Annotated in this window: 50 protein-coding genes and 2 tRNA genes (1 of these 52 running past the window's edge); 21 read left to right on the top strand and 31 right to left on the bottom strand. The window is 57.7% G+C overall.

Annotated features, from left to right (window positions below; genetic code table 11):
* The 5 genes from AC5DB9_RS08220 to AC5DB9_RS08200 form a co-directional block, all read left to right on the top strand.
* Positions 1–709 carry the 3' portion of an alpha/beta hydrolase gene (locus AC5DB9_RS08220; RefSeq protein WP_272990703.1) on the top strand. The gene continues 173 nt to the left of window position 1, outside the view, so only the last 709 of its 882 coding nucleotides appear in the window; the start codon falls outside the window, past its left edge; it ends in the stop codon at positions 707–709.
* Complete coding sequence (locus AC5DB9_RS08215) at positions 706–1,074, top strand: DUF3703 domain-containing protein (protein WP_272990706.1); 369 nt, start codon at positions 706–708, stop codon at positions 1,072–1,074. The genes AC5DB9_RS08220 and AC5DB9_RS08215 overlap by 4 nt, the downstream gene beginning before the upstream one ends.
* 12 nt (positions 1,075–1,086) lie before the next feature.
* Complete coding sequence (locus tag AC5DB9_RS08210; RefSeq protein ID WP_272990707.1) at positions 1,087–1,650, top strand: GNAT family N-acetyltransferase; 564 nt, start codon at positions 1,087–1,089, stop codon at positions 1,648–1,650.
* A 131-nt stretch (positions 1,651–1,781) separates the two neighbouring features.
* Positions 1,782–2,099 (top strand): DMT family transporter, encoded by a 318-nt coding sequence (locus AC5DB9_RS08205; RefSeq protein ID WP_022959684.1) that lies wholly within the window; start codon positions 1,782–1,784, stop codon positions 2,097–2,099.
* A gap of 52 nt (positions 2,100–2,151) precedes the next feature.
* Positions 2,152–2,991: a DMT family transporter gene (locus tag AC5DB9_RS08200; RefSeq protein WP_245542386.1), complete on the top strand. Its 840-nt coding sequence runs from the start codon at positions 2,152–2,154 to the stop codon at positions 2,989–2,991.
* A gap of 129 nt (positions 2,992–3,120) precedes the next feature.
* On the opposite strand, the gene AC5DB9_RS08195 is transcribed toward AC5DB9_RS08200, so the two are convergent.
* On the bottom strand, positions 3,121–4,398 hold the full coding sequence (locus AC5DB9_RS08195) for a cytochrome P450 (RefSeq protein WP_022959682.1): 1,278 nt from the start codon (positions 4,396–4,398) through the stop codon (positions 3,121–3,123).
* Between the two features lie 47 nt (positions 4,399–4,445).
* Entirely contained in the window at positions 4,446–4,766 is a 321-nt protein-coding gene (locus AC5DB9_RS08190; RefSeq protein ID WP_022959681.1) for a 2Fe-2S iron-sulfur cluster-binding protein, read from the bottom strand.
* Positions 4,767–4,861: 95 nt separating this feature from the next.
* On the opposite strand from AC5DB9_RS08190, the gene AC5DB9_RS08185 reads away from it, so the two are divergent.
* From AC5DB9_RS08185 to AC5DB9_RS08165, 5 genes are all read left to right on the top strand, one after another.
* The gene (locus tag AC5DB9_RS08185) at positions 4,862–5,923 is read left to right on the top strand and encodes an AraC family transcriptional regulator (RefSeq protein WP_022959680.1); all 1,062 of its coding nucleotides are present in this window, start codon (positions 4,862–4,864) and stop codon (positions 5,921–5,923) included.
* A 149-nt stretch (positions 5,924–6,072) separates the two neighbouring features.
* A complete protein-coding gene (locus tag AC5DB9_RS08180) occupies positions 6,073–8,586 on the top strand; it encodes a TonB-dependent receptor (protein ID WP_022959679.1) in 2,514 nt (837 codons plus the stop codon).
* 107 nt (positions 8,587–8,693) lie between these two features.
* A complete protein-coding gene (locus AC5DB9_RS08175; protein WP_272990719.1) occupies positions 8,694–9,548 on the top strand; it encodes an alpha/beta fold hydrolase in 855 nt (284 codons plus the stop codon).
* Between the two features lie 290 nt (positions 9,549–9,838).
* Entirely contained in the window at positions 9,839–12,187 is a 2,349-nt protein-coding gene (locus tag AC5DB9_RS08170) for a DUF6351 family protein (RefSeq protein WP_483151427.1), read from the top strand.
* A 125-nt stretch (positions 12,188–12,312) separates the two neighbouring features.
* Entirely contained in the window at positions 12,313–12,696 is a 384-nt protein-coding gene (locus tag AC5DB9_RS08165; RefSeq protein ID WP_022959676.1) for a VOC family protein, read from the top strand.
* Positions 12,697–12,758: 62 nt separating this feature from the next.
* Here AC5DB9_RS08165 and katG read toward each other — a convergent pair whose 3' ends face one another.
* Positions 12,759–14,981: a catalase/peroxidase HPI gene (gene katG / locus AC5DB9_RS08160; protein ID WP_022959675.1), complete on the bottom strand. Its 2,223-nt coding sequence runs from the start codon at positions 14,979–14,981 to the stop codon at positions 12,759–12,761.
* Positions 14,982–15,308: 327 nt separating this feature from the next.
* On the opposite strand from katG, the gene AC5DB9_RS08155 reads away from it, so the two are divergent.
* From AC5DB9_RS08155 to AC5DB9_RS08145, 3 genes are all read left to right on the top strand, one after another.
* Complete coding sequence (locus AC5DB9_RS08155; protein WP_022959674.1) at positions 15,309–16,466, top strand: GGDEF domain-containing protein; 1,158 nt, start codon at positions 15,309–15,311, stop codon at positions 16,464–16,466.
* Between the two features lie 130 nt (positions 16,467–16,596).
* Positions 16,597–17,010, top strand: coding sequence for a nucleoside diphosphate kinase regulator (rnk, locus tag AC5DB9_RS08150; RefSeq protein ID WP_022959673.1), 414 nt, complete (start codon positions 16,597–16,599; stop codon positions 17,008–17,010).
* Positions 17,011–17,036: 26 nt separating this feature from the next.
* Positions 17,037–17,363: a DMT family transporter gene (locus tag AC5DB9_RS08145; protein WP_022959672.1), complete on the top strand. Its 327-nt coding sequence runs from the start codon at positions 17,037–17,039 to the stop codon at positions 17,361–17,363.
* Here the strand turns inward: AC5DB9_RS08145 and AC5DB9_RS08140 are convergent.
* Both AC5DB9_RS08140 and AC5DB9_RS08135 read right to left on the bottom strand, forming a co-directional pair.
* Positions 17,322–18,974 (bottom strand): cholesterol oxidase, encoded by a 1,653-nt coding sequence (locus tag AC5DB9_RS08140; RefSeq protein ID WP_022959671.1) that lies wholly within the window; start codon positions 18,972–18,974, stop codon positions 17,322–17,324. The genes AC5DB9_RS08145 and AC5DB9_RS08140 overlap by 42 nt on opposite strands.
* A 137-nt stretch (positions 18,975–19,111) precedes the next feature.
* Positions 19,112–20,158, bottom strand: a complete 1,047-nt coding sequence (locus AC5DB9_RS08135; RefSeq protein ID WP_022959670.1) for a helix-turn-helix transcriptional regulator — start codon at positions 20,156–20,158, stop codon at positions 19,112–19,114.
* Positions 20,159–20,519: 361 nt separating this feature from the next.
* On the opposite strand from AC5DB9_RS08135, the gene AC5DB9_RS08130 reads away from it, so the two are divergent.
* Both AC5DB9_RS08130 and AC5DB9_RS08125 read left to right on the top strand, forming a co-directional pair.
* Positions 20,520–21,431 (top strand): fatty acid desaturase family protein, encoded by a 912-nt coding sequence (locus AC5DB9_RS08130; RefSeq protein ID WP_022959669.1) that lies wholly within the window; start codon positions 20,520–20,522, stop codon positions 21,429–21,431.
* A gap of 232 nt (positions 21,432–21,663) precedes the next feature.
* The gene (locus AC5DB9_RS08125; RefSeq protein WP_022959668.1) at positions 21,664–22,110 is read left to right on the top strand and encodes a hypothetical protein; all 447 of its coding nucleotides are present in this window, start codon (positions 21,664–21,666) and stop codon (positions 22,108–22,110) included.
* Between the two features lie 60 nt (positions 22,111–22,170).
* Here AC5DB9_RS08125 and gdhA read toward each other — a convergent pair whose 3' ends face one another.
* Positions 22,171–23,520 (bottom strand): NADP-specific glutamate dehydrogenase, encoded by a 1,350-nt coding sequence (gene gdhA, locus AC5DB9_RS08120; RefSeq protein WP_022959667.1) that lies wholly within the window; start codon positions 23,518–23,520, stop codon positions 22,171–22,173.
* 229 nt (positions 23,521–23,749) lie between these two features.
* On the opposite strand from gdhA, the gene AC5DB9_RS08115 reads away from it, so the two are divergent.
* A complete protein-coding gene (locus AC5DB9_RS08115) occupies positions 23,750–24,361 on the top strand; it encodes a response regulator transcription factor (protein WP_022959666.1) in 612 nt (203 codons plus the stop codon).
* A gap of 15 nt (positions 24,362–24,376) precedes the next feature.
* Here AC5DB9_RS08115 and AC5DB9_RS08110 read toward each other — a convergent pair whose 3' ends face one another.
* Entirely contained in the window at positions 24,377–26,095 is a 1,719-nt protein-coding gene (locus AC5DB9_RS08110) for an ATP-binding response regulator (protein ID WP_022959665.1), read from the bottom strand.
* Between the two features lie 169 nt (positions 26,096–26,264).
* On the opposite strand from AC5DB9_RS08110, the gene AC5DB9_RS08105 reads away from it, so the two are divergent.
* Positions 26,265–27,851: a hypothetical protein gene (locus AC5DB9_RS08105; RefSeq protein ID WP_272994287.1), complete on the top strand. Its 1,587-nt coding sequence runs from the start codon at positions 26,265–26,267 to the stop codon at positions 27,849–27,851.
* Positions 27,852–28,097: 246 nt separating this feature from the next.
* Complete coding sequence (locus tag AC5DB9_RS08100) at positions 28,098–28,364, top strand: PepSY domain-containing protein (RefSeq protein WP_022959663.1); 267 nt, start codon at positions 28,098–28,100, stop codon at positions 28,362–28,364.
* A gap of 97 nt (positions 28,365–28,461) precedes the next feature.
* Here AC5DB9_RS08100 and holA read toward each other — a convergent pair whose 3' ends face one another.
* The 9 genes from holA to miaB all read right to left on the bottom strand — a co-directional run bounded on the left by holA (position 28,462) and on the right by miaB (position 39,501).
* Positions 28,462–29,478: a DNA polymerase III subunit delta gene (gene holA / locus AC5DB9_RS08095; RefSeq protein ID WP_022959662.1), complete on the bottom strand. Its 1,017-nt coding sequence runs from the start codon at positions 29,476–29,478 to the stop codon at positions 28,462–28,464.
* Positions 29,462–29,998 (bottom strand): LPS-assembly lipoprotein LptE, encoded by a 537-nt coding sequence (locus tag AC5DB9_RS08090; protein WP_022959661.1) that lies wholly within the window; start codon positions 29,996–29,998, stop codon positions 29,462–29,464. The genes holA and AC5DB9_RS08090 overlap by 17 nt, the downstream gene beginning before the upstream one ends.
* A complete protein-coding gene (gene leuS, locus AC5DB9_RS08085) occupies positions 29,988–32,438 on the bottom strand; it encodes a leucine--tRNA ligase (protein ID WP_272994297.1) in 2,451 nt (816 codons plus the stop codon). The genes AC5DB9_RS08090 and leuS overlap by 11 nt, the downstream gene beginning before the upstream one ends.
* An 85-nt stretch (positions 32,439–32,523) precedes the next feature.
* Positions 32,524–33,990 carry an apolipoprotein N-acyltransferase gene (gene lnt / locus AC5DB9_RS08080; RefSeq protein ID WP_272994285.1) on the bottom strand — a complete coding sequence of 489 codons (1,467 nt, stop codon included), beginning with the start codon at positions 33,988–33,990 and terminating at the stop codon, positions 32,524–32,526.
* 97 nt (positions 33,991–34,087) lie between these two features.
* Positions 34,088–35,689, bottom strand: coding sequence for an FMN-binding glutamate synthase family protein (locus AC5DB9_RS08075; protein WP_272994284.1), 1,602 nt, complete (start codon positions 35,687–35,689; stop codon positions 34,088–34,090).
* Positions 35,690–35,754: 65 nt separating this feature from the next.
* Complete coding sequence (locus tag AC5DB9_RS08070; protein ID WP_022959657.1) at positions 35,755–36,606, bottom strand: CorC family transporter; 852 nt, start codon at positions 36,604–36,606, stop codon at positions 35,755–35,757.
* Between the two features lie 40 nt (positions 36,607–36,646).
* Positions 36,647–37,114 (bottom strand): rRNA maturation RNase YbeY, encoded by a 468-nt coding sequence (gene ybeY / locus AC5DB9_RS08065; protein WP_272994282.1) that lies wholly within the window; start codon positions 37,112–37,114, stop codon positions 36,647–36,649.
* Positions 37,098–38,066: a PhoH family protein gene (locus tag AC5DB9_RS08060; protein ID WP_272994280.1), complete on the bottom strand. Its 969-nt coding sequence runs from the start codon at positions 38,064–38,066 to the stop codon at positions 37,098–37,100. The genes ybeY and AC5DB9_RS08060 overlap by 17 nt, the downstream gene beginning before the upstream one ends.
* A 97-nt stretch (positions 38,067–38,163) precedes the next feature.
* Complete coding sequence (gene miaB, locus AC5DB9_RS08055; protein WP_022959654.1) at positions 38,164–39,501, bottom strand: tRNA (N6-isopentenyl adenosine(37)-C2)-methylthiotransferase MiaB; 1,338 nt, start codon at positions 39,499–39,501, stop codon at positions 38,164–38,166.
* Between the two features lie 163 nt (positions 39,502–39,664).
* Here miaB and AC5DB9_RS08050 point away from each other — a divergent pair, with 163 nt between their 5' ends.
* Complete coding sequence (locus tag AC5DB9_RS08050) at positions 39,665–40,000, top strand: DUF1820 family protein (protein ID WP_272994278.1); 336 nt, start codon at positions 39,665–39,667, stop codon at positions 39,998–40,000.
* A 94-nt stretch (positions 40,001–40,094) separates the two neighbouring features.
* Here the strand turns inward: AC5DB9_RS08050 and AC5DB9_RS08045 are convergent, their stop codons facing one another.
* The 15 genes from AC5DB9_RS08045 to AC5DB9_RS07975 all read right to left on the bottom strand — a co-directional run bounded on the left by AC5DB9_RS08045 (position 40,095) and on the right by AC5DB9_RS07975 (position 55,553).
* Complete coding sequence (locus AC5DB9_RS08045) at positions 40,095–41,372, bottom strand: aspartate aminotransferase type Ic (RefSeq protein WP_272994277.1); 1,278 nt, start codon at positions 41,370–41,372, stop codon at positions 40,095–40,097.
* 106 nt (positions 41,373–41,478) lie between these two features.
* Positions 41,479–42,930, bottom strand: a complete 1,452-nt coding sequence (locus tag AC5DB9_RS08040) for a DUF1631 family protein (protein WP_272994276.1) — start codon at positions 42,928–42,930, stop codon at positions 41,479–41,481.
* A gap of 185 nt (positions 42,931–43,115) precedes the next feature.
* The gene (gene cmoB, locus AC5DB9_RS08035; protein ID WP_273009542.1) at positions 43,116–44,099 is read right to left on the bottom strand and encodes a tRNA 5-methoxyuridine(34)/uridine 5-oxyacetic acid(34) synthase CmoB; all 984 of its coding nucleotides are present in this window, start codon (positions 44,097–44,099) and stop codon (positions 43,116–43,118) included.
* The gene (cmoA, locus tag AC5DB9_RS08030; protein ID WP_272994273.1) at positions 44,096–44,818 is read right to left on the bottom strand and encodes a carboxy-S-adenosyl-L-methionine synthase CmoA; all 723 of its coding nucleotides are present in this window, start codon (positions 44,816–44,818) and stop codon (positions 44,096–44,098) included. The genes cmoB and cmoA overlap by 4 nt, the downstream gene beginning before the upstream one ends.
* A 63-nt stretch (positions 44,819–44,881) precedes the next feature.
* Positions 44,882–45,460, bottom strand: coding sequence for a hypothetical protein (locus tag AC5DB9_RS08025; RefSeq protein ID WP_272994271.1), 579 nt, complete (start codon positions 45,458–45,460; stop codon positions 44,882–44,884).
* A 112-nt stretch (positions 45,461–45,572) separates the two neighbouring features.
* Positions 45,573–48,107: a hypothetical protein gene (locus tag AC5DB9_RS08020; protein WP_272994269.1), complete on the bottom strand. Its 2,535-nt coding sequence runs from the start codon at positions 48,105–48,107 to the stop codon at positions 45,573–45,575.
* 402 nt (positions 48,108–48,509) lie between these two features.
* Positions 48,510–48,586: transfer RNA gene (locus AC5DB9_RS08015), tRNA-Met, on the bottom strand.
* A gap of 72 nt (positions 48,587–48,658) precedes the next feature.
* Positions 48,659–49,750, bottom strand: coding sequence for a redox-regulated ATPase YchF (gene ychF, locus AC5DB9_RS08010; RefSeq protein ID WP_272994268.1), 1,092 nt, complete (start codon positions 49,748–49,750; stop codon positions 48,659–48,661).
* Between the two features lie 4 nt (positions 49,751–49,754).
* The gene (gene pth, locus AC5DB9_RS08005) at positions 49,755–50,342 is read right to left on the bottom strand and encodes an aminoacyl-tRNA hydrolase (protein WP_022959645.1); all 588 of its coding nucleotides are present in this window, start codon (positions 50,340–50,342) and stop codon (positions 49,755–49,757) included.
* A gap of 23 nt (positions 50,343–50,365) precedes the next feature.
* Positions 50,366–51,010: a 50S ribosomal protein L25/general stress protein Ctc gene (locus AC5DB9_RS08000; protein ID WP_272994265.1), complete on the bottom strand. Its 645-nt coding sequence runs from the start codon at positions 51,008–51,010 to the stop codon at positions 50,366–50,368.
* 86 nt (positions 51,011–51,096) lie between these two features.
* Complete coding sequence (locus tag AC5DB9_RS07995) at positions 51,097–52,032, bottom strand: ribose-phosphate diphosphokinase (RefSeq protein WP_272994294.1); 936 nt, start codon at positions 52,030–52,032, stop codon at positions 51,097–51,099.
* 318 nt (positions 52,033–52,350) lie between these two features.
* Positions 52,351–52,425: transfer RNA gene (locus AC5DB9_RS07990), tRNA-Gln, on the bottom strand.
* Positions 52,426–52,433: 8 nt separating this feature from the next.
* Complete coding sequence (ispE, locus tag AC5DB9_RS07985) at positions 52,434–53,276, bottom strand: 4-(cytidine 5'-diphospho)-2-C-methyl-D-erythritol kinase (protein ID WP_272994264.1); 843 nt, start codon at positions 53,274–53,276, stop codon at positions 52,434–52,436.
* Positions 53,273–53,845, bottom strand: a complete 573-nt coding sequence (lolB, locus tag AC5DB9_RS07980) for a lipoprotein insertase outer membrane protein LolB (protein ID WP_272994263.1) — start codon at positions 53,843–53,845, stop codon at positions 53,273–53,275. Before lolB ends, ispE begins: the two co-directional genes overlap by 4 nt.
* Positions 53,838–55,553, bottom strand: a complete 1,716-nt coding sequence (locus AC5DB9_RS07975) for a tetratricopeptide repeat protein (RefSeq protein ID WP_272994262.1) — start codon at positions 55,551–55,553, stop codon at positions 53,838–53,840. The genes lolB and AC5DB9_RS07975 overlap by 8 nt, the downstream gene beginning before the upstream one ends.
* Positions 55,554–55,771: 218 nt before the next feature.
* On the opposite strand from AC5DB9_RS07975, the gene hemA reads away from it, so the two are divergent.
* A complete protein-coding gene (gene hemA, locus AC5DB9_RS07970) occupies positions 55,772–57,046 on the top strand; it encodes a glutamyl-tRNA reductase (RefSeq protein ID WP_022959639.1) in 1,275 nt (424 codons plus the stop codon).
* Between the two features lie 51 nt (positions 57,047–57,097).
* A partial coding sequence (locus AC5DB9_RS07965) for a PCRF domain-containing protein (protein WP_491732039.1) occupies positions 57,098–57,671 on the top strand: 574 nt, incomplete at its 3' end.

The raw sequence follows: 57,671 nt of genomic DNA, 5'->3' as shown, positions 1-57,671 counted from the left end.
TCTGGTGTTTGACTACCGTCATTTCGGCGAGAGCGACGGTGAGCCCCGGCAGTTGCTGGACGTAAAAAAACAGCATCAGGATTGGAAAGCGGCGATTGAGTTTGCACGTCAATTGCCCGGTGTTGATCCCAAGCGCGTGGTGCTGTGGGGCACTTCTCTGAGTGGCGGTCACGTGCTGCAAGTGGCATCGGAAGTGCCCGATATCGCCGCCGTGATGGCGCAGGTGCCCCATCTCAGTGGTGTTGCATCGCTGGGGATGATCAGTCTGCCAAAGATTCTGTCACTCACCCTGCACGGCAGTTACGATACGCTGCGCGGAATGCTCGGCTTGTCACCGCACTATATTCTGTCCAGCGGTGAGCCGGGGGAACTGGCCATTATGACCTCGCCCGGCGAGTCTCAGGGCTACCTCGAACTGGTGCCCGAGGATCGCCAATTGGACCGTCGTATTGCCGCGCGCTTTGCCACGTCGGTGGGCCTGTATTCGCCGATAAAGGCACTGTCCAAGCTCTCGATGCCGGTGCTGATGCAGGTCGCTACCGAAGACGTGACGACTCCAGCCAAGCCCGGTATCAAGGCGGCGCCGAAGTACGCCAATATTGAGCTGCGGGAGTATCAGACCGGGCATTTTCAACCCTATGTCGAGCCGATGTTCAGCCGCATCGTAGGAGATCAGTTGGCCTTTCTAAGCACCGCTGTGCCCTTGTGAGCCGTTTCGCGAAGCGCATTGCGCCCTTTGTTGAGGTAGAGCTGGTCGCGGCCGAACAGGCGCGCGGCCAAGGGCGTGTGCGTGATGAGTTTTCCCATCTGGAACGGGCCCATGTGCTCGGGCAGGCTTCCACGTACTGGCATGTGAAGGTGCATGTGCTTATGCTGCGCTGGGCGTGGCGCAATCGCGCCGCGAGAGAGGGATGGGGGCAGTGTCTCAGGATTATCGGCGCGGCAGCGCTGACGGCGCCCGGCTGGGTACCACAGGGAAATACCGGCGGGGCCAATGTCAGCCCCGTTAAACCGATGCCGTTGCCGGCGGACCTGGCGGCAAGTATTCGCACGGCGACATCATCAGAGGACTGACGGGGCGTGATCGTGACCGAGAGTATTGAGCTGGAAACACCGCGCCTGACACTCGGTCAGTGGCGCGACGAGGACTTGCCGGTCTTCGCTGAGCTCAACGCCGACCCGGAGATCATGCGTTATTTCCCTAGCTGTTTAAGCCGAGAGGACAGCGATGCCATGGCCGCACGTTGCAAAGCCTTGATCGCCGACAATGGCTGGGGGTTTTGGGCTGTGCGCCTGCGCGACAGCGGCGCCTTTATCGGTTTTGTCGGTCTGAATCGCCCCATTGTCGAGCTGCCATTTTCGCCCTGCGTGGAGATCGGCTGGCGACTGCACAGCGCGTATTGGGGAAAGGGCTATGCAACGGAAGCCGCCCGGCGAGCGCTGGCTTTTGCGTTTACTGACCTGGCGCTGGACGAGGTGGTTTCGTTTACCGCGACCAGCAATACGCCCTCTCAGGCGGTGATGCAGCGACTGGGCATGCGCAACAGCGGTCGCAATTTTCTTCACCCCGCCGTCCCCGCCTCACATCCGCTTGAGGAGCATGTGCTGTTTACCCTTGGCGCCGACGAGTGGTTCGCCAGCCAGCACTAAGCAAAAACCAATAAGCTTGCGGGCTGTGCTACAGTTCCTGTCAGCGGGAAACCGCCTTGTCATTCGTGAAGTGAGGACGACCTCACCGCTCCAACTCAGTCGGGGACGGCCCCATTACAGGAGAATGGGCCGTGAACTGGTTACTGTTATTGGTAGCGGGCTGCTTTGAAATCGCGTGGGCCATCGGCCTGAAATATACCGAAGGATTTACCCGTCCCTGGCCAACACTGTTAACGGTGTCCGCCATGATTATCAGTATTGCCTTGCTTGGACTGACCATGCGTACCCTGCCGGTGGGTACCGCCTATGCGGTGTGGGTCGGCATTGGTGCTGCGGGTACCGTGTTGTTCAGCGCGGTGCTGTTCGCGGAGCCCGTCGATCTGATGAAGGGCGCCAGTCTTGTACTGATCATGCTCGGTGTATTGGGTTTGAAACTGTCCGCCGGTTAGTGTGTGGTGCCGGGCTCATCGGGCCTGAATAACGAACGAGATTTGTGTCGCTATGCTTGCGGTAGTGTGGATGTTGGGCGCGCTGGCGTCTTTTAGCCTGATGGCAGTTGGCGCCCGCGAGCTTAGCGGCGAGCTGCCGGTATTTCAGAGCCTGTTTTTCCGCAGCGTCATTGGCCTGATTGCTATCAGTCTGGTGGTGTTGCTGTCCGGCCGACGCCAAGGCCTGAGCACTCAGCGACCGGGTCTGCACACCCTGCGTAATGTCTTTCATTTCGGCGGCCAGTACGGTTGGTTTGTCGGCATTGGCCTGTTGCCACTGGCCGAGGTGTTTGCGCTGGAATTTACGGTGCCAATGTGGACGATGCTGATTGCCGCGGTGACGCTGGGAGAGCGCATCAATGGTCGAAAGCTGTTGTCGATAGGCTTGGGCTTGGTGGGTGTGCTGATCATTGTTCAGCCAGGGCTGGCCGTGGTGAATACCGCGTCACTCATCGTCATTGCTTCCGCCATTTGCTATTCAGCATCGCACACCGCGACGAAAGCACTTAGCCGCAGCGAGCCGGCACTCACCATTCTGTTTTACATGTGCCTGATCCAACTGCCCATTGGCGGCATACTGGCGCTGCCGCAATGGCAATGGCCGGTAGGCTCGCAATGGGGATGGCTGCTGGTGATTGGTCTGATGGCCTTGTCGGCACATTTCTGTATGGCGAAAGCCATGGCGCATGCCGAAGTCTCCACCGTGGTCACGCTGGACTTTCTCCGCTTACCCCTCATTGCCTTGATTGGGGTTGTGTTCTACGCCGAACCCTTCGAGGTCGCTATTCTGCTGGGCGGTGCGCTGATGATGACCGGGAATATGCTCAATATCGCCGCTTCGCGCCGCCGCTAGGTTGTCTGCTTATGATCAGGGCTGGCCGATAAAGAATGGCTGGCCGCTTTTACACTTCGCTTAGGGATTCGCGCCGGGCCGTATTGCCGCCCATCGTCATGCCGTTGCATCACGACGGGCGGCTGACCGTCAGCTTGCCTTGGGATGAAGTTTCACCGGCATCGCCGCGTAGCCGTGCACAAAATTGGAGTGCACGCGCTCTGGCTCAGCCAGCACTTCCACTCGCTCGAAGCGCTTCAGGATTTCCTCCCAGGTGATGCGCAGTTGCATCTCGCCCAGACGGTTGCCCATGCAGCGGTGAATGCCGAAGCCGAAGGACAGGTGGTGACGGGCTTTGGCGCGATCCACCAAGACCCGATCGGGATTGGCGATCACCCGCTCGTCGCGGTTGCCGGAGATATACCACATGACCACTTTGTCGCCCTTGCGGATTTTTTTGCCGCCCAGCACGGTGTCGCAGGTGGCGATCCGGCGCATATGAGCGAGTGGCGTTTGCCAGCGGATGATTTCCGAGACCATATTCGGGATCAGCGAGGGGTCGCGGCGCAGCTTGTCGAACTCCTCGGGAAACCGGTTCATGGCGAGCACGCTGCCGGTGATGGAATTGCGGGTGGTGTCATTGCCGCCGACGATCAGCAGACCGAGGTTACCCATGAACTCCGCCGGGCGGTTGATCATGTCGCGGGTATCCTCGCTGGCCTGTAGCAGGCTGATCAGGTCGAAGCCCGCTGGCTGTCCCGCCTCGCGCTCGGCGGCCTTGCGCGCCCAGATCGCCGAAAAGGCATTGACCATCTCGGCGAGGGCGGCGAAGCGCTCTTCCTTGCTGGCCTTGCCGCCGGACAGTTCGGGGGCGGCGGTGGAGATGTCGGACCAGTAGGGCAGCTTGTGCCGTTCTTCGTAGGGGAAGTCAAAGATGGTGGCCAGCATCTGGCTGGTCAGTTCGATGGAGACCGTCGAAACCCAGTCGAAGGCTTCGCCTACGGGCAGCTCGTCGAGGATGGCGCCGATGCGCTGCCGGATCAGGGCTTCCATCGCTTGCAGGTTGCGCGGTGCGACGACGGACTGCACGGCGGCGCGCTGTTCGTCGTGCTTGGGCGGGTCCATGGAGATGAAGTTCTCAATGGGCAGATCGGGGTCGAGGTCGCCGATCATGATAAAGGGTTCAGAGGAAAACACCTGATGATTGGTATCTACCGCGACAATGTCGTCAAAGCGGGTAACCGACCAGAACGGCCCAAAGGGGCTGTCGGCAATGTAGTGAACCGGGTCTTCATCGCGTACGCGCTTGAAGTACTCTTGCCAGCGGTTCTGGGAAAACAGGCGAGGGTCGCTCAGGTCGATACTGTCCAGCGGGACGCTGTAGGGGTCGCGCAATTCGCTGTCATGCAGCGTGGTCAGTGTGCTCATGCTGTGGGCTCCTTGTTGTTATTGGCTTGTCGTTGGCGCTGCCGGATTTACATTTGGAATTCGGGGATATGAACCACCAGACCATCGAGTTGGGGTTCCAGGGTGATCTGGCAGGCGAGCCGGGAATGGTCGTCGCGCTCAGGTGTCTGGTCGAGAATCATCGACTCGATATCGTTGGGCGCGCCCACCCGTTCTCGCCATTCCGCGGGAACCTTGATGTGGCAGGTGCCGCAGGCGCAGCCGCCGCCGCAATCGGCGTCGATGCCGGGGACGGCATTATCGACCGCGGCCTGCATCAGGCTGCTGCCCGCCGAGGCGCTGACTTCATGTGGGGTGCCACCGTGCTCAATCAGAGTCAGGCGAATCATGACAATCTCTCCTTATTAGAATGCTGTGTGCGAGCTGATTATTGGGGGATGGGGCGCGTGTTGCCTGTCATTTTCGGACTTGATATGGTCATTTCATGACAGTCTCAGCAAATGCCCTGCGGGCCGCTGTGCCCGCCCGTTACTACATCGAGCTACCGCGTCTGCTGGGGCGGCATGGCATCAATGCGGCCGAGGTATGGGATGCTGCGGGGATTTCGCCGACACTGCTGAATGACCCGGAAGCCCAACTGAGTCTTGAAGAACTCGAGCGGCTGGTCTCGGCGCTTATGGGCATTGGCGGTCGCGATCTGCCGCTGGAACTGGGGCGTTCCATCCGCCTGCGCAACCACGCCCTGGTGGGTTACGCCATGCTTTCCAGCCCGACGGTGGACTATGCCATGCGTCTCACATCGCGCTTTTTTCGTCTGGTGTTTCCCGCCTTCCGAATGCAGTACCGCGTGACCCCGCAAGGGGCGGAGATGCGGTTTTTGCCAACCCTGGCGATGTCCTCCGATTGCCTGGCCTTTCATATCGAGATGCTGGCCGTCGCGGCACTGACGGATGTGCAGGAGCTGATTCAGGGCGCGCTGCCCCATTACGATTTGGAATTATCGATTCCCGCACCATTGCATCGGGATCGCTATCATCAGTTGATGCCTCAGGCGCGTCTGCACTTTGCGGCCTTGCCTCATCCGGGGTTGTGCCTGCGCTTGCCCACCAGCATTCTCGGGGAGGAGCCGGCGATGGCAAACGCGGCCTCGCTGGCTGTGGCCGAGCAGCGCTGCCGACAACTGGTGGATCACATTGTCAGCAGCGGCAATATCGGTGCCTGGACGCGAATGATGCTGCGCGAATCCAACGACGGCTTGCCCAGTATTGAAGAGTTGGCGGCCACGCTGAATATCAATAGTCGGACACTGCACCGCCACTTAAAGCGGGAGGGACTGGTGTATCGGCAACTTTGTGTGGAAGAGCGCAGCAATCGCGCCAGACAACTGCTGGCGGGAAGTCGCCTGTCGATCACCCGTATCGCCCAGGAACTCGGATACAGCGATGCCTCGAATTTCACCCGCGCATTCCGCGCTGCCGTCGGCTGCAGCCCCAGTGATTATCGGGCTGAATACGGTGTGGCCGACAGTCTATCGACGCAAAACTGAGCCGCATTGATGCCGGACGCTCATCCTTTTCTGCCAGGTCACATTGTCTCTTTCTGAATGTTTCTGGCGGAAAATCGCCATCAGCCTTAGCTAGGGTATACATTGTTAAAAACGATAAAAACAAGCAGTCCTTAGAGGTTGATAACACCATGGCGAAACCGATTCATAAGATCGCAGTCAGTGCGAAGCTGACGTTATTGTTGGGCTTTTCGGCGAGCGCGCTATCGGCGCCCATGCTGGAAGAAGTGATTGTAACGGCGCAGAAACGCTCTGAAAGCACCCAGGATACCCCGATCGCAATCACCGGTATGACCGGCACCCAACTCGAGAAGCTCGGCTTGACCAGCGCCAATGATATTTCGGCGCAGGTCCCCAATATGCAGGTCAGCAGCCCCTATGGCGATGTGCAGCCGATCTTCTCCATTCGCGGCGTAAGTATGTCGGATTACAGCTCCAGCCAGGCCAGTCCGATTGGGGTGTACAGCGACGAAGCGTATATGGGCGCGGTATATACCCACGGCATGAGTTTCTTTGATGTAGAGCGTCTGGAAGTGCTGCGCGGACCGCAGGGCACTCTGTATGGCAAGAACACTACGGGTGGCGCGATTAACATCGTTACCAAAACGCCGATGGTCAACGACCCGCTGGCGATCAACCTGAAGCAGGGGCTGCGCAATTACAACGGGCACTCGGGTGAATATGGTATTGAGGGCACGCTGATCGAGGATCGTCTGGCCGCGCGGCTGGCGTATTCCTATTCGCGGCGCGATGGCTACGTGGAAAATCGTCTGGGTGGACCGGATTTATCGCAGATGGATTTTCAGGCCGCGCGACTGGTGCTGAATATGCAGTTTACTGACGAGCTGAGCATGGTGTTCAAATACACCCGCGGTGAAAACGACGCCTTGGCGAATGCCAGTCGCAATGAACCGCGTGGTGACCTGTCGAATAATTCGGGGATTCCCGGACTGGGTTCGCTGTTTGATGGCACCGGCGTTGGCACGTACGACCATCCTAACAATGGCTTTATTGACAACACTGGCTATTCTCGCCCGGCTGAAGGCTTGGGCTACAACGAAGTGGAGGATAACTTCACCGGGCCGTTGACGGTGGGCCTGGACCAGATTGTTAACAAGCTGGAATATCAAACCGATGCGTTTACCTTAACCGCCATCACCTCGGCCAGTATTTCTGATTACGGCCAGCGTCAGAACGTCGATGGAAACCCGGAAGAGTTACTGGAAATTATCTGGGGTATGGAGACCGAAGCCTTCAGCCAGGACCTGCGTTTATCCACAACACTGATGGACGATTTTGATCTGATTGTCGGCGCGTACTACGCCACCGAAGATATGAAACTGCACAACAACTACGCGATATACGGCACACCGCCGGATACGCGAGTGGCGGCAACCTTTCCGGGGGTCGGTGGCTACTATCCCTATCTGCTGGATTTTGGCGCTATCGATCAGCGTATGGACACCGAGAAAACCAGCTATGCCATGTACTCGCAATTGCGCTGGAACGTCACGGCAAATCTGGGCGTCGACGTGGGCCTGCGCTACACCGAAGATGAAATAGAACTGACCTATCTGAACGTATCCCGCCTGGGTTACGACGGCGAGCCGCGAGGCACATGGGTGCCGGGAAATACCACCGGTGTGGATAATATCTTCATTCCCCTCAATGTCGGTGGTCAGAGTCCGTTTGAGCCGACAGAGATTATCGTCGCGTTGTTGGAAGGCCGCATTGGCTTGAGTGATTTGTTAGAGACGGCGCAAACGGGCTACACCCATGGCCCTTACACCACCGATTCGGCGCCGCGTATGACTGCTGTGGAGAGGGAGTGGACGGGCAAAATCGGGGTCGACTATCGCTTTAATGAGCAGTTGATGGCCTATGCGAGCTACAGCCGAGGTTTCCGCGCGGGTAATTTTAATGCCGGGGTATATTACGAGCCCCGTGAGTTTGAAAACGCCTACGCGGCACCTGAATATCTCGATGCCTATGAGATCGGCATAAAATCCGACTTCTTCGATCGTCGCGCGCGGATTAATGCCGCCTTCTTCTACTACGACTATACCGACCAGCAGTTTATTAACGTTGTCGGCGTGTCGAATTTTCTGGAAAACGCCGGCGGCTCCAAGGTGGTGGGCTTTGAGTCGGAAATGCAGTTTGCCGTTACCGACAAGCTGATGGTTCAGATGGGACTGGGTATTCTGGAAACCGAGTACACCGAGTTGAGCCTGGCGAATTCTCAAACCATGAATAACGACGATGACATGGTGGATCTGGCGGGTAATGAGCTTATCTCCGCACCCAAGATCAGCGGCAATATCTCGATCGATTACGAAGTCTTCAACATCGATGCCGGATATCTGAGCCTGAATGTGAATGCCAACTATCAGGACGATCAGTGGTACAGCGCCTATAACGACAAAACCGGCTATGACAATATTCGGCAGGAAGCGTATGCCTTGTACAACGGTCGGCTAACCTGGTTCGGCGCGAGCGAGGACTATACTATTGCGCTGTGGGGCAAGAACTTGACTGACGAACAATACGACAGTTATGCGATCAATTTGCAGGCGGGCTTTGGCTTTGATTATTTTCAGCAGGGCATGCCACGAACCTACGGTTTGGAAGTGACCTACCGTTATTGATGAACCGTGTTTTGATTGGATGAGTCTTAATTGGCCGGGTCTTAATTGATAGCTATCGACGGATCGCATGTCCGCGTCGCCGGTGCCGATGACATAAGGAAATCCCTATGCGGGGCGAAAACACGATTCAGCTGAATGACCTGTTAATTCAAGGTGTGCGCTGCCGCGTGGCGCAGGTCGGCGATACGACGAGCGATGAAGCGGTGGTGTTTGTACACGGCAACCCCGGTTCACGCTTTGACTGGTACGGCGTGCTGCCGCAGGTGGGGGCGTTTTCCCGCGCGGTAGCACCCTGCATGCCGGGCTACGGTGAGGCCGACCATCCCGCCGAGTTTGACTACACCGTCGAGGGCTACGCCCGCTATCTCGACGCGATGCTCAGCGAGTTGGCTATCGAGAACGTTCATTTGGTGCTGCACGATTTCGGCGGCCCCTGGGGCCTTCGCTGGGCGGCAGATAATGTCGAGCGGGTGAAGAGTGTGGTGCTGACCAATACCGGTGTGCTGGAGGCGTATCACTGGCACAAATATGCCCGTATCTGGCAGATCCCCATACTGGGAGAGCTGTTCCAGTTATTGACGATTCATCCGGTGCTGCGGCTATCGCTGAATCTCGATAATCCCAAACCCATGCCGCTGGAGTTCACCCGGCGCATGGCGTCACACAGCGACTGGGGACACAAGCGCGCGGTGCTGACGCTGTATCGAAACAGCCGCAGCACTGGCGCACTGTTCGAGTTGGTAGCCTCGGCGTTGAGCGGAAGGAATATTCCCTGCCGGGTGATCTGGGGGCAGGGAGATTTGTATATTCCCCACGAGTATGCGGAGCGACAGAAACGGTATTTTGATGCCGAGGTGATCAGCTACCCCGACAGCGGTCACTGGCCGATGATTGATGAGCCGCAGCGCTATGCCGACGATGTGCTTGAATTTCTGCGGAAGCAGTGCCTGACCACCGAGTAGTCCCAAGGGGCTGGCGACGACCGCTCGCCGTGCCAGCCCCGCCTCTTTTTTTGCACAAGCCCTTACTACCCCATCCCTCCCTTTTGCAGTGAATGGTTTGCAGTGAATGGTTTGCAGTGAATGGTTTGCTCCTGTAAGGCTTCGCTTTTGGCTGCCCTGCGTTTTGCGGTAAAGCAACTATGCTGAACAAGGCGCAAGTTTTTAACATTGCACAGATGTCTAATATAGTGGCATAGTGGCGCGTTTAGCCGATAGGCTAGACAACGTGAGGTGTTAAGAGGGGAGCCTTCATGAATAATAAGATACTCATTCTGACTGTTGGATTGTTGTTGGCCGCCTGTGGTGGCGGTAGCTCGGGTGGCAGTGGCTCGGGTGGCAACCCGGACCCTGATCCGGGTGGATCAGATGACCGTGCAGCACTGTCAGTGCTGTCTAACCGTCCTGATATGGTGTCAGCAGGCGATGTGCTGGTTGAAGTGCTGGTTGAGGACACCGAGGCCGCTGAAGAGCTGGTGCTGCTGCGCAATAATAATGATGTCAGTGATGTGCTGACTGTCGATCCCCAGAATCCGCTGAGATTTGTCGGACGTGTTGACGGCCTGGCCCTGGGTGACAACACGCTGAGCACCAATATTGGCAACAGCTTGACGGTGGTGAATCACCCCTCTGGTGGCCCGGTGTTTACCGGGCCGCATCTTCAGCCCTGGACGTGTCAAGACAGTGCCTTGGATGAAGACTGTAATCAGCCGGTGGAGTACCGCTGGCTGTACAAGTCGAGCGGTTTCGGGCAGAGCGGTTTACAGCCCTACGACCCCGAAAACCCGGCAGATGATGTGGCGATGACCACCACCGACGGCGGTGAGACTGTGCCCTTTATCGTGCGGCAGGAGATCGGCTACCAGGCGCGCGACCAGTACACGATTTTTACATTGCATAAGCCCGGCGAGGACTGGACGCCGGTGCAGCCGCAGTCGCAGTGGAACCGACGCCTGCTGGTGACGCACGGTGGCAACTGCCGCGGTGATCGCGACACCAGCTCGCCGCGCACCGATGACTATGCGGGCACCATTCCCGGTAACCCGTTGATTGAACAGTCCTACATTACCGCGTTGGGCTTGGGTTGGTCAGTGTTGTCGACGGCGCAGCTGAATCTCGGCCACAACTGTAATCTGAGCTATCAGGCGGAATCGCTGATGATGGCCAAGGAGCGGTTTATCGAGCAGTACGGCGAGCTGCGGTATACCGTGGGCACCGGCTGTTCCGGCGGCGCCATTACGCAGAATATGATCGCCAATGCCTATCCCGGCCTGTACCAGGGTCTGCTGACTACCTGTACCTATCCCGATGTGATGAGTACCGCCACGCAGTTTGCTGACTATCACATGCTGTTGCGCTATTTCGGTTTGAATGTCGAGAACCTGCAGGACCCCAGCAATCTGCCGGAGTTGATCGTGGCGAGAGACGGCACGATTTACACGCTGCTGGAGCAGAATGCGATCTACGGCCACCTTGCCGGTGTGGTCAATGCCTCCGTGGCTGACACCGCGCTGTTTGCGGAAGCGGTGGACCCTGCCTCAAGTTGCGGCGGGGTCAGCGAAGAGGAGCGCTTTGATCAGGATACGAACCCCAGCGGTGTGCGCTGCGATGTGCTGACGTTTATGCAGAATATGATCGGACCGCGTGAGCAGTTTCCCGCAGAGGACCCCCGCGACCGCTGGAGCCAGATTGAAAAAGATCTCGGCTACGCGTTTTCGGGATTTCCGCTGGGTAACGAGGGTGTTCAGTATGGCCTGACTGCCCTGCAGCAAGGCCTTATTTCGCCCGCGAAGTTCCTGGCACTGAACACCAATATCGGTGGCCTGGACCCCAGTTTGAACGTGACGGCTGAACGCCTGAAGCCGGACTATCCGGCGCTGCCCAACGCTTACCGAACCGGCATTTTGAACACCATCGTGAATATGGACACGGTGCCGATTATCAATATGACCGGCCCGGACCCCGGTCTGGCGCACGACGCTGTTCATGGCTACTGGGTTCGCTGGCGGCTGGAGCGCGAGTTTGGTCATCGCGATAACTTTGTGCACTGGGGTGGGATAACGCCGCTGGTGGGCGATCTGAGCTATATGAATCAGTCGCTGCTGGCCATGGCGTCCTGGCTGGACGCCATTGAACAGGATACCAGCGATACGCCGCTGGCGCAGAAGATTGTGATCAATAAACCGGACAGCGTCCAAGACCAGTGCGCCTTGGTAGAGGGTGTCGCTGTGCCCGGTACCATGTGTCCGGAAACGCTGATGACGGTATTCGGTACGCCGCGGACCGTGGCGGGTGCCGATAAGCATGGCGATCAGGTGCAGTGCCAGCTTCGCCCCTTCAATCGCAATGACGACTACGGCTTGGGCAATTTGCTGTGGCAGGAGGCCGACTGGCAGGCGTTGGAGCAGACCTTTGCCACGGGGGTGTGCGACTGGAGCAAACGTCCGCTGGAATGGCAGCCAACGATCCCCTGGCTGACGTATCAGGACGATAAGGGCGATGTGATTACCGGTGGCGAGCAGATGACACCGGCGGCTTTCCCTGCCGGCTGGGCAAGCCCGGCATTTTCCGATACCTGGACGCCGGGCTGGCAGCAGCCCTGATTGCGTCTCCGGGCAAGCGGTAAACGCAGCGGGCGGGTCATGACTGACTCGCCCGTTTTCTTATCCCCCTGCCGGAAATAACGCGTTATAGTGCGGGCTGTTTTGCTCAACAATAAGGAACGGATATGTTTAGTCACGTTATGGTCGGCGCGAACGATGTTGCCGAGTCGAAGCGGTTTTACGATGCGATTCTTGGGGCACTGGGTTACGAGCCCGGCGTGATGGACGACCGTGGCCGCTGTTTCTACTTTACTGCCACCGGTGTGTTCGCGATTACCTCACCGATCAATGGCGAAGCGGCCTGCCACGGTAATGGCAGCACGGTTGGCTTCGCCGCCAGCAGCCCGGAACAGGCTGATGCTTGGCACGCCGCAGGCGTCGCCAACGGTGGCACGTCCTGCGAAGATGCACCGGGTGTGCGTGAAGGCGGTTTGGGGCAAATGTATCTGGCGTATCTGCGCGATCCCTCGGGTAACAAGGTGTGTGCACTGCACCGCATTGAAGGGTAATTTCCGCGCATAAAAAAGCCCCGCGCGCGAACTGCGGCGGGGCTGATCATGCCGTTGTCAGACTATTTCAAATCGAAGCGATCCAGCGTCATGACTTTGCTCCAGGCGCTGACGAAGTCGTTGGCAAACTTCTGCTTGGCGTCGTTAGCGGCGTAAACCTCCGCCACCGCACGCAGTTCAGAGTTAGAACCAAAGACCAGATCGACGGGAGTGGCTGTCCATTTCAGCTTGCCGCTGCTGCGATCGCGACCCTCATACAAGCCCTGCGATGAGGACTTGGACCACTGAGTGGACATGTCCAGCAGGTTGACGAAGAAGTCGTTGCTCAGCGTCCCCGGGCGGTCGGTGAAGACACCGTGCTTCACGCCTCCGGTATTGGCATCCAGCGCGCGCAAGCCGCCGACCAGAACCGTCATCTCCGGCACGGTCAGTGTCAGCATGTCCGCGCGATCGACCAGCGCTTCAGCCGGTGACAGGCGGGCGCTGCCGGTAAAGTAGTTCCGGAAACCATCGGCCTTGGGCTCAAGTACCGCGAAGGAGCTCACATCCGTCTGCGCTTGCGTGGCGTCGGCGCGGCCCGGTTTGAATGGCACCGTGACCTCTACGCCTGCATCGCTGGCCGCCTTCTCAATAGCGGCAGCACCGCCGAGAACAATCATGTCGGCCAGTGATACGCGGGTGTCTCCCCACTTGCCATCGTTGAAGTCCTTCTGGACGTTCTTCAACTCGGCAATGACTTTGGCGACTTCAGCCGGGTTGTTGGCGGCCCAGTCTTTCTGTGGTGCCAGTTGCAGACGCGCACCATTGGCGCCACCGCGCATATCCGTGCCACGGAACGTCGACCCCGATGCCCAGGCTGTGCGAACCAGCTCGGGGACGGTCAGGCCGGTGTCAAGAATGGCCGCTTTCAGCTTTTTAATATCCCGGTTACCAATGAGTTTGTGCTCAACAGCGGGAACCGGATCTTGCCAGATCAGGGTTTCCTCTGGCACCAAGTCACCAAGGTAACGTGTGCGCGGGCCCATATCACGGTGGGTGAGTTTGAACCAGGCTTTGGCAAAGGCCAGTTGATACTCTTCCGGATTTTCATGGAAGCGCTTGGCAATCTTGCGGTAGGCCGGGTCTTCTTTCAGCGACAGGTCGGTGGTGAACATGATCGGCGCGTGACGCTTACCTTCCACATGGGCATCGGGCACGATTTTCACCTGATCGGCGTTTTTCGGTACCCACTGCACCGCGCCTGCGGGGCTCTTGGTTTTCACCCATTCAAAGGCAAACAGATTGTCGAGGTACTGGCTGGTCCAGGCGGTGGGGTTGGCAGACCAAGCGCCTTCCAGACCACTGGTAATGGTGTCTTCGGCATTGCCCTTGCCACAGTTGTTCTTCCAGCCCAGGCCTTGCTGTTCAACGGGGGCGGCAGCGGGCTCGGCCTCCAGACATTCTTCCGGCTTGTGCGCACCGTGGGCCTTACCGAAAGTGTGGCCACCGGCGATCAGCGCGACGGTTTCCTCGTCATTCATCGCCATGCGGCCAAAGGTATCGCGAATGTCCTTGGCGGCAAGCAGCGGGTCGGGGTTGCCGTTCGGGCCTTCCGGGTTGACGTAGATCAGACCCATCTGCACGGCGGCCAGCGGGTTTTCCAGCTTGCGGTCGCCGTGGTAGCGCTCGTCGCCCAGCCACTCTTTCTCGGGGCCCCAGTAGGTCATATCGGGCTCCCATTCGTCCTCGCGACCGCCCGCGAAACCGAAGGTTTTGAAGCCCATGGATTCCAGTGCCACATTGCCGGTCAGCACCATCAAATCTGCCCAGGACAGGCTCTTGCCGTATTTCTGTTTGACGGGCCACAGCAGGCGCCGGGCTTTGTCGAGGCTGACGTTATCCGGCCAACTGTTTAGCGGCTCAAAGCGTTGCTGACCGCCGCCCGCACCGCCACGGCCATCCTGAACCCGGTAGGTGCCGGCACTGTGCCAGGCCATGCGGATAAAGAAGGGGCCGTAGTGGCCGTAGTCGGCGGGCCACCAGTCCTGAGAGCTGGTCATCAGTGCTTCGATATCTTTTTTAACGGCGTTCAGGTCCAGTGCCTGAAAGGCGTCGGCGTAGTCGAAGTCCGGGGCCAGAGGATTGGATTCTTCAGCGTGTTGGCGCAGCGGCTGGAGATTGAGTTTTTCCGGCCACCAATTGTGGTTTTTGTTTCCGTCCATGCTCGCTTGGGCGGCCTGGAAAGGCAGGGTCAGTGATATCGCCAATGCCATCGCGGACAGCATTGGACGTGCAGATATCGCCATCGTCAGTCTCCTCAAAAGTTGTTTTTTGTGTTCGCGAGAAGAAGTCTAGTCAAGGCTTCGGGAAAATACGCATTGGAAAGTTCTATAGACAACATTGGCGAATACTATCGAAGCCATTTTTTGTTTTTAAGGCATTGAAATATATGGTTTTTACGGTTTGTTTTTATACTTAAAAACCGGATTTCCAGTCCGTTTGAAAAATACGAATGCGTATCAAGGAAGTGTTAAGTTTGTTCGCTATTAAGGGAGAGAAAAACAGGTGTGATGGGTATAATCGCTAACTCTCGCTGCCATATGGTTCTCTGCTAGGAAGCTGTCCACCTTTTCATGATGAATTCTGAAACACTGCTGGCTATGACTCACCCCGCGCTTGCCTTTGTGATGGGCATTGTGTTCGTGGCGGTGTGGGCGGGGTTTAAGCAGTTTTCGAGCTTTGTCTATTTCGGGCTTGCCTACATCAGTTACGGCCTGGGGATGACATTGCAGACACTGCTTTGGCCCAGTGACGAAGTGCTGAATGTCCTGCTGGCCACGCTGCTGTACTTCGGCGCGGTGTTGCTGTTTTATAACGGTCTGGTGCGTTACGGCGGCGCGAAGCCAAAGTGGTTACCTGTCGCGGCGCTGACGGTGCTGGCACTGGTGCTCAGAATCTATTTCACCGATGTTCTGTCGGACCGAATTGTCCGGATCTATGTGTTGAACGGCTTTATTGCCATCATCTTTGCCCTCGGTCTGTGGCAGATTCGCCAACATTTTCGTCGCTCCGCGCTCGACACGTTGATGTTTGTTTTGACCGGCACCTTCATTGTTGCCGGCCTGTTGCGGTCAATCTGGGCGCCGACGACCCACGAAGACAGTTTTGGCTACGACGGCACGTTTTACTGGCTGCTGACGCAGGTCAGTTTGAATGTGTTTCTGGTGGTTTTCGCGTTGTTGCTGATTCTGGTGGCGGGCAGCCGCGCTCTGGAAAAAATGCGTCTGCTTGGCTGGCACGATGGTTTGACCGGCCTCAGTAATCGCACCGGGTTCCGCGAGAAGGTCGGGCGGCACATGCGCCGCCAGCCGGGTTTTAGTCTGATTCTTATCGATCTCGATCACTTCAAGCAGGTCAACGACCGCTATGGCCACTCCGTTGGCGATCAGTTGCTGGTCCTGCTGGCCGAGCGCATTCAACACAGCACGCGACTGGGCGATGTGTCGGCCCGATACGGTGGCGAGGAGTTCATGCTGTTTTTGCCAAATACCGATGAGGCGGCGGCGGTCGGCGTTGCTGAGCGGCTGCGCCGGGACATTGAGCTGGTCGATCTCGACGCCGTTGCACCGGGCTGGCAGTGCACCGCCAGCTTCGGCGTTGCGGAGTTTCCTCCTGGGCACACCGTCAATGACGCCTATAAAACGGTTGATCGCCTGCTCTACGAAGCCAAATATCGCGGGCGCAATTGCGTTGTTTCCGCTTCGGCTGAGCGCGATGCGCGGTCGATATAAACGACCTTTGGGCGCCTCTTTGCCGCTTGCACTGAAATTGTGCGAGCGGGCTTCAATCCCTCCGCAAGAAGAGTAAGATGTAGTTTGTTAGCCGGGCCCCTGTGGTCCGGCTTTTTTGCGAGAGAAAGGCATGAACGAAAACCCGAGTATTACTATTTCTTCTCTGGACGCCGATCGTCTGGAGACCTTGATTGACTCATTGCCCGACGGGGCATTTCCCGGCCGCGATGCCCTGGAGGCGGAGTTGGCGAGGGCGGAGATTGTCGAACCGAAAGACGTGCCGCCGACGGTGGTCACGATGAACTCCACCGTGCACTTTGAAGTGGAATCGTCATCCGAGTCTTTCTGCCTGACCCTGGTGTACCCCAAGGATGTGGATGACAGCGGCAAGACCATCTCTATTCTTGCGCCGGTAGGCAGTGCCTTGCTGGGGCTGTCTCAGGGTGACAGCATCGCTTGGCCGAAGCCTGGCAGTGGTGAGCTGCGGGTGCGGATTAAAGAAGTTACCTACCAGCCAGAGCGGGCCGGTGAGTATCACCGGTAACCGTTGACACATAGGGGAGCGCGGCCATGGGTCCTTGGGCTTACTTGGGTCTGGCGATTGCGGCGGAGGTGGTGGCCACTTCCGCGCTGAAGGCCAGTGAGGGTTTTTCACGGTTCTGGCCGTCGGCGTTGGTGGTACTTGGCTACGGCCTGTCGTTTTATCTGCTCTCACTCACCCTGAAGTCCATTCCCCTTGGTGTGGTTTACGCCGTTTGGTCGGGGCTGGGCATCGTGCTGATCGCACTGGTCGCTTATCTGATGTACGGGCAGCGACTCGATCTGCCCGCTTTACTTGGTATCGCGCTGATTCTGTCAGGCGTGGTGATCATCCACCGTTTCTCCAGCGTCAGCTGAGACGGTCTTCGGCGGAATATAACTCATTGCCCGCTCGGCCAGCGCAGTAATCGTCAGACTGGGATTGACCCCCAGATTGGCCGACAGCATTGAGCCATCGACCACATACAGATTCTGATAATTGAAGACCCGGTTTTGAGCGTCGATAACGCCGTGCTCAGGGTTGTCTGCCATGGCGCAGCCGCCCATGCAGTGAGCTGTGGTGGGGACATTGAAGGCGATTTCCGACAGCGAACTCAGCGCGATGCCACCCGTGGCCTCGGCGGCTTTCTGCGCAAAGCGATTGGCCTCTGGGATAAACGTGGGAATGGGGTCGCCTTCACTGCACAACTGCTTGGAGAACGGCCAGTACCAGCGGCGCTTCCAGCGCATATTGATGTGGCCGTCCAGGGTCTGCATGACCAGCAGAATCACCGTCTCGCGGGAAAACCGCCAGGGCAGCAGGCTCCTCAGGCCCGAAACGGGTCGGGTAATCAGCAGTCGCAAAATTGCCAGCAGCCAGTAGGCGATGCGGGTCACTCCCGGCTGGCCGCCGGTCAGGACGGTGAACAGGCTGCTCAGCAGGTTCGAGCCATCGGGGTAGCGTACGGCTTCAATGTGGGTGTGAGCGTCGATATGAATGCCTGAGCCGATGGCAATGCCCTTGGACAGATCCTGCTCGGCGCCGGGGTAGCGTACGCCGAGGATAGACTCGGAGTTGGTGCGCACGCGATTACCCAGGTCGTCGGAAATGTTTGGCAGTGAGCCCTGGTCTTTTAGCTGAAACAGCAGGCCTTGGGTGCCCAGTGACGATGCGGCGAACACGACAGATTTCGCCGTGAAATTTCGCCTTGTACCGCCCAGACGAGCAAAGGCGTCGACGGTGCTGACCGTGTAGCCATCGCTGCCATCAGTGCTGTTGCCCGCGGGGCGGACATCGACCACGCGAGTCTCTGCCAGCACCTTGGCGCCCTGTTGCTCGGCGAAATACAGATAGTTTTTGTCCAGCGTGTTTTTGGCGTTATAGCGGCAACCGACCATGCAGCCGCCACAGGCAATGCAGGAGTTTCGGCGGGGGCCTTTGCCGTCGAAGTAGGGGTCGGGGTAGTCACTGCCGGGGGTGTCGGCGTCGTTGCCAAAGAAGACGCCGACGTCGGTGTAGTAGAAACTGTCCCCCACGCCCGTGGCGACAGCCATATCGCGTAACGTGCTGTCGGCAGCCGCAGGCCGTTGGTTTTGAGTGACGCCCAGCATTTTTTTGGCAGTGGTGTAGTGCTGTGGCATGACGCGCTGCCAGTCTTCCAGCCCCGCCCAGTTACCATCCCGCCAGACCGAGTCGGGGGGAACCAGCAAGGTCTGCGCGTAGGTGATGGAGCCGCCGCCTACCGCATTGCCATGTAGAATCAAGGCGTGACGGAACAGGCGCATGCTGAGAAAGCCGCGCAGGCCGAGCAGGGGTTTCCACAGGTAGCGAGCAATGCGCCAGTTGCTCGGCGGCAGGTTCTCCGGTGTCCAGCGCCGTCCCTGCTCAACGACCAGCACCCGATAGCCTTTTTCGCTGAGTCGACAGGCGCTGACGCTGCCGCCAAAACCTGAGCCAATCACAATGTAGTCGTAATCAAATGTTGTCATAACTGCCGTTCTGAATGGGGTGGGCAGCTGCTACGCGCCGCCTTTTTATAAAAAATTCTGAGCGTGCAGTGTAGACAAGGTGGGGCTGTTATTTGCGGACGAAAACTGTTCATTACAGGACGTTCGTCGCGTGTTGCTCAGCTGGCGATGGAGCGTCCCCGAAACTGTTTTGGGGTTTGACCGGTAGAGCTCTTAAATGCCCGCGAAAAATTGGAGTCGCTGTTGTAGCCGCAGGTGCGGGCGATTTTACTGACGGGCTGCTCGGTACTTTCGAGCAGCAATTTGGCGTAGTCCATCGATGCCTGCTGTTTCAGCTCCACGAAGGAGGCGCCTTCGCGCTGCAGTCGGCGAGCCAATGTGCGTTCGGAAATATTGAGCATGTCGGCGGCCTGACAGATGCTCGTACTCTGGCCTTGAGAAAGTCGCGACTGCAGCATCTTCTTCACTTTTGCGACCACCGACGAATGCGCGATGCTGGGATCGCTGTCCTGCAGTTTCAGATAGACCTCGTCAAACGTGGCCTTGTTGTGGGTGAGCAGTGGTTCTTGAAGGTGGTGATGGTCGAAGATGAGCTTGCAGCTCTTTTGTGAGAAGAAGAACTTCGCCTTGAAGTGCTCCTCGTAGGCGCCGATATCGCCAAGCGGTTCGTGGCGCAGATGGACCTGTATGGCGGGCTCGCTCAATCTGGCGAAGTGACGGAAGTTGAGAAAATATCCACAGACGGACTCGTCAATATGGGCCTGCACTGCGCCCATATCCACGGCGGGGTGCAGCAGAATATGCCACTGTTTCCCGACGCTGATGCGCTCAAATTTGTAGGCGGGCATCACAGTGTGAGAAAAATCGATCATCAAGCCGAGAGCCTGCCGGACGTCTTTTGCCGTGAAGGATGCCAGCCCGAACATCCCTCCCGGGATGGTAATCGGAATACAGTCTGCCAGCTGAACGGACAAGGGCGTTCCCGGAAGGGCTATATCCGTGCAGGCCGCGACGAGTTCGCGGAATTGCCAGTCGGTAATGCTGTTCTGTTGTCGAGCTATTTGCGACGGGTCGATCTGGCAGCGGGTGTAGAGGCTTTCAACATTGAATTTTCGGCGCTCGTAGAATTTCTCTGCCAGGTCCAGCAGGGCAATAGGATACGCGCGAGTATTGAGAGCAATAAGCTTGCTGGAGTCACTATTCATGTTGCATGGCCAAGAGTAATTGTTATATGGCCGCCAGTCTGAAACGACCGGGCGTTGGCTTAAAATGAATAGTACGTCGGCTTTATAAATTTGTCTACTTTTTGAAATATTTCTAATAAACAGTGGCTTATGTAATTTTCGGTGTTTTTTCCCGGGCTGGCAGGGTAAGAAATTGCCGTGCTGCGACGCGGTTCTCACTGCTCTGCTTAGCTCTGCCTTGCGGGTAGGAGTGGCTTGTCTGCTGTCTTGATATGAATATTTTTTGTCGGTCAATGATGTTGTCCGCCCGTTATTGTTGTTGAATAAGGGGCGGTGCTGAGCGCTGATGAGCACGTCGCCTTCGAGTGTCACGGGAGGCAATATGACGCACGATTTGGAGAACATGAACCGGCAGGCCACTCAACAGGCGCTGCGGTATATGGGGCACTTTGCGCTGCCCACACTATTGATGACCGCGGGACTGTTTGCCAGTTACGCGATGACGTATTACCTCGCTTTTAACGGCGAGATGCCGCTATCAATCGCGGTATTTGCTGTCGCGGCCATTACCTACATGTCCTATACCCCGCTGCACGAAGCCGTGCACGGGAATATCAATGGTCGACACCGATCACTGAGTTACTTGAATGATGCTTGCGGCTATCTTGCGGCTCAGATCGTCCTTATTCCTTACGCATCGCACCGGGAAGAACATCTGGCGCATCACCGTCATACCAATGTGCCCGGTAAAGATCCGGATTTTATGCTGAAAGACATGGGGCGCAGTCTGTTCGCGTCGGCGCAGGCGGTGCTGCGCTTTTGGTGGATGCAAATGACGTATGCCGTCAAAGGAGGAGTCTCTGCGTCGTCGCGGAATACCCGACTCATTTTTCTCGCGGAGCTCAGCGTGGCACTTGCCTGGCGTGTGGCACTTTTTGTACTCGCTCCCAAGATTATGGCGATCATACAGGTGGGGTACTTTCTGGGGCTGGCGTTTACGACTTACTGGTTTGCCTATCGTCCTCATCTGCCATACGAAGACTCGGCTCGTTATCGCAATACCAATAGCATGGTGTTTCCTCTTTGGGCCAAGCCGGTGGAATGGTTTTGGCTGGGGCAGAACTTGCACTCCATTCATCATGCTTTTCCTCGGGTGCCGTTTTATCGCTACCACGCCTTGTTTAGACGCATCGAAGCGGTGATGAGAGCAAACGGAAATGTCGTCATTGATATCTTCAGTCGACGTCCGCTGAGGCCGCATCACCCGGTGGCTGCCAAGCCGAACAGAGTGTAACGATGACCGTATTTGAATGCTTTGTGGCGGATTATCGACAAATTATCGGCGTAGTTTGTTCTCTACGAAAAGTGATTTTGACGTCGAGCGTTTGGTCTCAGCGTTAACAACGTTGCCCGTTCCACTCCGGGGCCAATTGCCGGGAATCTGCGCTGACAGCTTTCCCGGATTTTTTATCCCAATGATGTCCGCCGGTAAAGGCGGGCAGCGATTCATGAAGAAGGAGACAATAATGACAATAACGCGCCTGACGAAAACCGCCATTGCCAGTGTGTTTATACTGAACGCCAGTATCGCTTCGGCCGAACTGCCCGTGCTCGGCGCGCTGGGCATCGGTGGAGATGGGCTGCTGTCGTCACTCCCCTTGATTGGCGGTGTGCTGGGTGACCCCGTGGGCACCGTCAATCAGCTCAGCGGGTCGCTGTTGTTCGCCAACGGTGGCCGTTCGCTGCTTGACGGCGTGCCTGTACTGGAGAGTTTGCCGGTGCTGGATGGCCGTGGTTTGCCGGTGGTAAGAGATGTTGAGGGCGCGTTGCTGATCGCCGATGGCCTGTTAGAAATTGTACTGTCCAACCACAAACTGGGGGCTGGAATCCCTCTGGCGGGGGCGGGCAGTCTGTCGCTGACAGATGTGCTATTGAACAGTGATCCTGCCTTACAGGCGGTACTGCCGTTCTAGTGTCTTGGGGCTCGTTGCGCGCGACTTCCCCTGCGCCAGCGAGCCCCTTCTTGCCGTGGCTTAGATCACGCCCAATGCGGTCATCGCATCGGCAACGCGCAGGAAACCGGCGATATTGGCGCCCAGCATATAGTTATGTTCGCAGCCGAACTCGGCGGCGGTTTCATAACAGTTGCGATGGATATCAACCATAATCTCTTCAAGGCGTCGCTCGGTGTAGTCGAAGCTCCATGAGTCGCGAATGGCATTCTGCTGCATTTCCAGCCCGGAGGTCGCCACGCCACCGGCATTCGCTGCTTTGCCGGGCGCATAAATCAGATTGGCCTCCTGCAGTAGCTGAATCGCTTCCGGTGTTGAGGGCATATTGGCGCCTTCAATCACCGCCATACAGCCGTTTTCGATCAGTGTCTTGGCGTCTTTGCCGTTCAGCTCATTCTGTGTCGCACAAGGCATGGCGATGTCGCAGGGGATGCTCCAGATATCGCCGTTTTCCACGTAACGGGCGTCTTTGTGGTATTCGGTATAAGCGCTGATACGGCGGCGCTCTTTCTGTTTAATCTGCTTCAATATTTCAAGATCAATGCCGCGCTCGTGGATAATGATACCGCCAGAGTCTGAGCAGGCGATGACCTTGGCCCCTTTTTCATGGGCTTTTTCAATCGCGTATGTCGCCACATTGCCAGAGCCGGATACCACCAGGGTTTTACCATCCAGACTGTCGTTGCGGGTCTTCAGGACCTCTTCGGTGAAGAAGACGACACCGTAGCCCGTGGCTTCGGTCCGGGCGCGACTGCCTCCCCAACCCAGGCCTTTGCCGGTGAGTACGCCCGACTCGTAACGGTTGGTAATGCGTTTGTATTGGCCGAACAGGTAACCGATTTCCCGACTGCCCACGCCGATGTCTCCGGCGGGCACATCGGTGTTCTCGCCAATGTGGCGATACAGCTCGGTCATCAGGCTTTGACAGAAACGCATGATTTCGTCGTCGGAGCGGCCTTTGGGATTAAAGTCGCTGCCGCCTTTGCCGCCGCCGATGGGCAGGCCGGTCAAGGCGTTCTTGAAAATCTGCTCAAAGCCGAGAAATTTGACGATACCCAGGTACACTGAGGGGTGGAAACGCATACCGCCTTTGTAGGGGCCCAAAGCGCTGTTGAACTCAACCCGGAATGCGCGGTTGATATGAATCTCGCCATTGTCGTCCTGCCAGGGAACGCGAAAGATGATCTGACGCTCCGGCTCGCAAATACGCTGGATAATTTTCTTGTCGGCAAACTCGGGGTATTTACCCACCACTGGCCCGAGGGTTTCCAGGACTTCCAATACCGCCTGGTGGAATTCGGTTTCGCCGGGGTTGCGGTGCAATACGTCTTGATAGATAAGGTTGAGCTTGTCGTCCAGCCGGGTAGTCATTGCGTATCCTTTGCTTACATAAGGTCGGTCTGCGGAGAGGACGATCCGCAGAAATAAGCGCGTATTTCAGCATAGAACGGCAAGTGCTGCACCAATATTGTGCTTTTTCATGACGCCTTCGCTGAGTGGTGCGGGAATGTTATCGACGCTTTATGACGGCAACGCTGAGGTGTTTGCGGCGTTTTAGGATAAAATATGGCATGACTTTAAATACTGAATACCTTCAAGCTTGAACATTGTAATCGTCGATGACCATCTGCTGTTTGCCGACGCGCTGGCGCTGACACTGGCGGCGCGGATTCCGGGCTGCAAGGTGACGCAGTACGGTGCCCCTCAGCAGCTGCTGGCCGCTGGCGATGCGCTGGCCTCCGCAGAACTGCTGATAGTGGATGTGGCGATGCCGGAACTGGATGGGCTGTCACTGCTGCGTATTCTCGGCAGCGCGCTGAAACGGCTGCGTGTAATTCTCTGCTCCGGTGCCTTGGATGCCGCTACCGTAGAGAAGGCGCAGTATCTGGATATCGACGGCTTTGTCGACAAGGGGGAGGCAGTGGAAACCTTTGTGGCAGCGGTGTCGGGGGTGATGGCCGGCCAGCCATTTTTTTCCGATTCTTATCGCCTGCTGGCCGAGCAGGCTGCGCCTTTGCCGCTTAAGCTGAGCCGTCAGCAGGCGGCCATCCTGGCGCTGCTCCAGCAGGGGCAGAGCAACAAGGAAATTGCGCGCTCACTGGATATCAGCCTGAATACCGTTAAAACGCATATGCGACTGCTGTTCGACAAGCTGGACGTACCCAACCGCACGGCGTGTTTGGAAAAGGCGCGCGGCCTCGGCCTGATTTGAGGCCAGACAGATCGCTTATCGACCCGATAGCTCAAGAAGGGTGCGCTTCAGGGTGTCGGCATCAATAGGCTTCAACAGCGTGGCATTGGCGTCGATAAGGCTGGCTTGCCGGGCGTCGCTCATGCCGCTCAGCAATACCCGTGGAATATCTTTGCTGTAAAGTTTGGCAAGTGCCTGGAAGACATGCAGGGCGGTATGTCCTTCACCCAGTTGCCCGTCGCAGAGAATCACGTCGGGAATCATGGTGTCCCGCCGTGACAGGTCCGTGAAGGCGTCGCTGAGTCTGTTGTAGGCGTAGACATCGGCGCCCCATTCCACCAGTACTTCTGAGAGCGATTCGGTAATACGGACATCGTCATCCACCACCACGATGCGCAGCGTGCAATGCGCGGGTAGTTCGGGTTCGGGAGCCTGCTGGTCGGCTGAGAGGGGACGACCTGCCGGCAGGCTGAGGCGAAAACAGCTACCTCTGCCGAGCTGTGAGGAAAGCTCCAGCGATGCTCCGCTCAGCGAGCAAAGACGTTTAACAATCGATAAGCCCAGCCCCAAGCCATTCTCCAGCGCGCGATGCGCATTATCCACTTGTATAAATTCATCGAAAACATCGTCATGGCGCTGCGGGTCAATGCCAATGCCGGTATCGGTGACCGAGAGTTGTACCTGGCCATTCAGTTGCCGGGCATTCAAGCGGACTTCACCGCGCTCGGTATATTTGATCGCATTGCTCAGGAGGTTACGCAGAATCTGGGTAACCAGCAGTGGGTCCGCGTAGAGCCGGAGTCCAGGCTCGATATCACTGTGTAAGCGAAGTCCTTTCTCTCTGGCCTGGGGCAGGCTCTCGTTTATCAACTTATCCACGCAGTCGTCGAGACAGAAGTCGCGTGGGTGCGCGGTAAAGCTGCCGCTTTGCAGGTGCGACAGCATTAGCAACTGGTCAAGCAGTTCGCTACCGGAATGGAGAGCCGACAGCAGTTTGCGGCTGATCTGATGACTGGCCTCGTCGTGTTGATCGCGAATCAGCGAGGCATAGAGCGTCGCAGCCTGCAGGGGTTGGCGGAGGTCGTGACTGATTGCGGCGAGGAAGCGATTTTTGCTGCGGTTGGCCCGTTCGGCGTCGCGGTGGGCCAGCTCGGCCTCAATACGCAGGCGAATATTGTTCAGCTGTGCTTTATGGATGTAGAGACTGAACAGGCTCAGCGAGGCCAGGGTTATCAGCGGGATAAATCGGATCAGCCAGGCTTGCTCGCCATGGTAGTGGTTCAGGTACACCGTTAACGACAGAAATACCGGCCCGATAAAACTGAGAAAAATATCCGGGTACACCCCCATCGAAACCGAGGGCGTCGAACTGACAAGCGTGACGATGAGCAGGAAAACGAGAATCTGCTCGGTATTCGCCTGGGTGAAAAACAGGAACGGTGCCATACACCACAGACTGCTCCACAACAGCGCCATGGCGATATTGATGGCATGCCATTTTACGGTGAGCTGGCTCTCGCGCTGGCGGTGCCGGTTGTAATACGCCACTGTCAGCAGGCTGACGGTGGAAATACTCAGGATATAGCCTGACCAGAGGGCTATTTGGGTCTTGCTCAATGCGGGATAGAACGGCAGTAGTACCGCGAGCGCAATCGCCGCGGATACGACCATGCGCGACCCCACCTCGGCCATAAAAAGATTGTGGCGTTCCTGAGTAATGCGGCTTTGCAGCACGCTGTTGCCGTTAGCAGTCATGAGGTAGGAGCTTGGTCTCGGTGGCGAAGAAACTCGATAACACGTTGTACCGCGTTCGCTATTCTCCTGACTTCGCCCATCAGAGTGAAGTTTTAAATTTGCTGTCCTGATTAAATTTAGTCCCACAAATATGCGCAGGCAAATGACTGTATAGAGGTAGGGACGAGCGATGACTTACAAAGGTTTTTCACGGGCGGCATTGTCAGCCGCGATACTGACTTTGGCCGCCTGTGGCGGCGGGAGCGGCGGTGGTGGCGGCACGACCAGTGTGCCGGAGGGCACGCCGGGCAGCGTGGAGCGCCTGATCTTTCCAGTGGTTAGCGCCTCTAATCGCAGCTTATTTGATATGTACACCACCGATGGCAGCGCTGAGGGCACGGGCTTGCTGAAGGACTTCAATGAAGGGCAGCCGGCTATACAACAATTTAACGGCCGAAACCCGATACTTTTTGATGATGGAAAGTTCTATTTTAGTGCCCAATCCCCCAACGAGGGGCGTGAGCTGCGGGTCAGTGACGGCACCGAGGCCGGCACATCAGTGCTGGTGGATATCGAAGGCAGTAGCGGTCCGCTGGATTTGCAGTGGATGGATGGCAAGCTGGCGTTCAGCGCGGGTACAACGGGCTCCGCTCGGGAGTTTTTTGTTTACGATCTCGACGCGGAAACGCTGACAGAGATTGATGTGGGTGGCGTGGCCTCAATAAACATTCAAGGCATGCAAACGGTCGGCAACTCAATCTTTATCCTTGGCCGAGGGGTAACATCAGATAGCCGTAATGTTCCTGCGCTGTATGTGAGCGATGGCAGCCAGGAAGGTACGCAGCTGGTGTTTGTTGAAGGTGAGCCGGTTGGTGGTGTGGCCGTAAAGCAACCGACCGAATCGCTGGCGGTGCAGCGCGCTGAAGCGCCAGCAAATACGCCCTATGTGCTGGCAGACGGCGATTACTACCCCACGAATATTCAGCCGCATAGCCTGACCAGCTTTGCCGGGCGGCTGTTCTTTTTGGCCAACAATGACCCCAACAACCAAAGCTCGTTGCTACTGTACAGCGTGGCGGAAGACGGCAGTGATGTGCGCCGCGAGCTGGGTGAGGATGTGACCTTCGTTCAGAATTTAACGGTGGTGGGCGATACGCTGTACTTCTATGCTGACCGCAGGATCAATGCCGCTAACTTCACCCGCCATGTCTATGCCTATGACGGCACCACACTGCAGGAGAGTGGTGATTTCCCCGAGGGGCTGTTTGCCTCGAGGTTTTACGCCACCTCGCTGGGCCTGTTCGTTGTGACCACCAACAACGTGTATCGCACTGCGTTTGAAGACGGGGAGTTCACCTTTGCCTCCATGCACCCCGGCGACACTATGACCACCTACACGGGCGTGAAATCACGGACGCAGTTCGGTGAGCTGTTCACCGAAGTTGAGGGCACCATTTACTTCGTGGCTGACACCGTTATTGACGGCACGGCGGTTGGTGAAGAGCTGTGGAAAACCGACGGTAGCGCTGAAGGCACCTCGCTGGTGCTGGAAACTAACGACCTGACCACTGGCGATAATCTGTCTTCAGCGCCACGGCCGCTGTTGGCTCGCTATGCAAACGCGCCCTTAGTAAGCGGCGAGGTGGCCGGCAAGTTGTTTTTCTCAGCCTATGACGACTCGGAGACACCCACCCTGCATGCCTACATGACAGACGGCACAGCCGAGGGCACGGTTGAGCTTATGGAGCTTCCCAATCAAGTCTATCGCAGCCCCTGAGCCGCCTGAATGATGATGTGGCGGCCAGGTAGGGAGGCGCCGCCAGCAAGGACTGCAAATGGCAGGGATGCCAGCAAGGATGCAACTGTTTGATCGTTGCCAGGGAAAGCGAGCCTTCAGGCTCGCTTTTTTCGTTTTAGACTTTAGTCGAGGTCAGGGAAACTTCGCCACAAGGGAATCGTCATAGGCTTACCATTCACAGTTGCTGCCCATAGTGACGCACTCATAGGGTGGCGAGGAGGAGCTATGCATACAGTGAAAGCAATGAAGGTGAGTATTGCCGCCGTGGTGACCGTGTTGGCAGCGTCTTGGGCCAGTGCGGATCTGCCTCCTAAGAATGCCAAACCGCTTTCCGAGGTCGCCAAAGCGATAGAAGCGAAGGGCTACACGCTTTCGGAAGTGTCGATGGACAATGGTGTTTGGGAAGTTGAGGCCTACAAAGGCAGTGAGGAGCGCGAACTGAAGGTGCACGCGGAAACCCTCGAAGTACTCTCTGACCGGCCCGATCACTAAGTTGCTTCTTCTTAGCGAATCCCTGACCGCCCGCCGTCTAATGGCGGGTGTGTGGGCGTATTTCGATTTTCTGTATCGCCCGTGAAAGCGGGCCGCTTCAGGCGATAATGGGCGTGGCCGCCAGGCCGGCAATGATTTCGGTGAACAACAGGCGCGGCGATTCATCACTCTGACCTTTCTGTGCGGCATCCAGCCGCCCGGCCAGTTGCAGCAGCTGTCCCAGCGAGTCGGCGCTGTGCTGACTTAAGCAGCGTTTGTACAGGCCTTTGCGCTTGTCCCATACCCGGGCGTTGTCGAGCACCCGTTCAATGCCGTTTCCCTGTTCGATTGCTACCGCACACTGGTAGAGGTTGCGCAGCTCGCGGCTGATCGCGCCCAGCATGGGGATTTCCTCGCTGCCCTCGGCGACCAGGCCGTTGTACATTTGCAGGGCGTGACCGGCATTGCCCGCCAGTGCGGCGTCGATCAGTTTGAAAATGTCGTAGCGGGCGCTGCTGGCGACAGCGGCGGCGACCACCTCGGTACTCAGCGGTTTGTCGCCGATCAGCACATGCAGCTTTTCAATTTCCTGAGCGGCAGCCAGCAGGTTGCCTTCAACGCGGTCGGCAAGCAATTCGGCCACCTCGCGGTCGGCCTGCATGCCGCGGTCGCGCAGGCGCTGGGCGATCCACGGGCCAAGCTGACGACGCTCTATCGGCCAGATTTGCATCACTGCGCCGAGTTTGTCGATGGCTTTGACCCATTTGGCACTCATGCTGCGGCTGTCGAGACGGCCGCAGCTAATCAGCAGAATATTGCTGCCGTCGGCCTGCTCCAGGTACTGCTGCAGTGCCGCGGAGCTTTTCTGATCCATGCGGGCGCCGCCAAGTCGTAATTCGATGAGTTTGCGATCGGCGAACAGCGACATCGACTGTCCGGCCTCAAGCAGGGCGTTCCAGTCAAAACCGCGCTCGGCTTCCAGCACATCGCGTTCAAGGATGTTCTGGTCACGGCAGTGCTGGCGAATGGTGTCGGCGCATTCCTGCTGAATCAGCAGTTCGTCACCCGAGAGCAGGTAGACGGGCAGTAAGCCCTTGGCGAGTTGCCCCTCAAGTTGCTCAGGGCGCAGGCGCATTGACGCTATCCTGATCCAGCAGTCGCGACCAGTATTCCAGTTGCTGGGCGAGCCGGATGCTCAGTTGCTCGCGCATTTCGGCGCGCACAATACTGGACTCGGTTTCTTCGCCCACGGGGTTGTCAGGGTCGTTCACTACCAGGCGGCGCTGTTCCAGCATAGTGGGGCCGCGCAGCAGTTGGCCTTTGGCGTTATACAGCGTGAGTTGCGCGCGCTCGTACAGGGCGTATTCGGCATCGCGGGCTTCGCGATCCAGGGCAATGCTGCGCTTGTCGTTGCGCAGCAGTTCAACCTGCGCGATGAGCTTTGCGTCGCCGCGTTCACGGGTCACGCTCACCTGATTGATTTGCAGTTGGCGACGCAGGGCCTGCTGCAATTCCTGGCTGCTGCGGTTGCCCTCGATCATTACCGGCTGCAGCGAGTCGGCGATGCCCGTGCTGCCACGCAGTGCAAAGCCACAGGCGCTGAGCAGCAGGCTCAGCGCGGCGAGGGCAGCGATGTAACGGCGTTTAGTTGGCAACGATATTCACCAGTTTTTTGGGCACGACAATTTCCTTGCGAATGGTCAGACCATCGAGGAAGCGTTGCACATTTTCCTGTGATTTGGCCAGCGCTTTGATGGCGTCAGCATCGGCGTCGGCGGGCACGTCCATTTTGGCGCGCACCTTGCCGTTGACCTGCACCACCATCTCGATACTGTCGCGCACCAGCGCGCTGTCATCCACCTGTGGCCACGGCGCATCGATGATGGCATCGCTGTAGCCGAGCTGCTGCCACAGCTCGTGGCTGATATGCGGCACAATCGGCGCCAGCAGGGCGACGGCGGCCTCCAGAGCTTCGCGCTCTACAGCCAGACATTGTTCGCTCTGGCGTTCGAAGCGCGACAGCTCGTTGACCAGTTCCATCACCGCGGCAATCGCGGTATTGAAGGTCTGGCGGCGACCGTAGTCATCGCTGACCTTGGCGATGGTTTCGTGGGTCTTGCGACGCAGGGCCTTTTGCTCACCGGTCAGGGCGCTGCTGTTCAGTGCCGGGGCCGCGCCCGCTTCCAGATGGCTGGCGGTCAGTTTCCACAGGCGGCGCAGGAAGCGGTTGGCGCCTTCCACGGCACTGTCCGACCACTCCAGGCTCTGTTCCGGCGGTGCCGCAAACATGATAAACAGGCGCACGGTATCGGCGCCGTACTGCTCGATCAGGGCCTGCGGGTCCACGGTGTTGCCTTTGGACTTGGACATTTTCGCGCCGTCTTTCAGTACCATGCCCTGACAGAGCAGGCGCTCAAAGGGTTCGTCGCTGTTCACCAGCCCTTCGTCGCGCATCAGCTTGTGAAAGAAACGCGCGTACAGCAGGTGAAGAATGGCGTGCTCAATGCCGCCGACATATTGATCCACCGGCAGCCAGTAGTTGGCGCGCGTTGGGTCCAGCATGCCGTCTTCGTAGTCGGGGCAGGTGAAGCGGGCGTAGTACCAGCTCGACTCCATAAAGGTATCGAAGGTGTCGGTCTCGCGCTCTACCGCCTCGCCGTTGAGGCTGTCTTTGCGCCACTCGGGATCGGCCTTGATCGGCGACTGCACGCCGTCCATTTCCACGTCTTCGGGCAACAGGATGGGCAGCTTGTCAGCGGGCACGGCAATCTCGCCGCCGTCGGGCAGGTTGAACACCGGAATCGGCGCGCCCCAGTAGCGCTGGCGGGAAACCCCCCAGTCGCGCAGGCGGTAATTGGTGGTGACGCGGCCCTTGTTGAGGCCTTCCAGCTTGGTGGCGATGGCGTCGAAAGCCGCGTCAAAATCGAGGCCGTCGAACTCACCGGAATTGATCAGCGGGCCTTTCTCGGTAAAGGCTTCCGCGTTCACATCCACGTCGCCAGATTCGATCACCTGCTGAATCGGCAACTGGTATTTCTGGGCAAATTCAAAGTCGCGCTGGTCGTGGGCAGGCACGGCCATCACCGCGCCGGTGCCGTAATCCATCAGCACATAGTTGGCAATCCACACCGGCACGGGCTCGCCGGTAATCGGGTGCAGGGCAGTGATGCCGGTGGCCATGCCCTTTTTCTCCATGGTGGCCATATCGGCCTCGGCCACCGAGCTGTGGCGGCAGTCGTCGATAAACGCCGCCAGCTCGGGGTTGTTCTCGGCCAGCGCCAGGCTGATTGGGTGCTCCGCAGCCAGACTGACGTAGCTGACGCCCATCAGGGTGTCGGGGCGGGTGGTGTAGACCTCAAAGTGGTCGATACCTGCCACGCCGTCGGCCAGGTCGAAGCGCATTTGCACGCCCTGTGAGCGACCGATCCAGTTGCGCTGCATGGTACGCACCTGCTCGGGCCAGCCGTCGAGCTGGTCGAGGTCGGCCAGCAGTTGGTCGGCGTAGTCGGTGATTTTGATAAACCACTGGGGGATTTCCCGGCGTTCCACCTGGGTGTCGCAGCGCCAGCAGCAGCCGTCGATGACTTGCTCGTTGGCCAGCACGGTTTCGTCGTGGGGACACCAGTTCACCGCCGAGGTCTTTTTGTAGACCAGGCCTTTTTCGTAGAGGCGGGTGAAGAACCACTGTTCCCAACGGTAGTAGTCGGGCTTACAGGTGGCCAGTTCGCGGTTCCAGTCGTAGGCAAAACCCAGTTGCTGGAGTTGGCCGCGCATGTAGTCGATGTTTTCCACGGTCCACTTGGCGGGCGCGGTGTTGTTTTTCACCGCTGCGTTCTCGGCGGGCAGGCCGAAGGCATCCCAGCCCATGGGCTGCAGAACATTTTTGCCCAGCATGCGCTGATAACGGGAGATCACATCGGCAATGCTGTAGTTGCGAACGTGCCCCATGTGCAGCTTGCCACTGGGGTAGGGGAACATGGCCAGGCAGTAGTATTTCTCGCGGCTCTCGTCCTCGACAGCGGTGAAGCTGCCCTGCTCCTGCCAGTACTGCTGGACGCGGGCTTCAATATCGCGGGGGGTATAGTGGTGATCCATTGGCGATGCGGTCTCTGCACGTTCATTGAGAAAGCCGGGCATTTTAACAGCTTGTCGCCGCGCCGCCCATGCGATTTGCGGGGAATCAGCGGCGGCGACGGATCGCAATGGCGGCGAGAAGAGCGCAGGCGATAATTACAGGGGTGGATCCCCAGCGGCTGAAGGGCGTGTGACCTGCGCGACCATGCAGTTCGCCGATCAGGTTATCCTTGGTAAAAGAGGGAATACGTTTCACCATATTGCCACGGTGGTCGACGATGGCGGTAATGCCGGTGCTGGTTACGCGCAGCAGTTCACGGCCGTTTTCCAGCGCGCGCATCTGTGCCATCTGCATGTGCTGGGCAGGGCCGATGGAATTGCCAAACCAGGCGTCATTACTCACGGTAAGCAGTACGTCGGCGTCGGCAGTACTGCGAGCAATCAGATCGGGGTAGACAATTTCGTAGCAGATGGACGGTGCGAAATTCCAGCCTGCTGCGGTCAGTGGAGCCTGATTCGGGCCGCCGCGACTGAAGCTGGACATGGGCAAATCGAAGAAGCCGATCAGGCCGCGAATATAGCTTGCCAGCGGCACGTACTCACCAAAGGGCACCAGTCGCTGCTTGTGATAAATACCCTCGCCACCGGCAATCACCATCAGCGAGTTGTACATGTCGTCGTCAAACTTGGTGGGCACGCCGGTAATGAGTGCGGTGTTGTTTTCCGTCGCGCGTTCGCGAACATAGTCAAAAAACGGTTCTGCGTTGCGATAGAGGGCGGGGATGGCAGCTTCAGGCCAGACCACGATATCGACGTCATCCCACAGGGCTTCGGAGCTGAGGTCGTAGAGTTCCAGCGTGGCCCAGTACTGGCTGTAGGCCCACTTTTTGTCTTGGGTGATGTTGGACTGTATGGCCCCAATACGCAGGGCGGGCTTATCTGCGGGCTGTGTCCATTCTACTCGCTGCAATGAGGCGCCCAGTCCGAGCAGGGCGACGCAGCCCAGCAGCGGCAGTGCCGCGCGGCCGCGCTGGCCGCGCGGTGCCAGGACGATGGCTGCCAGAGCCGCACCGCTCAGTGCTACCCAGAAGGTCAAACCGTATATGCCCAGCACCGGGGCCCAGCCGGCCAACGGGCTGTGCAGGTGGCCGTAGCCCAGATAGAGCCAGGGGAAGCCGGTCATAAACCAGCCGCGCAGCCACTCAAACAGCACCCAGCCGGCGGCAAAGCCGAGCAGGCGGCCGCTGCGACCGTCGCGCAGCCAGCGTGAATAGCTGTAGCCGAAGAGGCCCGCGATCAGGCCGATGCCGATGCAAAAGGCTGCGGTCATCAGCGCTGACAGGGGCGCGGAGGTGTCGCCGTACACGTACATAGCGACAAAAATCCAGGAGACACCCGTCAGAAAGCTGCCGCTGCCAAATAACCAGCCTCGAAAGAATCCTTCCTTGGGTGAGCTGTCATCCAGTGCCCAGGCCAGGATGGCCATGCACAGGATGCCTATTGGCCAAATATTAAAAGGGGCGAGAGACAGTGGCACGAGTGCCCCGCCCAGCGCGGCAATTATCCGCTTCATCCTGTTGTGGCTCCGAGTGGTCAGCAAGGATCGCTGTGCTGCGACTGCGCGCTAGTGTAACGGTGCGCTGTGACGGCTGCCAGCGCGCATTAGCAGACTATTCCTCGGCGGGTTCGTTCAGGCGGGTTTCCTTGGGGGCTGTCCGTGGCACTGGGACACTGTCGGTGGCGATCAGGTACTCCGGTCGCGGTGTTTTATCGGGATAGCGGTCGCTGAGCGGCTCCGGTACGCCGCGCTCATCGATCAAGTAGACATGTTTGCGTTGCAGAGAGCGAGCTTCTCGTACGCCGCAGGAGTGGGCAATCACGCCGACTTCATGCATCAGGTTCTTCGCGTAGTTGGCCACTCGCTTGGCTTTGTCTTCGGGGACCAGGCCGCGCTGAAGCTCCGGATTGTGCGTGGTGATGCCGGTGGGGCAGGTGTTTTTGTTGCACTGCAGCGCCTGAATGCAGCCGAGCGCAAACATAAAGCCGCGCGCGCTGACAATAAAATCGGCCCCGACACACAGCGCCCAGGCGGCTTCGGCGGGGTTGATCATTTTGCCGGAGGCGATCACCTTAACGCGCTCTCGCAGGTGGTATTCATTCAGTTTGTCGACCACCAGTGGCAGGCTGCGGCGCAGTGGCAGGCCGACGTAATCCATCAGGCTTTGCGGCGCGGCGCCGGTACCGCCGTCAGCGCTGTCGATGGTGATGAAGTCCGGCGCGTACTCCAAACCGCGGCGGTGGACCGCCTCGCCCAGCTCATCCAGCCATTCGCTGAAGCCCAGCACCATTTTAAAACCGACCGGCTTTCCCGTAATTCGCCGTATCCGCATCAGGTTATCGAGCAGCTCGTCAACGCTGCGAATATCGGGGTGCCCATTGGGGCTGATCGAATCCTGTCCAACCGGAATGCCGCGAATTTTCGATACTTCTTCGGTGACCTTGCCGCCGGGCAATATGCCGCCTTTGCCGGGTTTGGCGCCCTGGCTGAGTTTAAGCTCGAACATGCGCACCTGCGGGTGGGCGGCGATATCGCGCAGTCGCTCCTCGCTGATATGACCGTGGTCATCGCGCACGCCGTACTTGGCGGTACCAATCTGAAAAACGATGTCGCAGCCCGCTTCCAGGTGGTAAGGGGACAACCCACCTTCACCGGTATTCATCCAGATGCCCGCTTCTTTGGCGCCTGCCGCCAACGCACGAATGGCCGGTTTGGATATGGCGCCAAAGCTCATGCCGGAGATATTGAAAATGGCGGAGCTGGCAAACGGCTTATCGCAGAAGCCCTCGCCGATACACACGCTGTGGGTGGGGGCCGCGTCCTGACTCAAGGTCGGGAACAGGCAGTTCATAAACAGGACTTCGTTGGGGTGGTTCAGGGATCGTGTCGAGCCGAAGGCAATGGTGTTGTCGAGATTTTTGGCCGCTCGATACACCCAGGAACGCTGGGCGCGGTTAAACGGCAGTTCCTCGCGGTCCATGGCGAAAAAATACTGGCGGAAGAATTCGCCGAGATGCTCGAACAGGTAGCGAAAGCGGCCGATCAGTGGGTAGTTACGGCGAATGGCGTGCTGGGTTTGCGTGACATCGCGATAGTACAGCCACACGAGGTAGAGCAGGCCTACACCCACCACAAAGACCAGTAGCAGAGCGCTGTAACTGATGATGCTGTGGGCCAGATTATTCAGTGCTTCGAGCGTGCTGCTGGCAGACATAAAACTCCCCTCGACGTTGCCTATCCGCCCATTGTAGACCTTGGCGGTGAGGGGAGTTCAAGTTTTTAGCTTTCCGGCAGTTGTCGCATGCGCAGCAGGTGAATCTGCCGGTGGTCGGCATTGACGACCTTGAACTCAAAGCGGTCCAGTTGTGCCACTTCGTTGCGGCTGGGCAGGTGTCCGAAAGACTGTAGCAGCAGGCCGCCGATAGTATCGAACTCGTCGTGATTCAGCGCCGCCCCGAAGTGCTCGTTAAAGTCTTCGATGGGGGTGAGCGCTTTGACGACATAGTCGTTGTCGGCGATCTTGCGAATGGGCAGATCGTCTTCTTCATCGTACTCATCTTCGATGTCGCCGACGATTTGCTCGAGGATATCTTCAATGGTGATCAGCCCGGCGGCGCCGCCGTATTCGTCAATCACGACGGCCATATGGTTGCGTTTTTCGCGGAAGTCCCGCAGCAGCACATTCAGGCGTTTGCTTTCCGGAACCAGAGTGGCCGGGCGCAGAATGGCGCGCAGGTCGATGTCGTCGGTATTGCCGGTTTTCCACAGCAGTGGCAGCAAGTCCTTGGACAGCAGAATCCCCAATACCTCGTCGAGGCTGTCGCCAATAACCGGGTAGCGGGAGTGGCCCGTTTCAATAATGACCGGCAGCAGTTCGCTCAATGGCTGATCGGCCTTGAGTACCACCATTTGGGGGCGAGGGATCATGATCTCACGGGCCTGCATTTCGCTGATATGCATGGCACCTTCTACGATGCTGGTGGCATCGTCGTCGATCACTTCGTTCTGACGGGCTACTGCGAGAAGTTCAAGCAGGTCTTCACGGGTTTTCGGTTCTGAGGAAAAAGCATGGGCAATTTTTTCGATCCAGGATTTATCACCCGGATCGCTGCTAGATCGGTCTTCGCTCATGATTTTGTGTGCTGTCCTCGCATGTGGCGGTCGTGCCGGATCAATAGGGATTGTCTATGCCGAGCTGCCCGAGCAGGGCAATCTCCAGCGCTTCCATGACCTCGGCCTCGCCATCATCAATATGGTCAAAACCGAGCAGGTGGAGTGTACCGTGAATTATCATATGCGCCCAGTGGTCGTGAGGCGCCTTGTGCTGTTCCTCGGCCTCGCGCTCAACGACTTGCCGACATACGACCAAATCGCCCAGCAGGGGCAATTCCAGTTCGGGAGGCAGGTCGGCGGGAAATGACAATACGTTGGTGGGCTTGTCCTTGCCGCGGTAGTCGCGGTTCAGGGTCTGGCTCTCGGCCTCATCCACCAGGCGGATGCTGAGTTCCGCGTCGTTGCGACGTCCCCGTAACGCGGCTTCTGCCCAGCTTTTTAGCTGCGCCTGCGAAGGTAAGCCCGGTGCCGGGTCGCAGGCAATTTGCAGGTCGAGTTCCAGAGTCAGGTCAGCGCTGGGGGGCATCTTCAAAGGCCGCGTAGGCTTCGACAATTTTCTGTACCAGCGGGTGGCGCACTACGTCTTTGGCCTGGAAGTTAGTCATGCTGATGCCGTCGACATCGCCCAGTACCGTCATCACATGCGTGAGTCCGCTGGGTGTGCCGCGTGGTAGGTCGATCTGCGTGGCATCGCCGGTAATAACGGCGGTGGAGCCAAAGCCGATACGGGTGAGGAACATTTTCATCTGCTCCCGAGTCGTGTTTTGCGCCTCGTCGAGAATAATGAAAGAGTCATTCAGAGTGCGGCCCCGCATATACGCCAGTGGCGCAATTTCGATGACATTGCGTTCAATCAGCTTGGTCACCGTTTCGTTGCCGAGCATTTCGTACAGGGCGTCGTAGAGTGGGCGCAGGTAAGGGTCGATTTTCTGCGCGAGATCGCCGGGCAGGAAGCCCAGCTTCTCGCCCGCTTCCACTGCCGGGCGCACCAGCAGAATACGCTGGATATCGTGTGCCAGCAGTGCCTCAACGGCACAGGCCACCGCCAGATAGGTCTTGCCGGTCCCCGCTGGGCCAATACCGAAGTTCACGTCGTGCTGACGAATCGCGCGCACATAGTTCTGTTGATTGCCGCCACGGGGTTTGATGCTGCCCTTCTTGGTGCGGATCACCACTGGCTCACTGGGCGAAGACAGCTCTTCAAGGTGAGACTTCTGCATGCGCAGATGAATTGCCTCGGGGTTGAGAGTGGTGCCTGAGGTGCTCTCTCGGTACAGATGCTTCAGCAGCTGTACTGCTTCTTCCACGGCACTGTCGTCGCCGCTGACCTGAAAGGTGTTGGCGCGTGCGGCAATATGCACATGCAGCCGCTGTTCAATCAGTTTCAGGTGCTCGTCGAGATGGCCGCAGAGGGCGGCCAGGTGCTGGCTGTCGCTGGGTTCGAGAGTAAGTACGCGTTGTGTTGCCTGTGCTGTCAATGTGACTCCGCTTGCCGCCGCAGCGGCCTGATCAGGGGATATAACGGGAAGAATACGCCGATTTTAGCTGCTCGGAAATCCGCGCTTTACACCGGGCTCAGTGAACCAGCTCGCCGCGCAGTGAGTTCGGCAGTGCTTCAGTAATGAGAACGTCGACAAAGTTTCCGATAAGAGATTGATTCGTCGACGAAAAATTCACCACTCGGTTATTTTCAGTACGACCTTGCAGTTGCCCCGGATCTTTCTTGGACACACCGCCTACCAGAATGCGTTGGGTGCTGCCGACCATTTGTCGGCTGATCTGGTTGGCCTGTTGCAGAATGCGATGCTGCAGGCGTTGCAGGCGCTCTTTCTTCACGGCGTCCGGGGTGTCGTCGTCCAACTGGGCAGCGGGGGTACCGGGGCGGGCGCTGTATATAAAGCTGAAGCTGTGATCGAAGCCGATATCGGCGATCAGTTTCATGGTGTCGTTGAAATCGTCTTCGGTTTCACCGGGAAAGCCGATGATGAAATCGGACGACAGGCTGATGTTCGGGCGGATGGCTCGCAGTTTGGCGATTTTTGCCCGGTATTCCTCGGCAACGTGGCCCCGCTTCATCGCGGCCAGAATACGGTCGCTGCCGCTCTGCACCGGCAGGTGCAGGTGATCGACCAGTTCGGGAATGTCGCGATAGGCCTCAATCAGGGCATCGCTGAATTCAACCGGGTGTGAGGTGGTGTAGCGAATGCGCTCGATACCGGGTACCTGAGCGACAAAACTCAGCAGTTCGGCGAAGTCGACTATTTCGCCCTCGTGATTTTCGCCGCGATAGGCGTTTACGTTCTGTCCGAGCAGATTGACTTCGCGCACGCCCTTGGCAGCGAGTTGGGCGACTTCGGCAATGACATCGTCAAAGGGGCGGCTGACTTCTTCGCCGCGTGTGTAGGGCACCACGCAGAACGTACAGTATTTGGAGCAGCCTTCCATAATCGACACAAAAGCGCTGGGGCCATCCACACTGGGTTCGGGCAGGCTGTCGAATTTTTCGATTTCCGGGAAGGTGACATCCACGACTACCGGGCCGTCCGGTTTGCGTTGGTTCAGCATGTCGGGTACGCGGTGCAGCGTCTGCGGTCCGAAAATCACGTCGACGTAGGGCGCACGCTTGCCGATGTCTGAGCCTTCCTGACTGGCGACACAGCCGCCGACACCAATAATCAGTTCCGGGTTGCTTTCCTTGAGCTGTTTCCAGCGGCCGAGTTGGTGGAAGACCTTCTCTTGCGCCTTTTCCCGGATAGAGCAGGTATTGAGCAGCAGAACGTCGGCTTCTTCGGGGTTGTCAGTGGGTTCCAGGCCGTGACTGACCCCCAGCAGGTCCTGAATACGCGCGGAGTCGTACTCATTCATCTGGCAACCGTGGGTTTTGATGTACAGCTTTTTGGTCTTTTCAGTCATGGTTCGGCGACGGGCGCTGGAAAATGGGCCGACATTATAGCGGTCTTGCTGCCTAAATCCCAATCAGTTCGGTGCCTGTGGGCGAATTATGGTATCATCCGCCGCCCCGCGGGCGATGGCCCGGCGCGGGACATTTACCGCCCAATTGAGAACTGCCCAAGTGATGCCCAAGACCCCGATTTACAAGGTGATCTTTCACAACAACAACCAAGTTTACGAGCTGTATGCCCGCGCGATTTATCAGAGCGATATGTACGGTTTTATCGAGGTGGAGGAGTTTGTATTCGGCGAGCCTGGGCAGATTGTGGTCAACCCCGGCGAAGAAAAGCTGAAAAATGAATTCAGCGGAGTGATTCGCAGTTACCTTCCCATGCATTCGGTGATTCGCATCGATGAAGTGGAAAAAGAAGGGGCCGGAAAAATTCTGGAGTCTGAGGGCGGCAGTAATGTACGTCACTTCCCCATGCCCGGTAGCCGTCCATCACCGAGTAGCGATTAAGCCTCGCGCCATGAGAGGCGATGCTGGTCGGTGAGTAAAGCCGACAAAATAAAAAGGGGCCACTGGGCCCCTTTTTTATGCGCTTTGCTAGGGTTCAGCCCAGTCGCTGGCGCACGGAGGCGAGCTTTACGCACGTCACGAAGACTTGCATGGCGCGATCGATTTCCTCCAGCGTAGGAACGCTGGGCGCAAGGCGGATGTTGCGGTCCTGCGGGTCTTTGCCGTAGGGGAAGGTCGCCCCTGCGGGGGTCAGTTTTACGCCGGCATCGGCCGCCATGGCCACCACTTGCTTGGCGAGGCCGGGCAGGGTGTCGACGGCGATAAAATAGCCGCCCTCGGGCGCCGTCCAGCTCAGCAGGCCACTGTCGCCAATACCCTCGTTGAGATGCTTCAGCACAATATCAAAGCGCGGTTTGAGGACAGCCGCGTGTTCGCGCATATGTGCGGCCAGGCCGTTGCTGTCTTGCAGCAAACGTACATGGCGGAGCTGGTTGATTTTGTCGGGGCCAATCTGCGTCATCCCCAAATGGTGTTTGAATGCTTTCAGATTGGCGGCAGACATACCGACAAAGGCAACGCCAGCACCCGCGTAGGTGATTTTAGAGGTGGAGCCGAACAGGTAGACGCTGTTTTCGGTGCCCGCATTGCGGCAGGCGTCCATCAGATTAGCCAGCTCCGGAGCACTGTCGCTGAGGCTGTGCACGGCGTAGGCGTTATCCCAGAATACGCGGAAGTTGTCGCCTGCGATCTTGCCAAGCTCTGCAATGCGCTTGACGACATCATCGCTGTACACAATCCCGGTCGGGTTGCTGAAGCGGGGTACGCACCAAATACCTTTGATACTGGCGTCGGCTTTTACCAGCGCTTCGACTTCGTCCATATCCGGGCCATTGTCGTTCATGCTGACCGGGATCATTTCAATGCCGAGGTGTTCGCAAACAGCAAAGTGGCGGTCGTAGCCGGGCACCGGGCAAAGGAATTTCACCGTTTGCCCGCCATCGCTCCACGCTTTGCCCAGATCGCCAAAGCCCATATGGTTGGCGAACATTGCAGCGAAGTACATCAGGGTCAGACTGCTGTTGCCGCCAATCAGAATTTCGTCGGTAGAGACGCCCAGTACCGGGGCAAACAGGCGCTTGCACTCGGCAATGCCGTCCAGGCCGCCATAGTTACGCAGGTCGGTATTGGTTTCGTTGCTCAGGTCGTGCCCGAGCACGTCGAGAATCGCGTCGGACAGGCTGAGCTGTTCGCTGCTGGGCTTGCCGCGTGTCAGGTCGAGGTTGAGCCCGGCGGCTTTAAATTCTTCATACTGCGCGCTGAGAGCGCTTTCCCATTCGCGGAGTTGTTCCGTAGAGGCTTGGTCGAGTTGCAAGATCGTCACCTTAAATGCGCTTGTGCGTTGGCTGTGTCGTCGCGCGGTGCTGTGAATACCGCAGTCGCTAAGTATAACTGCTTTGTGAAGCGGCAGTAAGATGGGGTCAGTGGCGATCGCCCTGGCCGCTGATGCCGGACAGGCCTGAGGCGATCAGGCGGAGCTGGTGCAGTTCATCGATCAGTGTGCGGGCGCTGCTGTCGTCGACATTGACGCGCTTCAAGCCATCGAGCAGGCGCTGTTCGATATCGCTGCCCATGGCTTTGGCGCGGCGCATCAAGGCCCATTCCCGGTGAGGTTTGATATACCAGAGAATATCGTCGACAAGCCCGAGGTTGCGGCGCAGCGCGTCACTGTTACTGCCATTGCGCAGCCAGTGATAGAGCAAAATACCGGTCATGGGACCATAAAGCAGGTTGTCGACACTGGCTGGCAGATTGACGCCATGGGTCTTCTGGTCGATCAGCGTATGCACTTTTCGGCGCAGACGGGTCACCCGCCGCTTGCCGGCTTCAAGATGCAGCCGCCGACGGTCATTGAGCTTGGCACTCTGCACCAGCTGCTGACAGCAGTGATCGACATCGGCCTGCTGCGCGGTAAATGCCTCACTGTTCAGTTCGCTGTTTCGCAGCTTGCGAACAATACGGTGCAGGGCGCTCTCGAACTCCTCTTGTAGCAAGGGGTCGGCCTGTTGCCAGCGAAGGCTACCCGATACCAGTTGTTGGCTGAGTTGGCGCGCGGGGTGCAGCGGATTGAGGAACAGGCGCCGCTCTTGTAATGCAACACCGCTGACCAATGTTTGCAGGGTATTCAGTGACGCCAGCATACGCGGTGGGAATTGTTGCTGACGGTTCAGTCTGCAGCGGGTGAAGATTGCTGCTGCCTCGCGCAGTAGCTGCTGATCGCTCAGCGTTTCCTGGCTGCGGCTGGCGGGCGCGCCACTGTGCCGGGAGCGCAGGCGTGCAAGACGTGCCTCATTCAGGGCGCGTTGCTGGGCAGTTAAATTCTGTTGATTGAGTTGGCGCTCGATATGGGCGATCCAGCCGTCCAATCCGCCACTTTGTTCATCGCCACTATCGGGCAGTTGATTGAGCAGGCTGTCGTAGAGTTGCTGAATTTCCCGCATTACCAAAACGTTGAACAAGGTCAGGCTTTGGCTGAGGTGCTGACTGTCGATTTTCAACGGATCAGTCAGTTGTTGGAAGCCCGCGAGAATCGACATGGGTGAGATCGCTCGGCACAGACGACTGGCGCGCTCACTGAGCTGAGGATTTTGCTGTTGATCACAGCGCTGCATCAACAGGTCGAGCTTGGGGTGGTAGCCGGGGATATAGGGTGTGGCACCACTGATTTTTTGCTGCAGTTGCCGGGTAAACTGCCGGTAGGCTTCGTCTTGGCCGCTGCGGATGCGCTGTTGCTGGTTGAGTAGTGCTTGCTGCTCGCTATCGTCTCGACTGTCCAGTGCACGGCGATGAAAGTTGTCTTGCAGGCGTTCCAGGAAACGATACAGATGGTCGTCAAACCACGCATTGGTCAGTGAGACCAACGTCGCTGTCAACTTATCTGCCGCTGCCGCATCCATCAATGCCGAGGCTACCCCGTTTGTATTGGCATGTTGCCGTTATTATCACCGTCGCACATCCGCAGAAACGTTACCACAGTGCCCGCAAGCTGCGCCGGTTTTGGCCTTATTTTTTCTCAAAGTATGAACAATGTCCACTAAGTGCCTGTTGTGGCGGGCGTTCAGGGTTTTTGGGCGATCAGCACGGCGCGTTTTGGGGCGGGGTAGCCCTCGATGGTCAGGCTGGGGTCATCGGGGTGGAGAAAGTCGGCGAGAGAGTGGAATTGCATCCAGTCGGTGCTGCGCTGCTCATCAGTGGTGGTGGTCGAAACGTCGACGAGTTGAATGTCCCTGAAGCCCGCTTTGCGAAGCCAGCTTTCGAGTGTGGCGGTGGAGGGGATAAACCAGACGTTACCCATCTTACTGTAGCGCCCCTCCGGAACCAGTGTATGCCCCAGTTCACCGTCAACCACTAGCGTTTCCAGTACCAGTTCCCCGCCTGGGCGCAGGGCATCGCGCAGTTGCAGCAGATGGTCGAACGGGGAGCGGCGGTGGTAGAGAATGCCCATGGAGAAGACGGTGTCGAAAGCGGCAAGCTTCTCTGGCAGATGCTCAATGCCCATGGGCAGTACCGCTACGGCGAAATCCTGAAGGTAATATTGCAGGGCGAAATACTGCACGATGAACAGGGGGGTGGGGTCGATGCCCGCCACGAGTTCGGCGCCGGCGCCGCGCATGCGCCAGCAGTGATAGCCACTGCCGCAGCCCACATCCAGCACCCGGCGTCCGGCCAAGGGTGACAGTGCCTGCTCGAGGCGATCCCATTTCCAGTCGCTGCGCCACTCGGTATCGATATGTACGCCGAACAGTTCAAAAGGGCCTTTGCGCCAGGGGTGCAGGCCCTTCAGGGCGTCCGTCAGAATTTGGCGGCTGGCCTCGTCGGCAGCGCCCTCGGCGCCAACGCGTGAACGGTTCAGGTGGCGGGTGTCGGGAGTGAGCGTGGGCAGGCTGTCGAGTGCTGTCTGCCATCTTGGCAGGTCGCCATAGCGTTTTGGATTAAGGCCCTTGGCGATCTGTGCAGGCAGTTGTGCTGCCCATTCAGCCAGCGCTTCACTTTGGGCAAGCTTTTCGAGGAAAGGGCGATAGTCCATACGCGGGCTGTTCATTTGATCGCCACCATCGATGCGAAATTAAAGCATTGAAACCATACATCTACGCTGCTGAACCCACAGGCTTTAAGGCGTTGCTGGTGTGCGCTCAAGGTTTCGGGCATCAAGACGTTTTCAAGGGCGCTGCGCTTTTGGGCCACTTCCAGGTCGCTGTAGCCGTTCGCGCGTTTGAAGGCGTGGTGCAGGTCGGTATTCAGTTCCTGAAGGTGGGCATCGGCGAATTGAATTTTCTCCGACAGGATGAGAATGCCGCCGGGTAGCATGGCATCACTGATGCGCTGACACAGTGCCTGGCGTTGATCCTCGGGAACAAACTGCAGGGTAAAATTCAGCACGACCACGGAGGCGTTACTCAGCGCCGTGTCTTGAATACTCTCGCAGCGCAGTTCTATATCAGTGTTGGATTGCGTGCAGTATTCGCGACAGCGTTCGATCATCGCTGCGGAGTTGTCGACGCCAATCAACTGTAAATCTCTGTCTCGGGTTTCGCGACTGATCGCCAGCGAGCTTGCGCCCAGTGAGCAACCGAGGTCATAGCAGTTGCTGCCCGCTTTGGCATAGCGCCCGGCCATGACACCCGTCATGGCGATAATGGTCGCGTAGCCGGGAACGGATCGTTGGATCATATCCGGAAACACTTCCACAACCTTTTCATCGAAGGCAAAGCGTTGCAGGTCTGCCTGAGGGGAGGCGTAAATGGTGTCGGTTTTGTTCATCGGGGACGACGCTAAAAAATTTGCGGCGATTCTAGCATAGACGCCCCCGATGGAGAGGGGCGATTAATAGCTCCAGCGTGCGCCCAGCTCGTAGGAGCTCAGGTCGAGCTTGTCATAATCCCGTACGCGGAAGGTCAAGCCGAGTGCTTTTATGGGGTGATAAATTGCTTCGACAATAAATGTGGAGTCGTCACCGACGATAAGATTGTGCTCACCGATCTCCAGCGTGGCGCGCCACTTTTCATTAAAGTCGTGGCGTATCCCAACCTTGTATTCCCAGCCGCGCTGATTTCGGCGATTGCTCTGCGATTCCATCTCGTGGCGATCGGCTCCAATTAGCACCGAGGTAGTGGGGCTCAGATAGTAGTGAGCGCCAATACCGTAGGTCCACCAGCCGTCCTGAATGACGCCTCTCGGCATATAGGTATCGCCATCGTTATAGCGTACGTGCCCATGGACATATTCAAAGGCTTCGCCACTGGCCAGAAACGTAGCGTTCTTTTCTTCCTCGAAAGGCCCCCAATCGGTGCTTTGGTAGGCGTAAGCCGCTTCAACGTATGAAAAATGGCGGCCGGTTTCTGAGGCCTCTGCCAAGGTGCAGCTAAGTGCAGATAGGAGAGCGAGGAGGTGGCGGGATTTCATATATAGCCTTTTGCGTTATCGCTAGCAGTGGAATACAAGCTTTTGAAGATAAAATACACTGTGCAGCAGCACATTCGGTCTGGCTGCTGCACGAGCTGTGCTTAACACCTATTCAAGGGGCTGGAGCGGGCGTGACTTCCTCAACTTGGAATTCGCCGAGATAAACCTTCTCTGCGTTACATCCTTCGGCCTGCGGTGTTTGCAGAGTAACTGTCAGGAAGCCAAAGCCCTCGCTGCCTGAGGGAGCAATCTCGATATTGCGACGGAAGGTCCCCAGCTGATTGTTGGGGATGACAAATTCGTCGCCATTGCTGATTGAGCCTTGGGTCAGAGAAAGCTTCACGGTTGATCCCGTTGGGAAACCGAGGTCGTTGGCTTCTTTGATGCTGAGTTGGACGGTGGCTCCGTCCACAGTGTCAATTTGTATATTTTCCTCTTCTACGCCAGGTTGATCAGCGGCGATTTCAAAGTCGCGCTGCAACACAGAGAGTAGCGAGGTGTAGGTTGTGCTTGCGCCGCCATCGGTGTCCGGTGTGGTGACGGTAACGGTAAACACGCCATCACCGGCATTGTCGGCGGGATCAAGAAAGAAGGTTTCCAGCCAAGGTCCGTAGGCATTTGTGGAGCCCATTGGGTACTCGGTGGGGCCGATCAGTTCACCCTGGCTGGTTTGCGCTGAGACGGTGGTGCCAGCGGGAGGAACTTGGCCTCTACCGTCTTCTATGGCAACTGTGATGGCTTGCCCGCAGTCCAGAACTACCTCGCTCAGTGTGGACGCGGGCACCCGGCTGCCGCTGTTAACCGTATCGCCGCCGCAGCTATCGATCGCGGGCAGTGTGAGGCCGCCTCTCAGGAACAGGTCAATGTCCAAGTCTGTGGAGCCCGACAGAACGATAACAGCCTGAGCGCTGGTAAAAATGGTCTCTGAATCGGGATTGCACAAGGCATTCCCGGCATTGTTGTTACAGAGAAGTCCGTCGTACAGGCCGTTGCCCCCGTTTCTCTGGCCGTCATTATTAAAGTCGGCAAATTTTTCATCGCCTGGATCAAAGGCGCAGTTCTCATTGGTATCGAGGTAGGGTTCGCCAAGATCTCCGAATGTTTCGGCATCCTCAAAGCGACCATTGGTCGGGCTGGTGTCACTGAAACTCTCTTCACCGATAGCGCGAGCGAGGATGGTTACACGCCCCGTTCCCGGGCGGGGCTCTTGCGAGCGCAGTTTGACCGTGCATGCGCCTCCTGTGGTGACGCAACTCGGCTCAATTGCTGCACCTTCCGCCCAGAACGTCAGAGCAGTGCCATTGGGTACTGGGTTGTTGAAGCGGTCCGCTGCACGAATAGTGATGTCGGTTTCCACGCCATCGTAGGCCCAGCCGTCAATATTGAAGGCTGAGACGCTGAGTGAAAAGCTGTCCTGGTCAGGAATGCCGGTAGTGACAACTAGTCGACTGGATACGGCGGAAATCTCAATACCATTGCGGGTCGCGGTGGCGCGAACCCGGATTGGGGTCGCTGTCGTACCGGGGTTGACGACAGTAGTGACTTGGCCGTTAGGGTCTGTAAATGCAGTGTACCGGCTCAGGAATGCGTCATTACCTGTGTTGCCTGTGCCGCTGTCGCCAGTAACCAGCTCAAAATTTACCTGTTGGTTTGGCAGTGCTGAGCCGTTATCGCTGGTGACGCTGAAGGTAACAACCGACTGTGCGCCGATTTCGCGGCCATCATCGGCTGTATCGATGGCGCCTTCGGTACCTTTTAGCATCAGGATTTGCGGCGCCGCAGAGACGAATTGCAGAGCACCAAGGGGAGGTTCTTCAACGCTGAGGTCGGTGCTGGCTTGAAGTGTAGCGCTGCCGACGCTGCTAATCGCGGTGACGGTATCGGTGCCATCACAGTTGAGGTTGGTGTAGGTCGTCACAACGGTGCCGCTGGAGTTGCTGACAATGGCGGAGCTGACTTCAGCGGCGCCGCTGTTAATGCAGGGGGAGCTGAAAAAGACATCGGCGGCACCGGTGTAGGCTGCATTGTCCTGATCGACCAAGCGCACGCTGAGCTGGGCAGAGTCGCCGGCGCTCAGCGTTGATTGAGGCGTACTGCTGATAACCCCTTCAGTAAAAATGCCGCCGACCAAACTGCCCATCCTGATACTGGCATTGCTGGTGTTCAGGCTGACTTCGGCAGAAACCGATTCACCGTTATAGCTAATCTCAGCGGTAACAACATCTTCGCCTGAGCAACCGTTGTTGGTGTAGGTCGCAGTAAAGTTGCCGGTATCGCTGCTTGATGTTGCGGGGGTTATGGTTGCCAGGCCGGTATTAGCGCAGGTTGAGGAGAATTCGATATCGGCACTTTCTTCGACCAACGTAAAACTGTTGTCAGTGCTGTCAACGAGAGCGAGCTTAACGACAAGCGTAGAGGATTCTCCATTTGCCAAAGCAGTGGTAGATGCCTGAATCGCCTCGCTGACGAAGCTGCTGCCTTGATTATAGCCAGCGGCCAAAACCGACGTGCTGTCGCCATCTCCGCCCGGTGTGGTTGGATTTCCCTCGCCAGGTGACACTTTGGGGCCATCGCTGCCGCCACCGCCGCCACAGGCGGCAATCACAGTTGCTACGGTAAGAATGCCGGCGCGCAACAAGAGCTTCATACGAGTCCCCTACTTAGTTCCAATCTATTCTAGGCGGCGGTGTCGAAGAGACAGCCGTGAGTTGTTATATCGGTGCTTGGTGAGCAAGCTTGTACTTTAGCTTATCTCAGTAAGCTCCTCATCATGAAAGCATATTAGCGTAAATGTGTGGGGGATGGGGGAAACTTGTGAACCCGGTGGAATTTGCCTCTTACTGAGACACATTGCGACTGACAAGCGCTGTTTTAGCGCTATGGGCGACGATGCTCAATGGCATGCAGTGTGATTGGCGGCAACTACTGATTTCGGGAGATGGCAAGCGCTGCACCCATTGAGCGACGGCGGTTTTCATCCAGCCGTGGAGGGCAGAGGGCTTTTTCTCTGGCATAAAAAAACCACCGCTTGGGTGGCCTTCTTGAATAGTGGTAGCAAGGGGCGGATTCGAACCGCCGACCCCAACATTATGAGTGTTGTGCTCTAACCAACTGAGCTACCTTGCCACAGATCTCTGTCGAGAGAAGGCGCGCATTTTCCTGACTTCTCAGTAGCTTGTCAAGCCTGCGTGCAGTGCATTAGACGTTAAAGCGGAAGTGGACGACGTCGCCGTCTTTGACGATGTAGTCCTTGCCTTCCAGTCGCCATTTGCCGGCGTCTTTGGCGCCTTGTTCACCCTTGTTGCTTACGTAGTCGTCGTAGCCGATGACTTCGGCACGAATGAAGCCTTTCTCAAAGTCGGTGTGGATTTTGCCAGCCGATTGGGGCGCTGTGGCGCCAACCGGGATGGTCCAGGCGCGGACTTCTTTAACACCTGCCGTAAAGTAGGTCTGCAGGCCCAGCAACTGGTAGCCCGCGCGAATAACGCGATCCAGACCGGGCTCTTCCATGCCGAGATCGGCCAGGAACTCGCCTTTTTCCTCGTCGTCGAGTTCGGCGATTTCCGATTCCAGTTTGTTGCAGATGGGCACGACGATAGCCCCTTCTTCTTCCGCAATACGGCGCACCACATCCAGGTGGGGATTGTCTTCAAAGCCATCTTCGTTGACGTTAGCGATGTACATGGTTGGCTTGGTCGTCAGCAGGTGCAGCGTGGCGGCCCGTGCCTGTTCGTTGTCATCCAGCGTCAATGAGCGCAGCGGCTTGCCTTCGTCCAAGTGTGATTGGAGCTTCTCCAGTAGCGCTTTCATTGCCACAGCTTCTTTGTCGCCGCTTTTGGCGGTGCGGCTGACTTTCTGCAGCTGCTTCTCTACGGCATCGAGGTCTGCCAGTGCCAGTTCGGTGTTGATCACATCAATATCGGCGGCAGGATCGACTTTGTTGGCGACGTGAATGACGTTGTCGTTATCAAAGCAGCGTACGACGTGAGCAATGGCATCGGTTTCGCGGATATTAGCCAGGAACTTGTTGCCCAAGCCTTCGCCTTTGGAAGCGCCGGCAACCAGTCCGGCGATATCGACGAACTCCATGGTTGCGGGAAGCACGCGTTCGGGGGACACGATGCCTGACAAAACCTGCAGGCGAGGATCGGGTACGGCCACGATGCCAGAGTTGGGTTCAATGGTGCAGAAGGGGAAGTTCTCGGCGTCGATGCCCGCCTTGGTGAGGGCGTTAAACAGTGTCGATTTGCCGACGTTGGGAAGTCCGACGATGCCGCAATTGAAACCCATGGTGTTATCCCTGTTTGTAGCTGTGTAGTCGATTCATGGCCTTGGCCCAGTCACCGTTGACGGCGTCCGGCAGGCAGCGAAGTGCTTCATCAATGCAGTGGTCAATCGCAATACGGTCATCATTGCTGGGTTTGCCCAGTACATAGCCGGTGACCTGGTCTGCGCTGCCCGGATGACCAATGCCAATGCGCAGCCGATGGAAGTTCCGGTTGTTGCCCAGCTTCTCGATACTGTCGCGAAGGCCATTGTGTCCGCCGTGCCCGCCGCCGCTTTTAAAGCGGGCGCTGCCCGGAGGCAGGTCGAGTTCGTCGTGGGCAATCAGGATTTCTTCCGGCGCAATTTTGAAGAAATTGGCCATTGCTGCAATGGCTTGACCACTGCGATTCATATAGGTGGAGGGGATAAGCAGGCGAATGTCCTGCCCGTCCATAAAAAAACGGCCGGTATCGCCATGAAAACGCGATTCGGCCTGTAGCGAGCAGCCCTGTTGTCGGGCCAGCTCAGAGACGAGCCAGGCACCCGCGTTGTGACGAGTATCCTGATATTGCTGGCCGGGGTTGGCCAGCCCAACAATCAGTTTGATTCGGGTCACTGGGGCGCCTGCTCAAAGCGAAATTAAGATTCTTCGCTCTCGCCTTCGCTGTCTTCTTCAGCGTCGTCATCACTGCTGCCGCCACCGCGAGGTGCTTGAACGCTGGCAACGGCTGAGTCGTGGTCTTCGCCCAGAATCAGTGCGGTGCTTTCAACGCCAGCAGGCAGTTTCAGGTCTGAAATGTGGACGATATCGCCGGTTTTCAGGTCCAGCATGTCCACTTCGATGAACTCGGGCAGATCTTTAGGCAGACACTGGACTTCCAGTTCGGTCATTGCGTGGGTGATAGAACCACCCTGCATTTTCACACCGTGGCAGCCTTCTTCGTTGATGAAGTGCAGCGGTACTTGCAGTGTGATCTTGGTGTCGGCGCTGACGCGCAGGAAATCTGCGTGCAGAAGCTGCGCTTTGGCTGGGTGACGGTGCAAGTCTTTAATGACCACAGACTCTTTGTTGCCGTCGACGTCAATGGTCAAAACGGAGCTGAAGAACGCTTCGTCTTCCAGGAACCAGACCAGATCTTTGTGGGGAATGCTGATCATCTGAGGGGCTCTGTCGCCACCGTAGATAATCGCAGGAACTTCGCTAGCCAAGCGACGCAGGCGGCGGCTCGCACCTTTCCCTACGTCAGTACGCGCTTTGGCGTTTACCGTGTATTCGCTGGACATAATGTCTCCTCATATAAAGCGAAAAACCGCCGAACTTGCGACCAGTCCGGCGGCGTATGTCGAAGCAGTGTGGTGTTGCGCTGGAATTAGCGGAACAGGGCGCTGATCGACTCTTCATTGCTGACCCGTCGAATCGACTCGGCCAGCAGGTTTGCCAGGGTAAGCTGGCGAATTTTTGTGCAGTTGGCTGCAGCTTCTGACAGGGGGATCGTGTCAGTCACCACCAGCTCATCCAGATCGGAATTGCTGATGTTGTCCACAGCGGGCCCGGATAATACAGGATGTGTACAGTAAGCGACAACTTTTGCAGCGCCTTGCGCTTTCAGTGCGGCGGCGGCTTTGCAAAGTGTTCCGGCAGTATCGACCATATCGTCGACCAGCAGGCAGGTCTTGCCTTCAACTTCACCGATGATATGCATGACTTGAGCGACACCGGCTTTCGGGCGGCGCTTGTCGATAATTGCCAGGTCGGCATCGTTCAGTCGCTTGGCGACAGCGCGGGCGCGAACAACGCCGCCGATATCGGGAGAAACGACCATCTGGTCCGGGTAGTTTTGTCGAGTAATGTCGTCCAGCAGAATGGGTGAGCCGTAGACATTGTCGACGGGAACATCAAAGAAGCCCTGAATCTGTTCGGCGTGCAGGTCGACGGTCAGAACGCGATTGATGCCCACACCGCTGAGGATGTCAGCCACAACCTTGGCAGAGATGGGTACGCGCTGAGAGCGTACACGGCGATCCTGGCGGGCATAACCGAAGTAGGGGACGACGGCAGTAATGCGCCCGGCTGAGGCGCGGCGCATGGCATCAGCCATTACCACCAGCTCCATCAGATTGTCATTGGTCGGTGCGCAGGTTGGCTGAATCAGGAAGACATCGGCGCCACGTACGTTGTCATTGATTTCAACAAAGACTTCGCCATCGCTGAACTTGCTGACCGTGGCGTCACCGAGTGGAAGGCGGAGGTGCTCGGCAACCTTGCGAGCCAGCTCGGGGTTGGCGTTGCCGCTGAAGACCATCATATTGTGCACGGTCGAAGTCCTGTAAGGCTGAGGTTAAAGTCGTGAAGAGCAGGTTTCATGGCAAGCTGATTAAGTACATGCGGGCAGCTTGTCTGGAACCGTAAACCATAAACAAGATTCCCGCCATAGGGCGGGAATCTGAAAATGGCTGGGGTGGTAGGATGGGCTGCGGCCCTGCCGGGCCTTTGGCTTTCAGCCATCGCTTTGCGATGCCTAAGTGCAAAGCACTTATCGAACCTCGGTTCGATCCTACCGGATCAGGCTGTCTATTGCCTTTCCCCGTCAGAGCGCCGAATACCTCGTGTCACTCTGTCAAAATGGCTGGGGTGGTAGGATTCGAACCTACGAATGCTGAGATCAAAACCCAGTGCCTTGCCGCTTGGCGACACCCCAGTAAATCGTTACGCCTCAGCGAGTGTGGTATGCAGTGGCGAGTGGTTTACACCCTTCGCGATAAACCCGCTCATGTTTGTCGGGCACTGCGCCAAAACACTGGCTGCTGCACTCTTGCTGTCGAAACTCGCGAACACACAGGAACCGGTGCCGGTGAGTCTCGCGGGGGAAAATTGATCCAGCCAAATCAAGGCCTTATCAACTTCTGGATACAGCGTTCTGACCAGTTTTTGGCAGCTGTTTCCAGTGGCCCCCTCAAGAAAGGCCGCTATTTTGATGGGTGAGTCATGACGTGTCAATTGTTCATGCGAAAAAATTTCTGCGGTGCTGACTTCGCAGTCGGGACGGAGGATCAGATACCAGCGCGATGCGGTGTCGATGGGGCGAATGATCTCGCCGACACCTTCTGCCCAGGCGGTCCGTCCGCGAACGAAGACGGGCACATCGGCGCCCAGCTCTAAGCCCAGTTCGGCGAGGGCATCCAGACTCAGGCCGAGTTGCCATAAGCTGTTCAGGCCCAGCAAGGTGGAGGCGGCATCGGAGCTGCCGCCGCCGATGCCGCCGCCCATCGGCAGGCGCTTGTCCAAGCGAATATCGGCGCCTAGAGGGCTGCCACTGGCGTCCTGTAGCAGCCTTGCGGCGCGCAGGATCAGATTGTTGCCGTCGTTCACGCCGGGCAGTTTACTCAGGAAGCGCAGTTGGCCGTCGCTTCTGTCAGTCAGATGAAGCGTGTCGCCATAGTCGAGCAACTGAAAAACCGTCTGCAGTTCGTGGTAGCCATCGGGGCGGCGCCCGGTGATGTGCAGGAATAGGTTGATTTTGGCGGGACAGGGTAGGCTGAGCTGGCTCATTTTGTACATTCTTCGCTGGCTTGTGACCAGCTGCTGATCAGCAGCTTAAGGCGTACGTCCTGCCGGCGGGCCTCAACCCGCTTGGGCAGCGTCTCTTCACGGGCGTTTGCATCGTGTGCGAAGTCGAGTGTCCAGCCGAGTTGTTCCAGATGGGCAAGCCGTCCGTCGGGGCTGACCTTTGCCGTCAGTGGTGAGTCAGGTGCGGCCTGGCCCCGCAGCCAGTAGCGCAGAGCATAAACAGGAACGGGCCAGCCGATTTCTGCAGCAAGTTGTTCGGCATTCTGGGCGCGGCGAGTCTCCCCTTTGTAGTTGAGTTCCGCTCCGTGGCGGTCACTGATGATCTCGGCGCCACCGACTCCCATGGGGCCGCTGAGGCGAATGCGGCTATTGTCACGGCCACACTGCAGCCAGCGGATCTGGCTGCTTTCTTGCTGATCGCCCATCCAGAGGCCGATACGTCCTTGCATAAGCCAGTCGCTGTCAGTTGATGTTGCAGGCGGCAGGCTGCTGCAGGCGCTGACGAGCAGCAGTGCGGCGATCAGAGGTAGTGTGCGGGTATAGTCAGTCATCAATCAGTTTCAGGCGTTTGAGCGTGTCATAAATAATTGGGCTGTCTGGGGTGTTTTTGAGTCCTTCCTGCCAGACCTTGCGGGCTTCGTCTTCGCGCCCCAGCAGCCAGTAGGCTTCGCCAAGATGGGCTGCAATCTCGTGGTCGCTGTCTTGTGCGAAGGCGCGTTCGAGATAGTTCAGTGCTTCCTGGGTGTTGCCTTTCAACAGCAGTATCCAGCCATAGCTGTCGAGGATGGCGGGATCGTCCGGCTCGAGGGTCAGGGCGCGAGAGACCAGTTGTTGTGCTTCGTCTAACCGGCTACTCAGATTCGCCAGTGTGTAACCCAGAGCGTTCAATGCCGCTACGTCGTCGGGTTTGCGTGCAAGAATGTGGCGCAGATCAGTTTCGACCGTTTTCAGGTCGCCGATTCCTTCGGCGAACAGTGAGCGGGCGTAGCGGAGTTGGTCGCTGTTGGGCAGTTCTGCTAATGCCTGCGTCAAAAGGGTCATGCCCCGCTGATTCAGCCTTTCTTTGCGCAGAATTTCCGCTTCGAGTAGATACAGTATTTCTGCCTGCTGGGGCTGGGCTTCGCGCAGTGCTTTCAGTCGCGCCAGTGCTTTTTCCTGACCTTCCGTCGACAGACTGATGCTGGCCAGGCGGCGACTGGCCTCACTGAATTCAGGGGATTGTGTGGCATTTTCATAGTGACTGAGCGCGTCGGCCCAGTCGCGTTCTTCTTCGGCAAGTCGGCCGAGAACATAGTGGGCGCGGCTGCGGTGTTCCGGGTCGTCGCTGAGCACTTTGAGCTGCTGGTCGGCTTCGCCGTCATGGTCCAGTTCTCGGTTGATCAGCATCAGCTCCAGCAGGATGTCGTGATCCTGCGGATATTGACGGGCCAGTACTTCGTAGTGCGCTTTGGCCTGATACAAGTCAGTTTTAACCAGCCTGCGGGCCAAGTCGTGGCGCAGGCGTTTGTGGTGAGGATTGTTGTCGACGGCATATTTCAGGCGGGTCATGGCCTCGTCGTCGCGCCCCATCTGACTGAGAGTGCGGGTTTCTATCAGCAGTGCATGGACATTATCGGGTTCTTCGTCCAAAACCTGGCGAATCAGGCTGAGCGCCGCCTCTTCCTCATGATGGTACTGCAGCATCAATGCCGTGCCGGTGCGCAGGCTGTTGTCACCGGGGTGGCGTTGCAGTGCATCATTTATCGCCTGGTAAAACGCGGCTTTTTCATTGTCTGGGCGGGTCAGCGCGGCGGCCGACAGGGTGGCAAAATTGCTGTCGCCACCGAGTTCGAGTACGCGCTCCATATGTGGCAGTGCGTCCAAGGCCTGGCCCTGTCGAGCCAGGGCATTGGCAAGAATAAAGTGGGCTTCGCTGGCGTCATTGTCGGCTTCCAGCCAGCGCATCGCATAGGTTTCCGCCAAAGTGTAGCGGTCCATATAGTCGGCCAGCCGGGCGGTGGTGGCGATCAGTTCAACATCGCCGGTGGCGTCGGCCTGTTTGCGGTATTGGGCAAGGGCTGTGTTCAGGTCCTGATTTCGCAGGGCGAATTCTGCGATCAGCAAGTCATACACGCTGTCCTCGGGCAGTGGCCGAGTTGGCTGGCGGGTGTCGGCAGCTTGAGGCTCCGGTGGGGTGGGTGCCGGTTGACTGGCGGGGAGCGCACAGGCTGTCAGCAATACTGCTGCGGCGAGAGTGCTGAGTGTTCGCAATGATGACATGCGGGTCCTGTTGAATTGCTGTGTTGCCCGTTATCGGTATTTGCCAATCCTACCCCAAGCGCTGGTGATTTGGCGCTCTTTTGCAGGGCAGGCGATGACGTTGAGCCTGCTGTATTCGCTCTGTTCGACCGTGGGCACTGTAATAAAATCCACATTTGAGTGCCAACTTGGTAGAATCCGCCTCAGTTTTTGCGCTCCCGATTCGGCTTCTCGATGTAATGAGACTTCTCCTGCTTGGCATCAATCACAATTCTGCGCCTCTCGCCTTGCGAGAGCGGGTAGCGTTTGTGCCAGAACAGATCCACGTTGCCTTGCGCGACGGGGTCGCTGCCGGCCTGGGTGAAGAAATGGCGATTCTGTCGACCTGCAACCGCACCGAGATCTATGCGCTGGCCGCGGACGATGACGAGGAGGGTGGCGAGCAGGCCATTCTCGACTGGCTGTCGCGTTTCCACCATGTTGATCACGCGCAGCTCAGTGAATGCTGCTATGTCAGCCGCGACAGCGATGCCCTTCAGCATATGATGGAGGTCGCCGCCGGGCTGGACTCCATGGTGCTGGGCGAGCCGCAAATCCTCGGGCAGATGAAGTCCGCCTACGCGCTGGCCGCTGAAGCTGGCACTGCGGGTGCCGCGATGAATCAACTGTTCTCCCATGTGTTTGCCGTGGCCAAGCAGGTGCGTACCGACACAGCCATTGGCGAGAATCCGGTATCCGTGGCCTACGCAGCGGTGTCTCTGACGCAGCATGTGTTCAGCAACCTGAGCAAGTGTACGGCGCTGCTGATTGGTGCCGGCGAAACCATCGAGCTGGTAGCGCGCCACTTGCGAGAGAAAGGCGTGAAACGCATCGTGATTGCCAACCGCACGCTGGAAAGGGCGCATCAGTTAGCTGAGTCTTTCCAGGCGGAGGCGGTCATGCTGTCGGATATTCCCAGCTATTTGCGTGAGGCCGATATTCTGGTGGCCTCTACGGCCAGTCAGTTGCCGATTCTCGGCAAAGGTGCGGTTGAAACGGCGCTGAAAAAGCGTAAGCACCGCCCTATGGTGATGGTGGATATTGCGGTTCCGCGCGATATTGAGCCACAGGTGGCCGAGCTGGACGACGTGTACCTGTACACCGTTGACGACCTTCGCGAGATTGTTGATGAAAATAAACGTGCCCGGGAAAGCGAAGCGCGCAAGGCCGATCAGCTGATTATTGACGCAGTGGCGCACTGGCAGGCGCGACTGCGCTCGCGCGATGCGGTGGATACCATCAAGGATTACCGCGCCAAGGCCGAGCGCCTGCGCGATGCTGAATTAGAGCGTGCACGCCGTCAGCTGGAAAAAGGTGAAGACGCCGCCGCCGTGCTTGAGCAGTTGGCGCGTGGCCTGACCAATAAGCTGATTCACAGCCCCACTGCGGAGATTAAGGCCGCGGGTGCCCAAGGCCGCAATGATCTGGTCAACTGGGCTCGCGAGCTGCTACAACTCAAAGAGCGCGACGATTAGCGCCCGGCCATTCTCTGTGAGAATGGATTCTTTCTATCCAAGCGAGATTCTATGAAGGCTTCTATTCGCAGCAAACTGGAAAATTTGCTCGACCGTTATGAAGAAATCGGGGCGCTGCTGAGCGACCCCGAGGTCATTGGGGATCAGGATCGATTCCGTAAGCTATCGCAGGAATATGCTGAAATTGAGCCCGTGGTGGCGGCTTATGGCCAGTATCGCCAGGTTAATGACGACCTGGATGAGGCGAGGCTGATGCTGGGCGAAGATGACGCTGAAATGCGGGCAATGGCTGAAGAAGAAATCGCCGGGGGTGAAGAACGTCTCGACGCGCTGGAGGCCGAGCTGCAAACCTTGCTGTTACCGCGCGACCCCAACGATTCCCACAACGTTTTTCTGGAAATTCGGGCGGGAACTGGCGGTGATGAAGCTGCCATTTTTGCCGGCGATCTGTTTCGCATGTATTCGCGGTTTGCCGAGCGTAAAGGCTGGAAAATCGAAGTGCTGAATGAGCGGCCTGGCGAGCACGGAGGGTATAAGGAAATCATCAGTCGCGTCGCTGGGCAGGATGTATACGGACACCTTAAATTTGAGTCTGGCGCGCACCGGGTGCAGCGTGTGCCGGAGA

The organism is Spongiibacter sp. (assembly GCF_984394615.1).
Note: the sequence above shows the minus strand (reverse complement) of the source record. Positions and strands in the feature narration are given on the sequence as shown.

What these genes read in the sequence shown, in the direction of transcription:
- AC5DB9_RS08185 (WP_022959680.1), top strand. Translation starts at nt 4,862, where the DNA reads ATGACAGTCTCAGCAAATGCCCTGCGGGCCGCTGTGCCCGCCCGTTAC.
- AC5DB9_RS08200 (WP_245542386.1), top strand. Translation starts at nt 2,152, where the DNA reads ATGCTTGCGGTAGTGTGGATGTTGGGCGCGCTGGCGTCTTTTAGCCTG.
- AC5DB9_RS08175 (WP_272990719.1), top strand. Translation starts at nt 8,694, where the DNA reads ATGCGGGGCGAAAACACGATTCAGCTGAATGACCTGTTAATTCAAGGT.
- AC5DB9_RS08180 (WP_022959679.1), top strand. Translation starts at nt 6,073, where the DNA reads ATGGCGAAACCGATTCATAAGATCGCAGTCAGTGCGAAGCTGACGTTA.
- katG (WP_022959675.1), bottom strand. Translation starts at nt 14,981, where the DNA reads ATGGCGATATCTGCACGTCCAATGCTGTCCGCGATGGCATTGGCGATA.
- AC5DB9_RS08075 (WP_272994284.1), bottom strand. Translation starts at nt 35,689, where the DNA reads ATGTCTGCCAGCAGCACGCTCGAAGCACTGAATAATCTGGCCCACAGC.
- AC5DB9_RS08105 (WP_272994287.1), top strand. Translation starts at nt 26,265, where the DNA reads ATGACTTACAAAGGTTTTTCACGGGCGGCATTGTCAGCCGCGATACTG.
- AC5DB9_RS08170 (WP_483151427.1), top strand. Translation starts at nt 9,839, where the DNA reads ATGAATAATAAGATACTCATTCTGACTGTTGGATTGTTGTTGGCCGCC.
- holA (WP_022959662.1), bottom strand. Translation starts at nt 29,478, where the DNA reads ATGCGCCTGCGCCCTGAGCAACTTGAGGGGCAACTCGCCAAGGGCTTA.
- AC5DB9_RS08025 (WP_272994271.1), bottom strand. Translation starts at nt 45,460, where the DNA reads ATGAAATCCCGCCACCTCCTCGCTCTCCTATCTGCACTTAGCTGCACC.
- cmoB (WP_273009542.1), bottom strand. Translation starts at nt 44,099, where the DNA reads ATGAACAGCCCGCGTATGGACTATCGCCCTTTCCTCGAAAAGCTTGCC.
- cmoA (WP_272994273.1), bottom strand. Translation starts at nt 44,818, where the DNA reads ATGAACAAAACCGACACCATTTACGCCTCCCCTCAGGCAGACCTGCAA.
- lnt (WP_272994285.1), bottom strand. Translation starts at nt 33,990, where the DNA reads ATGAAGCGGATAATTGCCGCGCTGGGCGGGGCACTCGTGCCACTGTCT.
- lolB (WP_272994263.1), bottom strand. Translation starts at nt 53,845, where the DNA reads ATGACTGACTATACCCGCACACTACCTCTGATCGCCGCACTGCTGCTC.
- ychF (WP_272994268.1), bottom strand. Translation starts at nt 49,750, where the DNA reads ATGGGTTTCAATTGCGGCATCGTCGGACTTCCCAACGTCGGCAAATCG.
- AC5DB9_RS08020 (WP_272994269.1), bottom strand. Translation starts at nt 48,107, where the DNA reads ATGAAGCTCTTGTTGCGCGCCGGCATTCTTACCGTAGCAACTGTGATT.
- ybeY (WP_272994282.1), bottom strand. Translation starts at nt 37,114, where the DNA reads ATGCCCCCCAGCGCTGACCTGACTCTGGAACTCGACCTGCAAATTGCC.
- AC5DB9_RS08100 (WP_022959663.1), top strand. Translation starts at nt 28,098, where the DNA reads ATGCATACAGTGAAAGCAATGAAGGTGAGTATTGCCGCCGTGGTGACC.
- AC5DB9_RS08140 (WP_022959671.1), bottom strand. Translation starts at nt 18,974, where the DNA reads ATGACAACATTTGATTACGACTACATTGTGATTGGCTCAGGTTTTGGC.
- ispE (WP_272994264.1), bottom strand. Translation starts at nt 53,276, where the DNA reads ATGAGCCAGCTCAGCCTACCCTGTCCCGCCAAAATCAACCTATTCCTG.
- AC5DB9_RS08155 (WP_022959674.1), top strand. Translation starts at nt 15,309, where the DNA reads ATGATGAATTCTGAAACACTGCTGGCTATGACTCACCCCGCGCTTGCC.
- hemA (WP_022959639.1), top strand. Translation starts at nt 55,772, where the DNA reads ATGAGACTTCTCCTGCTTGGCATCAATCACAATTCTGCGCCTCTCGCC.
- AC5DB9_RS08070 (WP_022959657.1), bottom strand. Translation starts at nt 36,606, where the DNA reads ATGAGCGAAGACCGATCTAGCAGCGATCCGGGTGATAAATCCTGGATC.
- AC5DB9_RS07995 (WP_272994294.1), bottom strand. Translation starts at nt 52,032, where the DNA reads ATGATGGTCTTCAGCGGCAACGCCAACCCCGAGCTGGCTCGCAAGGTT.
- AC5DB9_RS08000 (WP_272994265.1), bottom strand. Translation starts at nt 51,010, where the DNA reads ATGTCCAGCGAATACACGGTAAACGCCAAAGCGCGTACTGACGTAGGG.
- AC5DB9_RS08190 (WP_022959681.1), bottom strand. Translation starts at nt 4,766, where the DNA reads ATGATTCGCCTGACTCTGATTGAGCACGGTGGCACCCCACATGAAGTC.
- AC5DB9_RS08135 (WP_022959670.1), bottom strand. Translation starts at nt 20,158, where the DNA reads ATGAATAGTGACTCCAGCAAGCTTATTGCTCTCAATACTCGCGCGTAT.
- AC5DB9_RS08050 (WP_272994278.1), top strand. Translation starts at nt 39,665, where the DNA reads ATGCCCAAGACCCCGATTTACAAGGTGATCTTTCACAACAACAACCAA.
- AC5DB9_RS08145 (WP_022959672.1), top strand. Translation starts at nt 17,037, where the DNA reads ATGGGTCCTTGGGCTTACTTGGGTCTGGCGATTGCGGCGGAGGTGGTG.
- rnk (WP_022959673.1), top strand. Translation starts at nt 16,597, where the DNA reads ATGAACGAAAACCCGAGTATTACTATTTCTTCTCTGGACGCCGATCGT.
- AC5DB9_RS08110 (WP_022959665.1), bottom strand. Translation starts at nt 26,095, where the DNA reads ATGACTGCTAACGGCAACAGCGTGCTGCAAAGCCGCATTACTCAGGAA.
- AC5DB9_RS08125 (WP_022959668.1), top strand. Translation starts at nt 21,664, where the DNA reads ATGACAATAACGCGCCTGACGAAAACCGCCATTGCCAGTGTGTTTATA.
- miaB (WP_022959654.1), bottom strand. Translation starts at nt 39,501, where the DNA reads ATGACTGAAAAGACCAAAAAGCTGTACATCAAAACCCACGGTTGCCAG.
- AC5DB9_RS08195 (WP_022959682.1), bottom strand. Translation starts at nt 4,398, where the DNA reads ATGAGCACACTGACCACGCTGCATGACAGCGAATTGCGCGACCCCTAC.
- gdhA (WP_022959667.1), bottom strand. Translation starts at nt 23,520, where the DNA reads ATGACTACCCGGCTGGACGACAAGCTCAACCTTATCTATCAAGACGTA.
- AC5DB9_RS07975 (WP_272994262.1), bottom strand. Translation starts at nt 55,553, where the DNA reads ATGTCATCATTGCGAACACTCAGCACTCTCGCCGCAGCAGTATTGCTG.
- AC5DB9_RS08165 (WP_022959676.1), top strand. Translation starts at nt 12,313, where the DNA reads ATGTTTAGTCACGTTATGGTCGGCGCGAACGATGTTGCCGAGTCGAAG.
- AC5DB9_RS08130 (WP_022959669.1), top strand. Translation starts at nt 20,520, where the DNA reads ATGACGCACGATTTGGAGAACATGAACCGGCAGGCCACTCAACAGGCG.
- leuS (WP_272994297.1), bottom strand. Translation starts at nt 32,438, where the DNA reads ATGGATCACCACTATACCCCCCGCGATATTGAAGCCCGCGTCCAGCAG.